This window comes from Streptomyces sp. NPDC006798, from assembly GCF_040635975.1.
Taxonomy (GTDB): domain Bacteria; phylum Actinomycetota; class Actinomycetes; order Streptomycetales; family Streptomycetaceae; genus Streptomyces.
Window position 1 is genome coordinate 114,718 of the sequence record NZ_JBEYIS010000003.1, and the last position, 57,671, is coordinate 172,388.

A 57,671-nucleotide genomic window follows, 5' to 3' on the forward strand; every position below is an offset into this window, starting at 1 on the left:
CGCCGGCCCGGTAGGGAATCATCGCGAGCGCCGTTCCGAAACCGTCGCCGCGCTCCTCGACACCGGTGACACTGGCGGCGTCCTGGCCGAGGCCGAGCAAGGGCTTCGGGTATCCCGCCACCAGGGTGTGGCTGAACACGGCGATGACGCCCGCGAAGGTCACCTGGCCGAGTGATTCGCCGGGAGCACTCACCGCGAACTGGTGGGGGGTGGAGCTCAGGGCGGCGGCATAGCGGTCCCCTCGTTCGGCCACCCCGGGTACGTCGCCGCCGTTGCCGGTGTCCTGACTGACAACGGCGGTGGTCTGCGCGGTGCCGTGGATGTAGAAGAAGTGCCCGGCGTCCTCCGCGCTGCCGATGGACTCGCCGGGCGCGCCGATCACCAGGAAGGGGGCGCCTGCGGAGGTCTTGCCCGCGGTGAGGGCGTAGCCGGTCCAGTCTCCGGGCTCGGGGGATCCGCCCAGCGGTCTGCCGGTTCCCTGCAGATGCTCTTTGACCGGCTTTCCGCTGTTCAGGCCCGTGGGCGAGCCGTAGACGATGTGTACCAGACCGGTGTCGACAATGGTGTCGAGATCCTCGTAGGGGGTGCCGATGACGAGATCGGAACAGCCGTCGAGATCGGCGTCGTAGACCGCGAGAGCGTGTCCGTACCGATCAGCGGCCTCGGGGGCCCCTGGGATCCCGGCCGCGCCCTGGGCGAGATGGACTACGCCCTTCGCACCGCCGTAGACAACGGTGACCCGCCCGGCCCCGGCCATGCCCGAGACGGTGGCTTCGGGGTCGGAGACCGCCGTGTCCCGGATGCCGTCGCCGTTGAAGTCGGAGTCGGCGCCCGCACACGTGGCGGCCGGGGTCGCGGCCGCCGCCTGGTGTACCGGAGCCGAGCTCAGGACGAGTGTCAGGGCGCATACCGAAGCCGCGACCGCCGTTGCCCAGCGGGGGCGAGGCCCTGATTCACCGTGTCGGTGTCTGAGGGATAAGGGTCTGACTATCACTGTTCGTACTCATTGCCTTCCTGGGACGTGACGCTTCGACGGCTGGCTTTCGACAGCGCGATGCGATCGTGGAGCAGGTACGTGGCGACGCACTCGTCGCAGAGCGTCCTTGGTGGTGACCGTCGGACGGAGGCGGTGTCCGTGGAAGCCTCATGGGCGGAGTACGTACAGACCCCCGGGTTTCTGCGTATGCCGTACAGCGCACTGCGCGAGGTTCACGTATGGCATGAGCACCGTCAAGAGCAGGGTGTGGCTCAGGTGGCCGGAACAAATGGCAGTGACAACAGATGAAGTCGGCCATGTGCCGGTGCTCAGGAGGCCCGGGGCGTGCCGGAAAGCGGCTGCGTACAGAGAGCCGAGTGATCCACATCGGCTGGTTACCGGCCCTGGGCGTGCTCGGGGTTGGTTTCTACGGCGCTTGCCCCATACGTCCCCGGGGGCGGAGACGCCCGCGCGTCTCCGCCCCCGGGCCGTTCGTCAGCCGTCCGCCAGTTCCTCGCGGATCGTACGGGCCGCCGTGACCAGGTTCTCCAGGGTCGCGCGGGTCTCCGGCCAGGCGCGGGTCTTGAGGCCGCAGTCGGGGTTGACCCAGAGGCGTTCGGACGGGATGGCCTTCAGGGCCGTACGCAGCAGTCGGGCCGCCTCCTCGGGGGAGGGGACGCGGGGGGAGTGGATGTCCCAGACGCCGGGGCCGGCTTCGCGGGGGTAGCCGTGGGCGGCGAGTTCATGGGCGACCTGCATATGGGAGCGGGCGGCCTCCAGGCTGATCACGTCGGCGTCGAGGTCGTCGATGGCCTGGACGATGTCGCCGAACTCGGCGTAGCACATATGGGTGTGGATCTGGGTGCCCGGCGCTGCGCCGGACGTCGACAGGCGGAACGCCTGCGTCGCCCAGGCCAGGTAGTCGGCGTGGTCGGCGGAGCGCAGGGGGAGGGTTTCGCGGAGGGCGGGTTCGTCGACCTGGATGACGGCGGTTCCGGCCGCCTCCAGGTCGTCCACCTCGTCGCGCAGGGCGAGGGCGACCTGGCGGGCGGTGTCCGCGAGGGGCTGGTCGTCGCGGACGAAGGACCAGGCCAGCATGGTGACGGGGCCGGTGAGCATGCCCTTGACGGGGCGGTCGGTGAGGGACTGCGCGTAGGAGGTCCAGCGGACGGTCATCGGTGCCGGGCGGGAGATGTCCCCGGCGAGGACCGGCGGGCGGACGTAGCGGGTGCCGTAGGACTGGACCCAGCCGTGCCGGGTGGCGAGATAGCCGGTGAGCTGTTCGGCGAAGTACTGGACCATGTCGTTGCGTTCGGGTTCGCCGTGGACCAGTACGTCGATACCGGTCTTCTCCTGGAAGGCGACGACCTCGGCGATCTCGGCCTTGATCCGTACCTCGTAGGCCGCGGTGTCGAGCCGTCCGGCGCGCAGATCGGCACGGGCCGTCCGCAGTTCGTCCGTCTGCGGGAAGGAGCCGATGGTGGTGGTCGGCAGTGGCGGCAGGCCGAGCCGGGTGCGCTGGGCGACGGTCCGTTCGCCGTAGGGCCGGGAGCGGCGGGTGTCCGCCTCGGTCACCGCCGCGGTACGGGCGCGGACGGCCGGGTCGCGGGTGATGGGGGAGTTCGCGCGGGAGGCCAGCGCGGCCCGGTTCGCCGCCAGCTCGCCCGCGATGGTGTCGGTGCCCCGGCTCAGGCCCTTGGCGAGGGTGACGATCTCGGCCGTCTTCTGCCGGGCGAACGCGAGCCAGCGCAGGACCTGCGGGTCGATATCGCGTTCGAGGGCCGCGTCCAGCGGGACGTGCAGCAGGGACGAGGAGGCGGCGACGTCGACCCGGTCGGCCAGGCCGAGCAGGGTGCCCAGGGTGGCCAGCGACTTCGCCAGATCGTTGATCCAGATATTGCGGCCGTTGACCACACCGGCGACCAGGCGCTTCCCGGGCAGTCCGCCGACGGCGGCCAGCTCGCCCAACTGGGCGCCCGCGTGCTCGGTGAAGTCGAGGGCGAGCCCTTCGACCGGCGACGCCGCGAGTACGGGCAGGGCCCGGCCGAGCCGGTCGAAGTAGGAGGCGACCAGCAGTTTCGGACGGTCCGTCAGGGCGCCGAGGTCGCGGTAGGCGCGGGCGACGGCGTTGAGTTCGGCCGGGGTGCGGTCCTGGACGAGGGCGGGCTCGTCCAGCTGCACCCAGTCGGCGCCCGCCGCCCTGAGGTCGGCCAGGACCTCCGCGTAGACGGGGAGCAGCCGGTCCAGCAGGGTCAGCGGATCGAAGTTCCCGGCCACCCCCGGCGCGGGCTTGGCGAGCAGCAGATAGGTCACCGGGCCGACCAGCACCGGGCGGGCCGTCAGACCGAGGGCCAGTGCCTCGGTCAGCTCCGCGACCTGCCGGCCGGAGTCGGCGGCGAACACCGTGTCGGGTCCCAGCTCCGGCACCAGATAGTGGTAGTTGGTGTCGAACCACTTGGTCATCTCCAGCGGCGCCACGTCCTGGGTGCCGCGGGCCATGGCGAAGTAGCCGTCGAGCGGGTCGTCCGCGAAGGCGGTACGGTGCCGGGCCGGGATCGCGCCCACCATCACGGTGGTGTCGAGAACGTGGTCGTAGTACGAGAAGTCACCGGTGGGGACCTCGTCGATACCGGCTTCGGCGAGTTCGCGCCAGTTGGCGGCGCGCAGTTCGGCGGCGGTGGCACGGAGGGCGTCGGCGGTGGTCCGGCCCTTCCAGTAGCCCTCGACCGCCTTCTTCAGCTCCCGGTTCCGCCCCTGCCGGGGGTAGCCGTACACGGTGGCCCGGGCCGCCGCGGCTGCGGACTTCGATGTCACGGAGATCTCCTTCACGAGATGAATCCCTGAGATCCCGGCGACGGGACGAGGGTGCGAAGGAGTGACGTACCGGCGCTGCCGACGCGCCGTGAGGCGCGGATCACCGCTGGTCCGTACGCCGACCCGCCCACGAGGTCACCGGGATGTCCGCGCGCGGAATCGTCCGCGTGCGGGCAACGGGCAGGTCTTCGGACTCGCGGGCACATCCACCGGACCTCCGGCGGACACCTACTGGCCGTCGCTTCCCAGACCCGGCCGGGCCCAGTGCGTATGACGGCGGTCGTTCCCGCTCACCGCTGCGGGGCAGTCCCGGATTCCCACCGGGTTCCCTCTTACGACGCTCCCGTCCGGCTGACGGGGCGAACCAGCTGCGCCGGTCAGCTTACGGTGCCGCCGGGCGCACTGTCAGGTGAGGTCCGGCTGCCGGACCTCACCCCTCCTCGTGATCCCTACGACCCGGGGCCCGGGCGCCCTCAGTCCGTGAAGTCGACCCCGCTGTCGCGCCGGGTCCGGTCGACGGAGAGGGAGAAGACGTCGGGGCGGCCGTAGTGGCCCGCGACATCGAGGTCCAGGGTCTCCCCGTACCGCCCGGCGGTGTCCAGGGTCGCCGTGAGCAGCCGCGCCTCGCCGTAGACCGGTGCCATCACCCAGGAGCCGTCCGGGCCCGCGACGCTCGAACCCCCGGTGAAGAGCAGACCGTCCTCGGGCGCGTCCGGGCCGACCCCGGCCCGGTAGGCGGGGAGCAGATCGGCGGGGACGTCGTCGGTGGAGAGCACGAGTCCGGCCGAGACCACGAAGCAGCGGCCCTCCAGCGCGTACGAGCGGGCCGCGATCACATGGCTCTCCGGCATGTCGGGCCAGGCCGCGACATGGATCTCCTCGTGCTGTGCGTGCAGGGAGTGCCGGGCCAGCGGATGGAAGTGCTCCCAGCAGACCAGCGACCCCACCCGGCCCGCCGGGGTGTCGACGACCCGCAGCCCCGCCCCGTCCCCGGGCGCCCAGACGATCCGCTCGGTGTGGGTGGGCGTCAGCTTGCGGTGCACATTGAGGGTGCCGCCGTCCGGGCCGATCGTCAGCAGGGAGTTGTAGAGGGAGCCGGAGGCGGGCGCGGCCCGCTCGTTGAGGCCGAGGACCACCGTCACCCCGTGCTCCCGGGCCGCGGCCCGGACCGGGGCGAGGGCGTCGTCGCCCCCGGGGTCGAGAACCGGGCTCTGCTCCAGCAGCCGGGCGTACCAGCGTCGGGCCTCGGCGTCCCGCCACCCCGCGAGGCCGAACACCCAGGCCGGGTAGCAGGTCAGCCAGGTCTCGGGGAAGACCACGAGATCGGCGCCCGCCCGCGCGCCCTCGGCGACGTAGGCCGCGGCGCGCCGCAGCGACTCTTCCAGATCGAGCAGGGCGGGCGGCTGCTGGACGACGGCGACGGTGGTGGTCATGACGGCTCCTCCCGGGTACGTCCGTACAGCGCCGGGCGCCGGTCCGCGTGGACGTCGTTCAGTTCGCTGATGGCCTTGTCCCTGGCGTCGGCGAGGGGGAGGGCCGCTGTGAGGACCGCCTCCTCGCCCAGGCGCAGCGGGGTCACGGGGTAGCCGTCGGCGTCGACGATCGCACTGCCGCCCAGCCAGTCCTGGCCTCGTTCGGTGCCGGTCCGGTCGGCTACGGCGACGAACATCCGGTTGACCGCGGCGTCGGCCTGGACGCGGACGATCTCACCCGGCCGCTCGCCGTCCGGCCTCGGGTACAGCGGCCAGTTGACCGGGCCGCAGAGCAGTTCGGCTCCGTCGAGCGCCGCCAGCCGGACCCACTCGGGGAACTCCAGGTCGTAGCAGACCATGAACCCGATCCGGCCGTACGGCGTGTCGACGACCGGCGGCGGCCCGTCCCCGGGGGTGAAGCCCCAGGTCTTCTCGCCGTTCCACAGATGCGCCTTGCGGTACGTGGCGCGCAGCCCGGTCCGGTCGACGAGGGCGGCGGAGTTGTGGACCGCTCCGTGCTCGCCGCGCTCCGCGAAGCCGCCGACGACGACCAGGTCGTGCCGGGCGGCCAGGGCCTCCCACTCCCGGATCGTGGTGCCGTCCGCCGGCTCCGCGACGGACCGCAGTTCGTCCGGGCCGGTGAAGACATAGCCGGTATTCGCCAGCTCGGGCAGGACCACGACACGCGCGCCGCGCTCCGCCGCCGCTTCGATCGCGGTACGGATCCGCCGCCGGTTCCCCTCGGGGTCGCCGACCTGCGGCGCGATCTGGCAGACGGCGACCGTGACCGTGTCCCCGGCCGCGCCGGACGCCGCCCCGGGGCCGCTGGTCCCGGTCCCGGTCTCTCCGGCCGTGCTCCCGGAGTTCGCGGTGGCTCCGGCGCTGCCGGTACCGGTGGTGTCGGCGGGGCGGTGTGCGGGCACGCTCATCGGGCGGCTCCCTCCAGCTCGATCTCGCTCGCCGCGCGGGCGGCGGCCTCCGCCTCATGATCCAGGTTCCGGGAGAACAGCAGATACAGCACGCCGGAGACGGTCAGCCCGACGACGAAGGAGAAGTCCGCGCCGCCGAGGGCGTCCGCGACCGGGCCGACGTAGAAGCTGGTGGAGAAGAAGGGGACCATCGCGATGAAGCCGATGATGTACGCGGCGACCCCGCGCCAGGCCCAGCGGCCGTAGATGCCGTCCGGCTTGAGGATCTCGGCGATGGCGTACTTGCCCCGGCGGACGAAGTAGAAGTCGACCAGGTTCACCGCGGTCCACGGGACCAGGAAGTACAGCATCATCAGGACGAAGTTGTTGAAGCTGCCGATGTAGTCGTCCGGGATCAGCAGGGCGACCACCAGCGACACGATCCCGACCACGACGAGACCGACGATCCGCAGCCGTACGGTGGGCCGCACCTTGCGGAAGCCGTCCAGCGCGCTGGCGCCGGTGAGCATCGCGCCGTAGGCGTTGACGCCCATGATGGAGATCAGGGCCAGCACCGAGGCCAGGACGACGATCAGACCGAAGCCCGGGAAGAGCAGATCGCCGACCTCGCGCAGGGCGATGATGGGGTCGGGGTCCGGCAGATAGCTGGCGAGGATCGCGCCGAGCGACATCAGCCAGACGGCGGAGAACGCGGCGCCCGCGTAGACCGCGGTGATCAGCTTCTTCGCGGGCACCTTCGCCGGGAGGTAGCGGGTGTAGTCGGAGACGTAGACCGAGTAGCTGATGTTGTATCCGGCGGCCAGGGAGAACTGCACCAGGAACGCGGTCAGGTCCCAGCCCGCGGTCGCCGCGGGGACGTCGGCCGGGGTCGGCTCGCCGCCGAAGTGGACGATCGCCACCACGGTCAGTACCGCGAACACCACGACCAGCAGATACGTCAGCCAGCGCTGGACGAAGTGGAGCAGGTCGTGGCCGACGACGGCGATCACGATGGAGACCGCGATCAGGACCGGGTACCAGAAGTACTCGCCACCCGGCAGCAGCAGCCCGAGGCCCTGCTCGGCGAGGACCGTGTCGAAGACCAGGAAGCCCACATAGACGAAGACGGTCGCCGCGAACGGCACGGTCGAGCCCCGGCTGCCGAACTGCGCCCGGGACTGGATCATCTGGGGCAGCCCCATCCGGGGCCCCTGGTTGGCGTGGAAGGCCATGAAGAACGTTCCGGCGCCGACGCCGAGCACGATGGCCAGCACGCTGTACCAGACGCTCAGCCCCATGGAGGCGCCGACGAACCCGGCGACCATCGTCGGCAGGACGAAGTTGCCGGTGAACCAGAACGGCCCCTGGTGCCAGACCTTGCCGTGCCGCTCTGACGAGGGCACATAGTCGATGGAGTGCTGTTCGATGGCGGAGTCGCGCTGGGTCGCGGTGTCCGAGAAGGTCATGGCCTTCCCCTAACGCTCGTGCGGCCGGTCGGCCGGGCGGGGCAGGTGGTCCGGCGTCATCGCCGAGAGGATCTCGTAGCCGGTGTGGGCGGCGGCGACGGCCGTGAGCTGGGCGTGGTCGTAGGCGGGGGACACCTCGACCACATCGGCGCCGACCAGTCGGGTGGCGCGCAGGGCGCGGATCATCGCGAGCAGTTCGCGGCTGGTCAGTCCGCCCGCCTCGGGGGTCCCGGTGCCGGGGGCGTGCGCCGGGTCGAGGACATCGATGTCGACGGAGAGATAGACGGGCCGGTCGCCGAGGCGGGCGAGCATCCGCTCGATCGCCCGGGGCAGGCCCTCCGCCTCGATCTCCGGGCTGGAGATCACGGCGAAGCCGAGGCGTTCGTCGTCCCGCAGGTCCTGACGCGAGTACAGCGGGCCGCGGGTGCCCACGTGCAGGCTGGCGGTCCGGTCGATCAGCCCCTCCTCGGACGCCCGCCGGAAGGGGGTGCCGTGGGTGACGGGGGCGCCGAAGTACGTGTCCCAGGTGTCCAGGTGGGCGTCGAAGTGGAGGACCGCCACCGGGCCGTGGTGCCGCGCGACCGCGCGCAGCAGCGGCAGGGCGATGGTGTGGTCGCCGCCGAGGGTCAGCAGCCGGGTGCCGTCCGCGGTCAGTTCGGTCGCGGCCCGCTCGATCTGGGCGACGGCCTCGTCGAGGCTGAACGGATTGGCGGAGATGTCGCCCGCGTCGGCGATCTGCTGGGCGGCGAAGGGCTCCACGTCCTGTGCCGGGTTGTACGGCCGCAGCAGCCGGGACGCCTCGCGGATGTGCGCGGGCCCGAACCGGGCGCCGGGCCGGTAGCTGACCCCGCTGTCGAAGGGCACGCCGACGACGGCGATATCGGCCCGTGGGACGTCTTCGAGGCGGGGCAGTCGCGCGAAGGTCGCGATCCCCGCGTAGCGGGGGCTGAGACTGGCGTCCGGAGGGCCGACCGGGGGCCTCGGGGGTTCGACGGCGGTCATCGGAACCTCGGATCTGGTGCGGAGGTGCGGAAGGGAAGTTACCTATACACAACAAATAATGCTTATTAGGCAACTTGCATTCCGGGTAGTGTTTGCTTCGGGCGACCACTCTGTCAAGAGTCGTCCGAAAATCGGACGAACGACGCGAGGTCTTCGATGAAAGCGCTGCACCCGACGCCGTCCGGCGATCCGGTCCGGGTCGGGGCGCGGCTGCGGGCCTGTCGCAAGGCTCAGGGCCTCACCATCGAGCAGGTGGCCGCCGCCACCGGCCTGACCAGGGGGTTCCTCAGCCGGGTCGAGCGGGACGAGACCTCGCCGAGTGTGACGTCCCTGGTCACCCTCTGCCAGGTGCTCTCCCTGCCGGTCGGATCGCTCTTCGAGGGCGCCGATACCGAGGTGGTGCGGCTGGACTCCGCCCCGCGCCTGAACATGGGCGGCCACGGCGTCGAGGACCGGCTGGTCACCCCCCGCGCCCAGTCGAAGATCCAGATCCTGCGGTCGCGGCTGGAACCGGACGCCCACGGCGGCGACGACCTCTACACGATCAACTGCGACGTGGAAGTGATCCATGTCGTCAGCGGCGAGGTCGCGGTGCGGTTCACAGACCGTACCGAGACCCTGGCCGCCGGGGACACCCTGACCTTCTCCGGCCGCGAGCCGCACACCTGGCGCAACGCGGGCTCCGGGCCCGCCGAGGTCACCTGGACCTTCGTCCCGGCCCCCTGGAGCGGCTCCCACTGACCCGGGGCCGACCGCGGTGACAGCGGCGTGGCCGCATGGCGCCACTGTGGCGCTATATGGCTCGAATCCGGGTAATCCGACCGGTCGGCGATCGGGCCGTTGCCGCGGTGGCCGCCCGCTCGTTCTCCGCTCGGCAGCCGCTCCCGGCGGGCCGGTGCGGTAAGTGCGTTGCGGGCGCCCGAGAGATGTCGAGTGGTCCGCCCGGAGCGCCGCTCGACACGCCGTGATCGACTTCCGGCCCGCCCCCGCTTGTGATGGCGCAACGTCTGCGCCATAATGGCGCCATGGGGATGGGTCGCCGGTGGGAGTGGCCCGGCCCGGACTCCGCGGCACGCCGGTCGGCGAGCCGTACGAGACCGGTGCCGCGCACCTTCCGGGCACGCTGAACCGAACCGACCGTCGTCTGTTTCGTCCGGTACCACGGGGACACCCACCGGACGTCCGAGAAGGGGCAGCCGTGCCTGTATTCGAGACTCCGAAGCCGATCACCGTCACGATCGACATGGGCGTCGGCGATGTCCAGATCGTCGCCGAGGACCGTACCGACACCGTCGTCGAGGTACGGCCGACCGACGAGTCCGACGCCTCCGACGTGAAGGCCGCGGAGCAGGCGGGCGTCGACTACGCCGACGGCGTCCTGGTGATCACCACCCCCAAGACCAAGAAGCTGGAGTTCTCCCGCAAGACCCGCTCGGTCGACGTCTCCATCGTGCTGCCCCTCGGTTCCCGGGTCCGCGGCGAGGCGGAGGCGGCGGATCTGCGCGGCACCGGCCGGCTCGGGGAGTGCGGCTACAAGACCGCCGTCGGCCATGTCCAGCTCGACGAGGTCGGCCCGCTGCGGCTGAAGACCGGCGGCGGCCACCTCACCGTCCGCCGGGTCGACGGCGACGCCGATGTCAACACCGGCACCGGACGGATCCGGATCGGCGAGGTCGAGGGCGCGGCCGTGGCGAAGAACTCCAACGGGCGGACCGACATCGGCACGGTCGCCGGAACCGCCAAAATCCGCTGCGCCAACGGCGATATCTCCGTCGACCGGGCGCTCGGCGACCGGACCGAGGCGGAGACCGCCAACGGCAGTGTCCGGATCGGCGAGGTCGTCCGCGGCACCGTCGCCCTCAAGGCCGCCACCGGCGATCTGGAGATCGGCATCGGGGCGGGCGTCCCGGCCCGGCTCGACCTGTCCACCGGATTCGGCCGGGTGAACAACATGCTGGAGAGCGTCTCCGAGTCGGCCGACGGCGGGGTCGACGTCCAGGGGAAGACCTCGTACGGCGACATCACGGTCCACCGCGCCTGACCCGGTTGCCGGTGGCGAGGGGTCCGGTACGGCCGCGAACCGGGGCCGGGCCGGGAGGCCACCGCGACGACAACGGGGTACGGACCAGGTGGTCCGTACCCCGTCACAGTGTTGCGTGCCGCGCGGGCGCCGGGCTCGCGCGCCCGGCGAGAACCGCGAAAGCCGGTCGCCTAGCGGACCCAGCCGGTGAACTGCTGTTTGCCGCGAGGGGCCCGCTTGCCGCTGGCGAGGGCCGCCGCCGACGCGCGGATCATCCACGCGTTGACCGAGATGCCCTGCTTGGCCGCCGCCTCCTCGATCTGGTCCTTCATCGCCTGCGGCGGCCGGAAGTTGATCCGCGCCGTCGCGCCGCTCGCCGCACCGCCGAGCGCCCCGGCCCAGTCCTCCGCCGGATCGCCTTCCTCGGCCGGGTCGCCACCGGCGGCGCTCTCGTCCCCGGTCGGCGGCGTGACCACGAAACTGGGTTCCATGCCCCGCAGCCGCAGATCGACCGAGCCGGGCGTCAGTTCCCGGCTGATCTCGTCGGCCGCGTCCGAAAGGACCTTGAACAGCGTGAGCCGGACGGCGGACTCCAGCGGGGCGACGAGTCGCTCGGCCACCGCGCGGGTCTCGGCGTCTCCCGCCGCGGAGGCGGTGATCAGCTCCTCACGCAGCGCCTCGACGTACTCCCGTAGTTCCATTGCTCCATGATGGCACAGCGATTGCGCCGCGCGGCGCCTGTCCGGCCCGGAGGCCGAACCCCGCCCTTTACCGAGGTGGATGCCGCGTACCGGGAACGGTGACGGCCGACCCGGTCCGTCGTACGGGGACGGGCGCCGACCCCGTACGCCATCGGGGCCCGGGATGGCGCCATGATGGTCCCCGCCCGGTCCGTCCGGCCCCGAACCGGACACGGTTCGGGCCCGGTGGCGGTCAGTCCCGGTCCACCAGGACGGCGCTGCCCTGCCCGACCCCGACGCACATGGTGGCCAGACCGCGCCGGTCGCCGGTCCGCCGCATCCGGTGCAGCAGCGTCGTCAGGATCCTGGCGCCGGAGCAGCCCAGAGGGTGGCCGAGGGCGATCGCGCCGCCCTGCGGATTGACCCGCTCCGGGTCGAAGCCCAGCTCCCGGACGCAGGCCAGCGCCTGGGCCGCGAACGCCTCGTTGAACTCGGCGGTGTCGATCTCCCCCACGGTCCGGCCGGTCCTGGCGAGCAGCCTGCGGACCGCGGGTACCGGCCCGATCCCCATCACATCGGGGTGGACCCCGGCGCTGGCGCCGCCCGCGTACCGGCCGAGGGGTTCGAGCCCCAGCGCCACCAGCGCCTCCTCGCCCACCAGCAGCAGTGCGGCGGCGCCGTCGTTCATCGGTGAGGCGTTCCCGGCGGTCACGGTGCCGTCGGCGCGGAACACCGGCTTCAGCGCGGCGAGCTTCTCCGCCGTGGTGTCGGCCCGGATCGACTCGTCCGAGCCGACCGCCGTCCCGTCGGCGAGGGCGACCGGGGCGAGTTCGGCGTCGAAGAGCCCCTGCTCGCGGGCGGCCGCGGCCAGCCGGTGGCTGCGGAGGGCGAAGGCGTCCTGATCCGTACGGCCGACTCCGTACCGGGCGGCGACCTCCTCGGCGGTCTCGCCCATCGACAGCACCCCGTGCAGCCCGGCCATCCGGGGGTTGGTCATCCGCCAGCCGAGTTTGGTGTCGAAGAGCTGCTGCTGATGGGGGAGCGCCTGCTCGGCCCGGGGCAGCACGAACGGCGCGCGGCTCATCGACTCCGAACCCCCGGCCAGTACGACATCGGCCTCACCGGAGGCGATCGCCCTGGCCGCCGTGGTCACCGCCTCCAGGCCCGATGCGCAGAGCCGGTTGACCGTCGCGCCGGGCACACTGTCCGGCACCCCGGCCAGCAGCAGCGCCATTCTGGCGATATTGCGGTTGTCCTCGCCCGACTGGTTGGCGGCGCCCCAGTAGACGTCGTCGATCCGGGCCGGGTCGAGGGCGGGGACCGAGTCCAGTACGGCGCGTACGGCGGTGGCGGCGAGATCGTCGGGCCGTACGCCGGACAGCGCGCCGCGCAACCGGCCGACGGGGGTCCGCCGGGCGGCGGCGAAGTACACGGGACGCATGGTCACGGCTCCAGGGGTGCGGACATCGGGGCGTCGGGCGGTGAGCGTCGGTGCTGCGGATCTGTAAAACTAGCGGTGCGAGTTTTACGACACTATCCGCAGCCGATCATCCCGGGTCAACCCCTCCCGGCCCGCCACCCGGGCCGGGGAAGGGGGCGTACGGCAAGAAGGGAGGCGGCGGCCGGTGTCGGCCGCCGCCCCTGCGGACCTCGTACGCGGCAGGTCAGACGGCCGGGACGGTGTCCTCGAACGTACGGCCCGCCGTGCGGTACGCGGCGACCCGCTCGGCGATCTGAGCCGGGGTCAGTACCTGGTCCTTGACGTGCAGGACGTAGTCCACCGACTGCTCGTAGGCGCGGGGAGTGGTGGTGTCGGGCTGGCCGGTGAGGCTGGTGAGCCACTGGTTGAAGGCGATCAGCATGCCGCGTTCGGGCAGGTACTGGGCGCCGTGGGTGGCGAAGAGCCGGCCGTCGACGTAGTAGCGGATGGCGGTGTCGTCGATGGTGAGGACGAGATCGCGCCACCCCGCGTAGCCCGCCCGGTCGGCGGTGTGGGTGTTCACGGGCGGCTGGACGCCGGTGGAGTCGTAGGTCTCCCAGGAGGTGGTGAAGAGCGTGTTACCGGTCTCGCCCCAGCCGCCGTTGGGCAGATACTCGAAGTCGTACTCGGCGTAGTCGTCCGCCATCGGCGCCTTGAGGTCGTTGATGGCGAAGAAGGTCTGGATGACATGGTCGCCGTCGGGCCCGTGCACGGGCGCGTCGCTGAACTTGACCCGGGCCGCGTACGTCCCCTTGCGGAACTTCATCGTCGTGGTGGAGATCTCCGCCTGCCGGGTGGTCGCGGCGGTGCCGGCGGTCGCGGTCCGCAGCTTCAGTACGGAGGCGCCGCTGCCGCCGTCCTGGCCGAAGGTGACGTTCCCCGGCGACCAGGTCGCCCCCGGGACGCCCGGTCCGCCGCCCCAGCTCCGGACCATCCAGCCGTTGGCGCCGAGCCGGGGATCGTCGTGGGCGGTGTAGGCGAAGTCGTCGAAGAGGATCCGCGCGGGCGGCGGCTCCACGGGCCCGCCGGGCGCGGTGCCCCAGACGGTGGTCCCCGAGTGATGGGCCGTCACCTTGGTCCAGTCGGCGTACGTGCTCCGCTCCGGGCCGAAGGAGTAGTCGTCGCTCTGCCGCAGCGGGTTCCAGTCCGCGCGGTTGAAGCGGAGCCGCAGATCACCGCTGGTCGCGCCGGGTGCGAGGTCGCCCGCGGCGGTGGTGAACCCGATCTCCAGATAGCGGTCGGCGTCGGCGGTGCCGGGGGTGAGCGTCCCGAAGGTCCCGGTCACGTTGGCGCAGCCGCGGACGGCCCAGTCGCAGGAGTAGCGGTACGAGGCGGCGGCCGTGTCGGCGCTGAAGTAGTAGCGCAGCTTGACATCGGCCAGCCGGACCGGGGCGGAGCCGGTGTTGCGTACGGTCAGCCAGGGCGCGGCCTGCCCGGCGGTGACGCCGGTGACCCCGGTCCGGTACTGCACGGAGAGCGCCGGATCGGCCGCGCTCGTGGTCGTGGTCGTCGTCGCGGTGGCGGGGGTCGCCGCGAGCCCGAGGGCGGCCAGCCCGGTGGCGAGGACTCCGGCGACGGCGGTACGCAGCCGGTGGTGGGGGGTTCTTCGCATGGTGCCGTCTTCTCCCGAACGTCGGTCCTGTGTGGTCAACGGTGGTACGGAGCAAGCACAACGACCCGCAGGTATAGACCTGTTGATCACCGCCGAACCTACTGAACCCGCCGGCGCGAGAACAGATGTAACGATCAATTGATGCGGCGGGAAGGTGAGTCGACGTCGAGTACGAGGACTTCGTGACCCGTCGCGACGACGATCTCCCCGTCCGGCCCGAACTCCAGCGCGCCGATGGGATGGGGCACCGGCCAGCGCCCCAGCTCGGCGCCGGTCGCCGCGTCCCTTCTCCCCGGCGATCCGTGAACTGAAGGAGATCCGCTACCAGTTCGACCGCCCCTTCGTCATGGACTCCTCTACCTACGAGGCGACCTTTGACGCCCTGCCCACCCCCGTCGAGGAACAGGCGAAGGCAACCGTCGAATGGTGGCGCGCCGGGACGGCGCCCCGGGGCCGCTGACCGGGGCGGCGGGAAGCCGTCAGGCCGTACGCCCGCCCTCAGGGCCGTACGACGGCCTTGCCGCGCACCCCGCCCGCGCGGAATCGGCGGATCAGGTCCGGGACGTCCGCCAGGGAGTACTCGCCGTCCACGGCCGGGGTGATCGTGCCCGATGCCGCCAGCTCCGCGATACGGGCCAGGTCCGCCGGGGGTTCCGAGGCCATCAGGGCGATCAGGCGCTGGGTGGTGAAAGGGGAGAGGAGTGCGGTACGCAGCGCGCGGTCCGTGCCGCCGAGCCAGCGGCCGTCCGTCTCGGCGCCGACGACGACCAGGGTGCCGCGCGGGGCCAGGACGCGGCGCAGCCGGGCGAGGGGGCGGTTGCCGCCGGTGTCGACGATCAGGTCGTAGCGTTCGGGGCGGGTGGTGATGTCCTCCGCCGTGTAGTCGAGGACCTCGTCGGCGCCGAGGGAGCGGACCAGATCGGTTGTGGCGGTGGAGCAGACGCCGGTCACCGACGCGCCCTCGGCCCGTGCCAGTTGGACGGCGTAGCCGCCGACGCCGCCGGCCGCGCCCAGGACGAGGGTCCGGGTGCCCGCCGGGGCGCGGCCCCGGACCGCCTGGAGGGCGGTGACGGCGGAGATCGGGAGTGCGGCGGCCCGCGCGGCGGTGAGTCCGCCGGGGCGGGGCAGGAGTTGGTCCTCGCGGGCCCGTGCGTACTCGGCGAAGGCGCCCTCGCACCAGCCGAACACCTCGTCGCCCGGGCGGAACCGGGTCACCTCGGGGCCGACGGCCGTCACGAGACCGGCCGCCTCCCGGCCCCGTACCGGCTGCCGGGGGCGGCGCAGACCGTAGCCCATCAGGCGGACCAAGCGGGGGAGTCCGGTCATCAGATGCCAGACACCCGCGTCGAGCCCGGCGGCGGTCACCCGGAAGACCACATCGCGCGGGCCGGGCACCGGCTCGGGGATCTCCCGCAGTTGGAGGACATCGGATTCGCCGTAGCGTTCCTGGACGACGGCCTGCATACGTACCTCCCGTAAGGATGCCGCCGGATGTCCGGCGGGGGAGCGGGGTGCGGGCGGATCAGGGCCCCGGGTACTGGAAGACCTCGTCCAGGGGTACGCCGAAGACCCGGGCGATCCGGAACGCAGTCTCCAGCGACGGCGAGTAGCGGCCCTTCTCGATGGCGATCACCGTCTGGCGGGTGACGCCCAGCCGGTCGGCGAGTTCGGCCTGGGTCATCTCGCCGTGCGCGAACCGCAGCGCGCGGATGGAGTTGGTGACCCTGGTCGTCCTCACCACGGCCCGAGTCCGAGTCGGTAGGAGACGATCCTGGTCGCGGAGGAGAGCAGGGCGGAGAGGACGAAGGCCAGGTAGATCGTCTGCGCGATCCAGAAGTGGTCGGCCTCGGCGACGGCCAGGGCGAGTACGGCGACTCCTCCGACGACCAGGAACGACTGGCCGACCTGATCGCCGAGGCGGCCGATCTCCCGGTCCCGGACGTCCGTTCTGGTGCCCTCGCCCGGCCGGACGGCGGCCGTGACGGCGTCCAGCACCACGGTCGCGGCGATCGCGCCGCCGATGCTCCAGAGCAGTACCGGCGCGTAGTCGGCCTCGGTGAGCGGGCCGCCGCCGGCCCGGCCGGTGACCATCAGCAGATAGACCGTGTACGCGACCACCGTCACCAAGGCGGTGATCCACGCCCGGCGTTCTCCCGTCGCCATGGCCTCCCCCTCGCGATCCCGCGGAACGATGTCAAAGAAACCTGACATCGCGAAGGTAAGGTTTTCCGGACATCGAGTCAAGGATTCTTTACATCGAGGGAGCGGAGAGGGCCCGGGCGCGGACCCTCACCCGTTCGGACCGGCGGGGGCGCGGCCCGGGGCGCCGGATGGTCGGCTGCTGTTGTCCGCCGGGCGCCCGCCGGGAGCGGCGCGCGCCCCGACCGAAGGAGTACCGGATGCCGTCGGAGACCGTCACGCGCTTCCTCGCCGCCCTGGACCCCGGCCACCGGGAGGAGATCGCCCGGCGGCCGGACGAGGAACAGGAGCGGCTCGCCGCGGCCTGGGAGACCGAGCTGGCCGGGGACGAACTCGACACCCTCGACGAACTCTCACCGCCGGCGGCGGAGAGTGTCGCGGCCCGGCGGGTGGTGGAGGAACCGGACCGCTGAAGGGGCCGAATCCGCCGGATCGCCCGAACGCCGGGGAGCCGGGGAGCCGGGGCGGCCGGATGGTGTCGACGCCGACCCGGACACGGCCCGCCGGAACCGGCCACCGGCCGTCACAGCACCGCGATCCCCAGTGGCCGTTCGCCCCCGGCCAGCCTGCGCGTCTCACCCGACGCCAGATCGACGACGGTGATCCCGTCCCAGTAGCCGTCCCGGGTGAATCCGCCGGTCACATACGCCGTCCGGCCGTCGGCGGAGACGGCGACGTCCTCGTGCGGACCGTCCAGCGGCACGATCCGCTCCCGGCCGTCCTTGGTCCGGATCGTCAGCGACGCCGCGCCCTCCGCCGCGCCGATCGGGCCCGTGCCGACGGCCAGCAGCGTGCCGTCGGGGGTGAGCGCGGCACCGTGCTGATGGGTGTCGGCCGTCATCCGCTCGACGGTGACCCGGCCCGTCCTGGGGTCGAGTACGGCCAGCCGCTCGCCCTCGAACGGCAGCAGCAGCCTGCCGTCCGCCCGGACCACCGCGTAGTGCGGCTTCAGCCAGGAGCCCAGGCCGCCCTCGGTGCCGTAGGGGGCGACCTCGAAGCGGCGGGTGTCCAGGGTCCGGGCGTCGATCGCGGTGACGTCGAAGGAGTCGTGGTTGGTGGCGTACACCTCCGTACCGTCGCGGGAGACGTCCACGTCGAACGGGCGGCGGCCGGCCGGTACGGTCTCCACCACCGCGCGGGTCGCGGTGTCGACCACCTCCACGGTCCCCGGTCCGCCGGGCACGTTGACCCCGACGTAGACCCGCTTCCCGTCGGGCGACAGGGCGATGCCCATCCCGCCGCCCCGGTACTCGCCGTCGGTCACCGGGCCGGTCGCCGTACGGTACGGGATCCGGCCGAGGCTCTTTCGCGTGGCGGTGTCCACGATCGCGACGCCCTCGGCGGTGGCCACCCAGGCCCGGCCGTCGGCGCCGACCGCGAGACCGTACGGGGCCGTACCGACCCGGACCGAGGCGAAGGGGCCGCGCCCGGGGTCGAGGAAGGTCACGGTGTCGGCGCCGAAGTCGGCGACCAGCAGCGTCCCGGCCGGGGTGGCGGCCCCCTCGGGCGGCGGCGGGGCCGAGGAGACGGGCGGCGCGGCCGGGGTGGCCGCCTCCGACGTACCCGTACTCGTGCCCGTGCCTTCGGCTGAGTCCGTGGTGCCGCAGCCCGCCAGGACCGCCCCGGCGAGCACCGCCACGGCGGCGACGGTCGTACGACGGCGACCCCGGGCGCTCATCGGGCACCCGCCCGGAACACCCGGGGGCGAGGGGCGGCGGCCGTCCGGGGACGGACGGCCGGCGTGGTGCTGTCGGTGGTCATCTGGCGGCTCCCGGTGGTGACGAGGGCGGGGGTACGAGCCCCCTGGCCCGGCGTCTTCCCACCCTGTCACCGCGCCCGGCGCCCGGCGTTCCCCGCTCCGGTCACCATCCTCGCCCCGAGGGGACCACCCCGATGTCATCCGATCGTCCGATGCGGCACCGGACCGGGCCCCTCCCGCCGGACCGGTCCTAACGGTCGAGATCCGCCACCGCGCGGGCCGCCTTCAGCCCGGACTCGACCGCGCCGTCGATACAGCCCGCCCAGCCGTCGGCGAGATCGCCCCCGGCGAAGACCAGCCCGCCGTGGGGGCGCCGCAGCTCCCGGTGGGCCGTCGTCAGCGCCCCCGGGCGGCGATTGCCCCAGCCACCCTTGGCGAACGGGTCCCGGCCCCAGTCATGGGCCCGGTATTCGAGCAGCTCGGCCTCCGGGACCAGCACGCGGACCGCTTTCTCCACCGCCGCGTGGTCGGTGATGTCCAGCGCCGGGTCGACGCTGAAGCCGACCATGATCTGACCGTCGTCCACCAGGGCGTGCGGCATCAGGGTGGAGATCGGGGCGCCCGCCGCGCCCTGCGCCAGGAACGGGCCCCGGTCGGTGGCGAGACGCAGCCAGAGCTTGACGCTGTCGGGCACTCCGACGCCCGCCCCGGCCGTCGCGGTGTGGGCCCCGGGCAGCCCGGGAGTGAAGGCGATGTCGGGCCAGACATTGACCGGCACCGCGACCACGGCGCTGTCCGCGGTGAACCGCTCGCCCGCCCGGGTCGTCACCGTCACCCGGCGCCCGTCGTCGTCGATCGCGGCCACCGGGGTGTCGAGCCGCAGTTCGGTCCGGGCGTCGGCGAGCACGGCGTCGAGCAGCGCCCCCATCCCCGCCTCGGGCCGCAGGCTGACCAGCGAGTAGTAGCCGTGGGTGGCCAGATCGCCCAGGGCCCACCACTGGGCCAGCATGGACACCGCGCCCCGGGTGCTGGAGCCGCCCAGCTCGGTGGAGAGCGCGCTCGCCACCATGGTCCGCTCGTCCTCCGTCAGCTCCAGCCGGTCCAGCCAGTCACTGAGCGAACAGCGGTCGAACTCCGTCAGCGCGTCGGCGCGGAAGAGGGGGTCGTACGGCCGGGGGAAGTAGCGGTCCGTACCCCGGAACACCCGGTTCAGCAGATCCGTGACCCGGGTCATGACATCGTCGGCGGGGAGGGCGAGGGGTTCCTCCTCGGTGGGGATCAGCACCTCCTCGGGCTCCTCGTCGCCCGTCACCGCCAGGCCGTAGCGGGTCAGCTCCGCCCAGACATGCGGCTGGTTCCAGTGGATCCAGGCGCCACCCAGATCGACCGGGAGTCCGGCGAACTCCTCGGTCCGGATCCGTCCGCCGATCCGGTCCCGGGCCTCCAGCAGCAGCGTTCTGCGCCCCTGCGCCCTGAGTTCCCGGGCGGCCGTGACACCGGCGAGGCCGGCCCCGACGACGATGGTGTCGTACGCGCTGGTCATGATCTCCTCGTGACTGACTGACTGACTGGCTGGCTGTCGGCTCGGGGGCGGGGCCCGGCGACCGGTGGGGGAGCGGGGAACGCGGGGGACGGGGGTGCGGGTGCCGTACGCGGTCCGGAACGGGATCCGGCCGGGGTGGGGTCAGTCCCGGCCGGGGCGGGCGAAGGCGAGCACGACGTTGTGCCCGCCGAACGCGAAGGAGTTCGACAGCACCGCCGTGCTCTCCGTCTCCCGGGGCTCGGACCCGATGACATCGAGTCCGACCGCCGGATCGAGGCTCTCCAGGTTGGCGGTCGGCGGCAGGGTGCCCAGGCCCAGGGCCTGGACCGAGGCCACGGCCTCGATCGCCCCCGCCGCGCCCAGGGAGTGCCCCGTCATCGACTTGGTCGCCGAGACCGGGATCCGGGCCGCCGCCTCACCCAGCGCCAGATGCAGCGCACGGGCCTCCGACGCGTCGTTGAACGGGGTCCCGGTGCCGTGCGCGTTGATGTACGACACCTCGTCCGGCGTCAGCCCCGACGAACGGAGTGCCGCCGTCAGCGCCCGCGCCGCCGACGTACCGTCCGGATGGGGCGCCACGATGTGATGGGCGTCGCAGGACCGGCCGTACCCCCGGAACTCGGCCAGCGGCGTCGCCCCCCGGGCGGCGGCGTGCTCCGCGTCCTCCAGGACCAGGACGGCGGCACCCTCACTGAGGACGAAACCGTCCCGGTCGGCGCTGAACGGACGGCTGGCCCGCTCCGGCTCGTCGTTCCGGGTCGACAGCGCCCTCATCCGGGCGAAGCTGGCCACGATCATCGGGGTGAGCGGCGCCTCCGCACCGCCCGCGAGGACCACATCGGCCTCCCCCGCCATGATCATCTGATGGGCCGCCACCAGGGACTCGGCACCACTGGCACAGGCCGTGACCGAAGTGGTGCAGGGCCCGGTGAGACCGTGGTGGATGGCCACCCACGCGGCGGTGCTGTTCGCCATGGACATCGGGACGAACCGGGCCGGAACGGCCGAGAGTCCCCGGTCGAGAAAGGCCCGGGAGCTGTCCTCGATACTGGATGCCCCGCCGCAGCCGGTCCCGATCGAGACCCCGATCCGCGCCGGATCCTCCGCCGCCAGATCGAGACCGCTGTCCTCGATCGCCAGCGCCGCCGCCGCCGCGCCCAACTGGGTGCAGCGGTCGGTCGCCGCCCGCTCCCGCCGGCTCAGCGCCAGATGGTCCGGCAGCTCGACCTCGCCGCCGATCCGGACCGGCAGGTCCGAGGCGTCGAACCGGCTGATGGCCCGGACGCCGCTGCGCCCGTCCAACTGCCCCACATGGAAGTCCTTCGCCCCGACCCCGACGGGGGTCACCGGGCCGAGCCCGGTGACCACGACTCGGCGGGCGCTCACGCCGCGGTCCCGTCGGCGAGCCGCTGACGGCTCTCGATGAAGTCGACCACGGCCCCCAGCGTCGTCAGGGACCCGGCCATCGAGTCGTCCATGGTGATACCCAGCTGCTCCTCCATGATGGTGACCATCTCCACCATGTCCAGGGAGTCGAGTTCCAGGTCCTCCTTGAACCGGGCGGTCCGGGTGATCTCCTCGGGCTGGAGGCCGAGACGGTCGACCATGAACTTGATGATCTGCTCTTCGGCGCCGGCGGTGCTCATGATTGCGTGTTCTCCCGTAGGTCGTTGCGATGTCGTCGGATCGGTCCGGGCGGTGCTCCGCGCGACCGGCGCGATGCCGTGCGCCGCGCGGTCGGAACGGGGTGGTGCGATGCCGTACGAGGCACGGTCGGCGGCCTCGTACGGCCCCGGCGGGCGGTGTCGGCGGCCCGCCGGGAGACGGGGCGTCGCCGCGTCAGGTCGCGGTCGGCTGCCAGGCGCGCAGATCGCCGTGGAGGGCGAGACTCTGGCAGACCGCGCCGACGGCCTCGACGAATCGATTCGCCTCGGCGCTGTCCAGGATCAGCGGCGGCTGGATCCGCAGGACCCGGTTCTGGTTCGCGGTGACGAAGGTCAGGATCCGGTGGTCCCGGGCGAGTCCGCTGACGAACCGCAGACACATCAGATCGCCCATGGTGGACTCCAGCGCGCGGCCGGTCCGGGAGAGCGCCGAACGCAGCTCGTCCGGCAGGGTGTCGGCGAGGGCGTGCAGATCACCCGGGAAGCGGGTGAGCAGCTCGTCCGTGATCGTGCGGACCGCACCCGAGAAGTCCCCGTCGAACTCGATCGCGGACATCAGGCCGATACCCCGGACGTCCTTGACGAAGCCGTACGGCGCGCACACCTTCCGCAGCCCCTCGCGCAACTGCCCGCCGACCTCCCGGGCGTGCCGCGGCAGATCCTCCTCGATCAGTACGTCGAGGGTGGCGAGCCCCGCCGCGGCGGCGAAGTTGCCGCCGCCGAAGGTGGAGGAGTGCAGCATGGCCCGGTTGGTGCTGCCGTACGCCGCGTCCCACAGTTCGGCGCTGCTCAGGGTGGCCGCGATCGGCACCAGACCGCCCGACAGGGACTTCGCGATACACAGCACGTCCGGGTCGAGCCCGTCGTGTTCGGCGGCGAACAGGGCCCCGGTCCGGCCGAGTCCGGTCTGGATCTCGTCCAGGACGAACGCGGCACCGGCCCGGCGGCACAGCTCACGGGCCGCCTTGAGATAGCCGTCCGGCGGCAGGATCACCCCGCCCTCGCCCTGGACCGGCTCCACGATGAACGCCGCCGCGCCCTCGATCGCGGCCCCGAGGGCGTCCAGATCGCCGTAGGGCACGGCGACGGTGTCGGGCAGCAGGGCCCCGAACGGCTCCCGGTGACTGGCCCGGCCGGTGACCGAGAGCGCGCCGAGGGTCTTGCCGTGGTAGCTGTTGTCGGCGTGTACCAGCCGGGTCCGGCCGGTACCGGCCCTGGCCACCTTGAGCGCCGCCTCCACCGCCTCCGTACCGGAGTTGCTGAAGAACACCCGGTCCAGCCGGCCCGGCGCCAGGTCGCTCAGCCGCTCCGCCAGTTCGGCGGACTTCGTCGGCATGGAGACGTACTGGACGAAGGTGGGCGTACCGGTGTCGAGGAAGCCGCGCAGGGCCTCGGTGACCCGCGGATGGTTGTGGCCCAGGTTGAGACAGCCGTAGCCGCCGACGAAGTCCAGGTACTCCACCCCGTCGGCGGTGGTGAGCCGGGTACCGGAGCCCCGGGTGAAGACCCGGTCCAGGCCGTGGGCCGCGAACAGCCGCGCCATCGGCGGGTTCACCCGGTTGCGGAAGCGGCGCACGGTCGCCGGGGCGGTGTCGTCGCCGGACCCGGCCGCCCCCGCGGCGGCCGTGCCCGGGGCGCTCGTGTCCCGTTCCGTTCCGTCGCCACCGGTGCCACCGCTGCCCCGGCGGGCGGTCGGAGGCCGGAAGTAGGGGGCGAGCCGGAGGATCTCGTCATCCGCGAGCGGACGGCCGAAGGAGGCCAGCGGAACAGGTACGAAGCCGTGCTTGGCGGCCAGCGCGCCGATGGTCCGCACCCGGTCCAGATCCAGCTCGCGGCCGAGGGAGAACGACTCCGCCCGGCCCTCCAGCGCCAGCACGACGGTCTCGGCGAGACAGCCGTTGAGCTGCCGGGTGGGGCTGGGCAGACTGCCGTCGCCCACCAGGACCTCGGGCACGGCGCTGACCAGACCGCCGTCGACGACCACCACGTCCTGGTCGTCGCGGGGGGCCTCGGTGACGTCCCGGGGCAGCGCCACATCGACCACGATCGTGCCCGGGCGGAGCTTCTCCGGGGCCACCAGACCGCCGACGGACGAGGCGCAGACGAAGACCCGGGTCCGCTCGGAGCAGAGCGCCACATCGTCCACGAGACGGACCCGGCCGTGGTCCGCCGGATCGAGATGGCGGAGCAGCGCCTCGGGCGACCGGTTGCCCTGACGGCAGACCAGATCCAGCTCGAACCCGTCGGCCAGCAGCAGCTTCGCCACCGCGAGCCCGATGGAGCCGGGGTAGCCGACCACGGCGATCCGGGTGTCCTCGACCGGCAGCCCGAGCAGCCGGACGACATGCCGGACCTCCTCGTGCGCCGCGTAGACGGTGAGGGAGTTGCCGCTGGTCACGGGGATGCCGACCTGCTGGGCCGTCCACAGCCCGCGGTCGCCGACGATGGAGGTCGCCCCGCCGAGCCCGGCGAGTACCGCGCCTTCGGCCCGGAGCTTCTCCACCTCGTCGGCGACCATCCGGCGGGCGGTCGTGGGCCGGGTCAGCAACTGTTCGGCGGTGTACGGGAGATACCGCACCCGGCCCGCGCAGCGCGCCCCGGTCGGGGACGTCACCGACCGGAAGAGGGGGAAGGGGACGCTGTACCGGTTGCGCTCCGGGGGCGCCGGCGCGTCGCGGTGGTCGTCGACCAGCCGGTTCAGCAGGTCCATGCCGCGGACCTGGTTGCGATGGCCGGTACTGATGGGATGGGCCAGGAAGCCGAAGGCCGTCACGGGGTCGCCGCCCGGGGCGCGTACGGCCGGGTCGGGGGAGTCGGGGGACAAAGCAGTGCCTCCGTTAAGGGGCCGGGCACACCGCGGGCACGGCGGTGGGCACGAGGGAGTACGGAATCGGGACTGGGCGGGACGGGACGGGACGGGCGGGGTTACGCGCCGCTCGCCGGGTACGCGGATCTGGCCGTCGCCCGGATGACGGTGAGACTGAGGTCGGACAGCTCGTCACGCTGCCAGCCGTGCGCGGAGAGCAGACTGAGGCCGTCGCCCTCGTTGTTGTGGGCGATGGGCACCGAGCAGATGGTGACGGTGGCCCGCCGGGTCAGCCAGTCGCCGAGATCGGCTCCGGCCGCGTCCGGCAGGTGCCGGTGGCGTACGGTCAGTCCGCTGAAGGACCGGGTCCACTCGGGCTCCAGCAGATGGAGTACCTGGGTCTGGCGGCTCATGGCCGCGTCGGTACGCCCCTCGTGGTAGGTCCGGATCACGGAGTGGCCGCCGTCGATCAGCCGGAAGACGGTGACATTGCCGCGGAGCGGCCGTCCGTAGAGACAGACCTGCTGGATCAGGGTGGGCACGATGTCCGGGACCAGTGCCGACGCGCCGTCGCCGATGAAGGCGAGAACGTTGTCGTCCCGGGTCAGGGCGATCGCCGGGATCGACTGGAGGGCGTCGCCCATCAGCGCCCGCCCGTACCAGCCGGAGAAGCCGGGGCCGGTCCTCGGGAGGTTGCGGACCGCGGAGAGCCCGCCCCGGCCGACGTCGTAGACACCGGTATAGGTGTACGACTCCTCGGTGATCAGCCGCTCCAGCACCCCGCCGAGCCGGGCGAAGAAGTAGTTGGCGCTCATCGGCAGTACGGGGAGTTCGTGCAGGGCGTCGGAGGCGCTCTCCCGGGCCCCGGTGAGGGCCGAGGTCCGCCGGTCGAGTACGCCCGGGTCGACGTCCAGCCGTTCCCGTACCGCGGTGAGGAAGTCCAGGGCGTCGGCGCGTACGGGCAGATCCGTGTAGGGCGCGATGTGCTCCGGCTCCCGGGTGACCTGGGCGATCCGCAGGGACCGCTTCAGGACCCGGGGCGAGAAGGGCGTGGCCGCCTCGGCGATCCGGCTCTTGAGGAAGAGCAGGGACTGCTGGTCCCGGGCGCGCAGCCGTCCGTTGTCGTGGAGGTAGTCGTGCACCCGGGCGGAGAAGCCGTACACCCCGAGCGTGCCGAGGTATTCGGGGACGACGGCGCCGTCCCGGTAGCGGGCCACGGAGCCGGGCCTGGTCAGGGAGTCGGCCAGGGCGATCCCGGCCTTCCGGGCGATCTCGTGGACCAGCCCGGACTCCTGGGGGCCGAGGCTGCCGCACTGCCAGAGCAGCCGGTCGGGGCCGTGGTTGATCTCGTCGACGACGGGGGCGATTTCGTCCTCGCGGACGACGGTGACGGCGGGCCGGGCCGGGGGTGTCGCGGCGGCGGCCGCGCGCTCGGCGGTGGTCTCGTCGGCCGGGGCCTCCAGTACGGAGGGGGTGACCAGCAGGACCACCGGCCCCCGGTCCTCGTGGTAGGCGGCGAACGCCTCGGCGAGGCCGGCGTCGAGCCGTTCGGGCGAGTCCAGATAGACATGGGGTACGCCGCGGGCGGCCAGCACCGCCCGGGAGTCCTCCGCGCCGTGGACCGTGCCCTGGAACGGGAACCAGGCGGTGGCGGGGGAGTCCGCGCAGACGATGAAGCCGCGGGCCCGGGCGTCCCGGAGATTGGCCAGGGTGCCGCGGAACTCGTCGACCATGCCGCTGGTGACGACGGTCAGGAAGGGCGCCCCGTCGAGCTGCCAGCGGGCGAGGGCACCGCAGGCGAGACTGTGCTCGCTCGGGCCGCGCAGTACGGGGTTGCCCGCGGCCTCGGCGAGGCCGTCGAGATCGCGGATGGTGCCGGAGACCACCGAGCCCGTGTAGTAGTGCAGCCCCCAGGTGTTGCCGGAGCACGCGGTGAGGAAGGCGTGCAGGGCGTGGGCCAGGGCGGCGGGCGGGGTACGGGCCGCACGGGCGGCGGCACCGGCCAGACAGCGCTGGATGTGGTCGGCGAGCTGGCAGACCACATCGGCGGTGTGGGCCCAGGTGTCGTCGGGGACCTGCCGTAAGTGGTACGGGCGGGACACCAGCAGACCGTCGTCGGAGCCGCCCTCCGCGTAGACCACGGTATGCCGGGCCGGGAGTCGGTCCTCGGGGCCGCCGCTCAGTCCGGCGGCGAGTGCGTCGAGGGCCGTGGCGACGGACTCCTCGAAGGGGGCGGTACTCAGCCCGGCGCCGCCCGCGTCCACCAGGACCAGCGGTCCCACACCGGCGTCCGCTCCGGTGTCGGCGAAGGTCCCGGCGGCGCGGGCCGCGTCGGCGGGGGTGTCGGCGGTGATCAGATGGAGTTCGGCGGTGGGCAGCGCCGCCGAGAGGAAGCGGCGGGCCTTGCCGAGGATGGCCCGGTAGGCGTCGCTCCCGCCGGGGTCCGCCGTACCGGCCGGCGCCGGTGGCGAGGTCGGTCCGCCGTGGGTGCTGTCGAAGCGTCGGCCGGAGTCGTCGGTGAGGTCCGCGAGCGCCTGTCGCACCGCCTGGTGGAAGGTGTCGCGTTTACCTATGGAGAAGATGAGAAGTCGGGGTCCGGGACAGCCGGACACATCGTCGGAATACATGGCACCCACGCTCTGAACCTCCGCACACAGATGTTACGAAGTGCATATGCGACCGCTGGGAGAGTCGCATTCGTAAAGCGGTGACAAGGGATTGGGGAAAGTGGATCGTTGATCGTCCGGAAGGATTTCCGCACAAAGATTTGCCAAAAGAATGGAAAAACCGGGTGGGTTATGGGCTCGGCGCCCCGAACCTGTTCCAGGGGGCCGGACGGCGGATTCTCAGCCGCGTGGGCCGGACCGTGGCGAAGGTTTCCCGGCAACCCCCGAGCGGGGGTCCGAACATGGTCGGACGTGCTCCATCCCGACGATCCCCCGTTCGGTCGTGGCGCGTTGTGCCTTCAAGGTGAGCAGCCTTTGAGACCTCTTTGTCCCCACCCCCCGGCGAGAACTCGTTGTATTTCTACTCTAGCGGACCGCTCCAGTCAAGTTAGACCCTCTACCCGAACGGCCGCCCCGCCAACCGCGGAACGGGGCAACCGCTCGGTAACGAGGCCGAAAATCAACCGTCTCTCAGACCGGCCTTGTCATGGAGCTTCCGCAGTGGTCCCGGTGCCCACCAGTTCGCCCGGCCCATGAGTTTCATGAACGCCGGGACGAGGATGCCCCGGACGAGGGTGGCGTCCACCAGAACGGCCAGTGCCAGACCGGCGCCGAGCAGCTTCAGCAGACTCAGCCCGGAGGTCGCCAGCGCCGCCAGGACGGTGGCCACGATGAGCGCGGCGGCGGTGATCAACCGCCCCGTGTGGTCCATCCCGAAGGCGACGGCCCGGGTGTTGTCACCCGTCAGCAGGTACTCCTCGCGGATTCTGGAGAGCAGGAAGACGCTGTAGTCCATGGAGAGCCCGAAGGCGATACAGAACATCAGCAGCGGAACGGTCACTTCCAGTTGCCCGGTGTGCACGAAGTCGCCCACCAGCCACTTGAGGTTGCCGTCCTGGAAGACGTAGACCATCGCGCCGAAGGACGCCGTGAGGCTGAGCAGATTGAAGACCAGCGCCTTCAGCGGGACGACGACACTGCCCGAGAAGAGGAAGAGCAGGACGAACATGCTGAGGGCGATGATCCCCGCCGCCCAGGGGATCCGGTCGATCAGCGCGCTCTTGGTGTCCACCAGGGTGGCCGCGTCGCCGCCCGCCAGCCGCTTCGCCGGGGCCTCGACGTCCCGTACGGCCTTGACGTGCTTCTCGCCCGCGGCGGAGTTGGAGTCGACATCGGCGACCACGGAGAGCCAGGTGCCCTTCCCGTCGGCGTACGCCGCCGACGCCGGTCCCGGTGGCGCGATCTGACGCCCGCCGCTCCAGGAGCCGAGGACGCTGTCCACCCGCTGGGTCTTCTCGATCCGGGAGACCTGCTCGACGTACGCCGTCAGCCGTTGCTTCTCCGCGGCGGGGTCCAGCGAGGGCAGGACCACGGTCACCGGGGCCGTGGCGGCCCGGTCGAACTCGTCCCGTACCGTGTCGGCGGCCACCTGGGCACTGGCGCCCTCGGGCAGGATCCGGTCGTCCGTCATGCCGAACCTGGCATGCCCGAACGGCAGGGCGAACAGCACCAGGACGACGACCACCGCACCGCCGATCAGGACCGGACGGCGCATCACCTTGACGGAGAGCCAGTGCCAGGCGCCCGCGCCCTCCTTCTTGGCGCCGGGCATCCGGCGGCGCAGCGGCGCGAAGATGTCGAGCCGGTCGATCCGCCGCCCGATCAGCGCCAGCAGGGCCGGCAGGATCAGCAGTGACGCCAGCGCCGCCAGCACCACCACGGCGATACCGGCATAGGCCAGCGACTGGAGGAAGTAGACCGGGAAGACCATCAGAGCCGCGAGGGAGATCGCCACGGTGAGCGCGGAGAACAGCACGGTCCGGCCCGCGGTGCGCAGACTCTCCACGATCGCCTCGGTCACCTCCCGGCCCCGGTCCAACTCCTCCCGGTAGCGGGTGACGATGAAGAGGCTGTAGTCGACGGCCAGTCCGAAGCCGAGTGCCGTGCTGACGTTCATCGCGAAGATCGACACTTCGGTCATCTCGGCCATCACCCGCAGCACCGCGAGCGTGCCCACCACGGAGACGATGCCGACGACCATCGGAAGCGAGGCGGCGACCAGGGAGCCGAAGGCGGCCAGCAGTATCAGCAGGGTGAGCGGTGCCGCCAGGAGTTCGGCCCGGGTCAGGTCCTCGGCGCTCTGCCGTTCGATCTGGTCGTTGATCGGGGCGAGCCCGGTCGCGGTGACCTTCAGCGGCCCCTGCTCGCCGGTGACGTCCGGCTGGAGCTCGTAGGACTTCTGGGTGAACTCGTCCTCGGTGCCGCCGAGTTTGATCAGGATCAGCGCCGTACGGCCGTCCTTGGAGCGGAGCGCCGGATCCTTGGTGGTCCAGTACGAGTGGGCGAAGACGACCCCGGACTCCTTGCGGATCCGTTCGGTCAGCTCGGCCCCGGCACGGGCGGCGGCCGCCTCCTCGACCGGTCCGTCGGCCTCGGCGACCAGGATCATATTGGGCGAACCGGCCTTGAAGCGGTCGCTGAGCAGATGCTCGGCCCGGGCCGATTCGGAGGTCTCGGGGGTGTAGCCGCCGCTGGCGAGGTGTGGTGCGACACCCGCGCCGAGCAGTCCGGCGGCCACCGTGAGGATTCCGACGATCAGGAAGACGGGAACCTTCCGCCGGACCAGCAGCCGGGCCGTCCTGGCCAGCCAGCCCTGCCGGGTTAAGGGGTCGATGCCGTCGTTGACCGGTGTTCTCCCGCCGTCCTTGCCGGGGCGGGGCTGTGCAGAAAGAGCCATGGGCTCTCCCCCAGGGATCTCGGGGGCGGGCGCGGTGATAGCCACGACCCGCCGCTTTCGGGGACTGGCCCGGACCGTCGCCGGGCAGTGGTTGACCACGGCGCGGCGATCGTGGGGCCGCCGCACCCAGAGGGCTGTGCCCGGCACGGGGAGCGCCGGGCACCGAGGAGATGTCAGTTGTGGGTTCTCGGGTGGAGGAGGGCCGGTCAGTCGACCCGGATGAGATCGCGGGTGAGCGCCGCGTGCACCCAGTCGGCCCACTGCTGCGTGGTCCAGCCCCGCTCCGTCACCAGAAGGTGGTAGATCTCCGGCCCCAGCAGGCCGTAACTGATGTCCACGGCCCGGTCGAAGGTGAGGTCCGTGGGGAGCTGCTCCTTCTCGGCCAGCGCCTTCATCAGTACGGTCTGCACCTCCAGCCGCTGCTCCTTGTTCCGCTCCCACAGCGGGGCGACGTCCGGATGCGAGGCGGCGGCGGTGCGCAGTACCTCCAGCAGTTCGCCCACCCGCTCGTAGATCTCCCGGGCGGCGGCGACCTGGTGGCGCAGTTGGGTGGAGGGGTCGCCGGCCGACATGGCCTGCTTCACCCAGGAGCGCTCCAGGGTGGGGATGGGCTCGTCGTCACCGGCTACCCGGATGTCGACCAGCTCTTTGAGGATCGTCTGCTTGTTGCCGAACTTGAAGTAGATGGTCTGGACGGCGACCCCGGCCTCCCGGGCGATCGACTCGATCGTGGTGCTGCCGTAGCCGTTGTCCTTGAAGAGGCGGAGTGCTGCGTCGAGCACCCGGTTCCGGGTTTCCTCCGCTTGGCGCCGTCTCGTCCCGGGCTTGGCTGTCACGACTGCACCATCCGTTCATTAGAGCTAAGATCTAGAGTAATACTACACAAGGTTGTTCCGTGGGGAGGCAGGTATGGTCGCAGAGCCTGATATACAGACGGGTGAGCGGGTCGAAAGGGTGCCCAGAGGATTGGTCCCCCTGCTCACCACCGGCATGGGGCTGGCGATGTTCGTCCTCTTCGCCCTCGGTGCCCTCGGACCGTCACTGCTGACGGAACTCGATATCTCGCGGTCCCAGTTGGGCACCCTGACCGCCCTCGCCTTCGGCACCGCCTCACTCCTCTCCCTCTACGCCGGTCATGTCACCGATCTGCTCGGCGGCCAGCGGACCCTGGTGGCCATGCTGGTCACCGTCGCGATCGCCTTCACCGCCCTCGCGGCGGGCGGCAGCTACGGCTGGCTGCTGGTCGCGCTGGTCCTCGCTGGTATGGCGCAGGCTTTCGCCAACCCCTCCACCAACCGGCTGATCGCCGCGCATCTGCCGCCGCCGCGCAGACCCGCCGCGATAGGAGTCAAGCAGTCCGGCGTCCAGTTCGGCGCCTTCGCCGCAGGTCTGCTGATACCTTCCCTGGCCTCGGCCCTCGGGTGGCGTACCGCTCTCGCCCTCGTCGTCCCGGTCGCCCTGGCCGCCGCCGTGGTCGCCGCCCAGTTGCCCGCCGACCGCCCCAAGGGCGAGCGGCCCGCCGGGAGCCTCCTTCCTGAGGCCCCCAACGCGGCCGCCCGCTGGCTGATCGTCTACTCCCTCGGCGTCGGTACCGGACTCGCCGCCCTCAACACCTATCTGCCGCTCTACGCCCACGAGGAGTTGGGCCTCGGCGCCCGGACGGCCGGCGCCCTGGTCGCCGCGCTCGGCGCCGCGGGCATCGTCGCCCGGGTGCTCTGGACCCGCTACAGCGGCCGGCTCGCCGATATCTCCGTCGCCCTGGTCACCCTGGCCGCCGTCGCCGTCGGCTTCGTGGTCCTGATCCCGCTCGCCGAATCGGCCACCGCCCTCGTCTGGGCCGGAGCCATCGGCCTCGGCGGCTCGGCCGTCGCCGCCAACGCCGTCTCCATGGTCGCCGTCGTCCGCAGCCCCGCCTTCGGCGCCACCGGCCATGCCTCCGCCCTGGTCTCCATGGGCTTCTTCGGCGGCTTCGTGGTCGGCCCGCTCGCCTTCGGACTGCTCGCCGACGGCTCCGGCGGCTACACCGCGGGCTGGACCATGGTGGGCGTCGCCTTCCTCATCTCCGTCGTCTGCGGCTTCCAGGTACGCCGGACGGTGCGCGGATGAGCGGCCCGACCCGGCTCGAAGGAGCCGAGACGCCCTTACGCCCGGCGGACACCCTCTTCCGGCCGGCCGACGGCGGCTACGAACCCACCGACCTCGCCACCGGCCCCTGGCACGCCGAACGGCTGCACGGCGGCGCCGTCGCGGCGCTCGCCGCCCACGCCGCCGCCGCCGAACTGGGGCCCGAGCGGCCCCTGGCCCGGATCTGCGTCGACTTCCTCGGCCCCGTCCCGGCGGCGCCCCTGCGGGTCGACGTCCGTCCGGTCCGCAGCGGACGGAGCTTCGCCGCCGTCGACGTCACCATCACCGCCGACGGCACCCCCGTCGCCACCGCCGGGGTGCTCGGCATCCGCCGCGCCGCCACCGATCTGCCCCCGGGGCTGCCCGGCGAGCCCGCCGCCCCGCCCCGGGACGGCGGCTGGGCCCTCGCCGACCCCTCCGACCGGCCCTCGTTCAACCGCGACGCCACCGAGACCGTCCTGGTCGACGACCCGGACAACCCGCTCGGCGCCACCGCCTGGGCCCGGCTCCGTACCACCGTCGCCGGGGAGCCCGGCGCACCCGAACAGGCCGCGATCGCCCTCGCCGACCTCACCCACGGCATCGGCGCGATCCTCCCGCCCGACCTCTACCGCTGGACCAATCTCGATCTGACCGTCCATCTGATCCGGCCGCCGGTGGGCGAGTGGATCGCGCTACGGGCCAGGACCCGGCCCGGCGTCCTCGGCCGGGGCGTCGCCGAGGCCGTACTCATCGACACCGCGGGGGAGTTCGGCACCGCCGCGCAGACCCTGCTCATCACCAAGGAGTGAGCCGCCGGTGACCCACGAGACCCATCACCACGCGATGACCGGCGGCGGATCCGGCGACGGATACGACGGCAGGGCCGCCGCAGACCGGATGATCGAGCGCGTCCGCCGGACCGCCGACGAGGTCGGTGAGCGGTTCCCCCTCTACGCCGACCCCGCCACCGGCGTCTGGACCACCACCCGCCGGGGCTCCTGGACCGGCGGCTTCTGGGCCGGACTCCTCCGGCTCACCGCCGCCCGCACCGGCGACCCCGAGGACCGGGCACGCGCCGTCGCCACCACCCGCGGACTGCGGGAGCGCGCCGCCGACGACACCGACACCCGGGGTATGACCTTCTGGTACGGGGCCGCCCGCACCGCCCTGCCCGGCGAGGCCGCCGAAACCGAGCAGACCGTACGGGAGGGCGCGGCGGCCCTCGCCGCCGCCCGCCGCTCCGACGGCTCCGGCGGCGAGTACATCCCCCTCGGCTCGGCACTCGGCCACGGCGAACGCGGCACCACGACCCTCGGCGTGGACGCCGCGGCCGCCGTGATCTCCCTGCTGAGCCGGGCCGGCCGGACCCACGGCGAACCCGGCTGGGAGAAGCTGGCCGAGGCCCACGCCACCGCCGTACTGACCCACTGCATTACCCCCGACGGCACGGTCCTGGCCACCGCCCGGCCCGGCGACCCCGCCCCGGCCGGCCCGGCCCACCACGGCTGGCCCCGCGGCCACGCCTGGGGCATGGCCGCCCTCACCACCGCCGCCCGGTCCCTGCGCTCACCCGCCCCCGCGTTCCTCGAGGCGGCCCGGCGCACCACCGACGTCTGGCTGGAGCTGACCGGCGGGACAGTACCGCCGTGGAGCTTCGACGACCCCACGGGACCCAGGGACACCTCGGCCGGGGCGATCGCCGCCGAGACCATGCTCCGCCTCGCCGACACCCTCGCCGGACCCGACGCCGTACGGTACCGGCGGGCGGGGCACGGCCTGATCGCCCGGCTGGTCGGGGACCACCTCGGCCGGCCGGACACCGCCGAAGGGGCACCGCCCGCCGGGGCCCTGCTGGACGGCTGCTACGACATGGCCTCCGGGACCGCCGTCGCCCATGAACTGATCTGGGGCGACTACTTCCTGCTCGCGGCACTGCTGCGGCCCGCCCCCGCCGGGTGACCCACCGAAACGGCGGGTGCCGGTACGGAGACCCGTACCGGCACCCGCCGGACCGCCCGCCGTCGCGGCGGCGGGCGTCAGAACACCTCCACCACCGTGTCGGGACCGGTGGCGAACGGCTTCAGCAGCCGCTTGGCGACCGTATGGGTGTGCAGCTCGTCCGGACCGTCGTAGATCCGGGTCGCCCGCGCCCGCCGGTACATCCGGCTGATCGGCGTGTCGTCGATCAGCCCCTCCGCGCCGAATACCTGCACCGCGCGGTCCAGCACCTGACAGAGCGCCCGGGACGCCAGCACCTTCGCCGCCGCCACCTCCACATACGCCCGCCGGCCCGCGTCCACCGCGGCGGCGGCCCGCAGCACCTGCGCCCGCGCCGACTGGATGTCCGTATAGGAGTCGAAGACATGCTGCTGCATCAGCTGCTTCGCGGCCAGCGGCTCACCGAAGGCGCTGCGGGCATGCAGCCGATGACCCATCAGATCGAAGGCCCGGATCGACTGGCCGAGCCACTGCACCGCGCGCAGCGTCCGGCCCAGATCGAGCCGCTCGCCCGCGACCGGGAAGCCCTTGCCGCGCTCCCCGATCCGGTACTCGTCCGGTACGACGACATGGTCGAACGCCATCTCGACATGGTCCCCGGTCGTCCCCAGTACCGACAGCTCCCGCACGATCGAGAAGCCCTCGGTGTCGGTGGGCACCAGGAACATGGTGAAGGCCTGGCCGTTCGGCACACCCAGCGGCTCCGTCCGGCACATCACCGTGATGAAGTCGGCGTGCGCGCCCCGGCTGAACCACTTGCGGCCCCGGATCGACCAGCCCCCGTCGCAGGTTTCGGCCCGGGTCGTCATCAGCGACGGGTCGGAACCGGAGCGCCCCGGCTCCGACATCCCGTAACAGGGCATCACCTCACCGCCGACCAGACCCGGCAGCCAGCGTTCCCGGACCGGTGCCGTGGCGTGCCGGTGGAGCATCAGGGCGTCGAGGAGGTGTTCGGAGCCCAGCACGGCGGGCCCGAACTCGGACGCGCCCTCGGCCTCGCCGATATGGACGTACTCGGCCAGGGAGAGGTTCCGGCCGCCCAGTTCCTCGGGGTGGGCCAGCGCCCACAGCCCGTTGGCCTTCGCCTTCCCCTGGAGGTCGCGCAGCAGGGCCCGCGCCTCCGGGGTGCCGGAGGCCAGTACGGGCTCCGCCGGGAAGACCTCGGTCCGGATGAACTCCTGGACCTGGCGGCGGAGGGCCGCGATGTGCTCGGGGAGGGCGAACGGATCCCGGACCGTGGTGCCGCTGTCTGCGCTGTCGTTCGTCATCTGCGCGTTCATCTCGAATCTCGTCCTTCGGCCACGGGCTCAGGAGGCGGGGGAGTCGGCCGTCAACGCGGCCTTCAGTACGTGCTTGTCGACCTTTCCGGCCGGGCTGATGGGCAGCTCGCCGAGGACCACCAGCCGCTCGGGCAGCTTGGCCCGCTCCAGACCGCGGTCCTCGAAGAGATACCGCCGCAGCTCGTCCAGGTCCGGCACCGGCTGGCCCGGCAGCGGCACCACCCAGACACAGACCTGCTCGCCCAGGCGCGGATGCGGAATACCCAGACAGACGGCGCTCTTCACCGCCGGATGGGTGTTGACCAGCGCCTCGACCTCGGCGGGGCTGATGTTGAGCCCGGCCCGGATGATGATCTCCTTCTGCCGGCCGGTGATGTTCAGCCGCCCTTCGCCGTCGATCCGCCCCAGGTCGCCGGTGCGCACCCAGCCGCCCTCGGTCCGGTAGAGCGCGTCCAGTTCGGGGGCGTTGACATAGCAGAGAGGGGTCATCGGGCCGCGCGACCAGATCTCCCCGATCCCGCCCGTCGGCACCTCCGAGCCGTCCTCGGCGGTGATCCGGATGGTGGTGACATCGGGGTTGGGGCGGCCCGCCGTGTTCTGCACGGTCTCCAGGTCGTCCTCGATCTGGGTATGGCAGTTGACCCCGTCGGCCGATCCGTAGAGATTGACGAAGGCGCAGCCGAAGGCCCGTACGGACTCCTCGACCGTACGCGGATCCACCCCGGCGCCCCCGCAGACCAGACCGGTCAGGGACGAGGTGTCCACCCGGTCCGCCGCGTCGCTCCCGAGCCGGGGGTCGGCCAGCATCTCCTGGAACATCGTCGGCACGCCCATGAGGTGCGTCGGCCGGTGCACCCCGATCAGCCGGACCGCCTCGGCGGAGCTGAACCGGGGCATCAGCACCAGACTGCCGCCCAGTACCGCGAGGGTGACGAAGGTGCCGGTGGAGCCGAACGACGACGCCAGCGGCACCATGAACATGATCCGGGGCGGGCCGTCGCCGCGGACCAGCGACCTGACGAACGCGCCCCGCCCACCGGCCAGCGCGTTGTGCGAGTAGGCGACCATCTTCGGCTCGGCCTCCGAGCCGGAGGAGACCAGGATCCGGGCGACCGAGTCCGGGTCGGTCCCGGGCAGCGCCGCGGGCGGCTCCGGCAGCTCGGCGAGGAGCGCGTCGACGGAGCGCATCCCCGGCAGCGGCTCACCGGTGACGAAGACCTCCCGCAGTTCGGGCAGCTCCGGCCGGAGCTCCTCCATCAGCGCCCCGTAGTCGGTCTCGCCGACCTGACGGGTGATCACCGCGACGGTGGGGCGGGCCCGGCGGAACATGGCGTAGGTGTCCTGCCGCCGCCGGCCGATGGGGTACGGCAGCCCGATCGCGCCCACGGCGGCGACGGCCAGGTCCACCGCGCAGGCCAGCCGCCCGTTGCCCAGATTGACGGCGACCACATCGCCGGGCCGGGTGCCCGCGTCGAGCAGGGCGCTCGCCAGGCCCAGCGCCGTACGCTCCAGTTCGGCGTAGGTCATCACCCCTTGTCCGTCGAGGACGGCGGGGGCGTCGGGCCGGGCGGCGGCGTGCTCCTGGAAGAGGGCGAACAGGGACTTGCCGGGGTACCGGCCCTCCGCGGTCCAGCGGGCGCGGAGCTCGGCGGGCACCAGGTCGTGGAAGACGGTGGCGGTCATGCGTCGAACCTCCAGGGGGCGGTGACGAGGGTGCACTCCTGACGGGTGAGGGCGCGCCGGGCGGCCGGCGCGTCCGGCAGGGCCGTCAGATCGGTGGCGACGGCGGTCGCCGGGACGCCCGCGGCGTCGAGTTCGGCCAGCCACTCGGCGGTGGGCCGGGCGCCGAGCGCCCGCGCCACCTCGGTCCGCAGCCGCTCCTCGGTCAGGGCGGTGTCGAGGCCGAGGGTCCGGCAGAGCCGGCCGACGGCGGTGTGGGAGCGGGCCGACAGGGCGAGCCAGCCGTCGGCGGTGGCCCAGGGGCCGTCGAGGACCGGGGCTGCCGTGTTGCCGCAGCCGGGGGCGTGCCGGTTCCTGGGCCGTTCGAGAACGTCGTACTGGAGCACGGTCGAGGCCGACAGTAGGGACGTGTCGACCCGGAGTCCGCGTCCGTTGCGCTCCCGCCACAGCAGTCCGGCGATCAGCCCCTCCGCCGCGACCAGCCCGCCGAGTACGTCGATGAGCGTCATCAGGGACGGCCGGGGGGCGCCGTCGACGGCCATCTGCTCGGCGAGTCCCGAGTACGCCTGGGCCATGAAGTCCGTACCCAGGGGCGGGTTGTCGCCGAGGGCGTCGCCCCAGCCCGACGAGTAGCCGTAGACGAGCCGGGGGTTGACCTTCAGCAACTGGTCGGAGTCGAGTCCGAAGACGGCGGCCTTGCCGGGCGCCCAGTTGTGGAGGAAGACATCCGCCTCCCGGACCAGTTCGACTACGGAGGCCCGGCCCTCGGCGGACTTGAGATCGGCCCAGAGCACTTCCTTGCCCCGGTTGAGGGCGATGAAGCGGGCGGAGCAGTCGCCGACCATCGGCGGCATACCGCGCAGCGGATCGCCGTCCAGGGGTTCGATCCGGACCACCCGGGCGCCGAGCAGCGCCAGGACCAGGGTGGCCATCGGGGCCTGGATCCGGCGTCCGGCCTCGACCACGGTGATTCCCCGCAGCGGCTGGTCGGCGGTGGGCGGTACGGCCCCGGGCGCCTCGGGCGCCGGGTCGCCGGACGGGGTGAACCGCCAGGGCCCGGGCACCTTGCCGTCGACCAGCGCGTCGCCGTCCTCCCGGCGTTCGTCGACGGTACGGATCCGGCAGACGCTCATCCCGGTCCGCTCGGCGATCGCGGTCAGGGCCGCGAAGTCGTGCTCGGCGACGGCGGGGGCGAGGGTGGCGGGCAGCGGTGAGACCGCCTTGGGATAGCGCATCACAAAGGGCTGGTAGGCGCGGCGCACATCCTGCACGGGGACGCCGAGTTCGGCCCAGAACGCCTGCCAGGGCCGCTGGTCGAGGGCTTCGATCTCGAACAGGATCCCGTCCCGGCTGCGGAACGGCGGCCCGTTCTCCGGGGCGTCCTTCGGCACGATCTCGTCGTCGTCGGCGCTGGCGGCGGCCAGGTACTGGGAGATCGCCAGCAGACCGGCGTGGGTGACGGTGGTACCCACCGAGGTGATCCCGGTGCCCCGCTCCCGGGCGACCAGGGCGGCCAGGACGCCCTGGGCCGCGATCACCCCCGAGCAGGCGGAGGCGTAGTCGACGGGTATCCGGGTGGGGACGCCCGTCCGCCGTCCGTGGACGGCCATCAGCCCGGCGGCGGCCTGGACGGTGGTCTCGTCGAGGACGCCGTCCGCGCCGGGATCCGACCAGTCGATACGACAGTCGAGTACGGGGCCCGAGGCGGTCCGCGCCGTGAGCCGTAGGGCCTGGTCGGTTCGGTCGTCGTCGCGGACGACCTCGGCGCCGAGGGCGGCCAGATGGCGCAGGAGCACATCGCCGGCGGGCAGACGCTCCGGGTAGGCGGCGGTGAAGCCGGCCAGGGGGGCGGCCCGGTGGGTGAGCGGGCTTCCCTCGTGTGGTGCGGTGGTTTCTGAAGGGGCGGTGGCAGCCATGTGCATGCTGATCTCCTTCATGGTGTTGGGACCGGTGACAGCACGGGCGTGCGGTGGGGGGGAGACGGGGTCCCGGCGGTGGCGCGGGGGTGCCCGTGAGCGGTGGCGTGACCGTTCCCGGCGTCAACGGCGGATCCGCCGGTGCTGGGGAGAGGGGGAACGGGGGTGGTACCGGCCGGCCCGGCCGGATCAAGGGGCGTCAGCGCCGCAGTGCGCCGACCGCCGGAGGAGTCCTGCGGACCAGGACATGGGGAGCGGCCGGGGGAGCGGGCCGGGCGTCGGCCAGTTCCAGGGTGCCGTCCGCCCGCAGCCGGGCGAGCCGGCCCGAGGCCAGCAGTGGATCGGGGTAGCCGGGCTGGGTGCCGCCCGGTGGCAGGGTCGCGCAGGACAGCGCGCAGCCCTCGGCCCGGAGTTCGCCGACGATCCCCGGCGGCAGGGCGCGGCCGGACTCGTCCAGGATCCGGACCCGCACATTGGGCGCGGGGCGGCCGATCGGGGTGAACGGCGCGGCCGGGTCCCCGGCGGCCTTCGCCGGTTCCGTGCCCGGCGACGGCAGTTCGCGTACGGTCCACGGCAGTGGTGCGCCGTCCCCGCTGAACTCGGCGAACAGCCGGGCTCCGGGGAGCCTCGCGGCATGCCGCTCCACGGGCCGGTCGCCGGCCGGTTCCCCGGTCAGGACGACGGCCCGGGTACCGGGGTCGGCCGGGCGGTCCACGGCGGCCAGGACCCGGGCGTACTGCTCGGCGGTGAGCAGGGCGTCGGGCCGCGAAGCGCCGGTCAGATGGCGGGCGACGGAACGATGGGCGTCCGCCGCCGCCGGATCGTGCCAGCGGAGCAGACCCCCGCAGGCGAAGGCCCACCACATGGCGGAGACGAAGACCGGGTCCCAGGGGCGGGCGCAGACCGCGATCTCCCCCGAGGCCCGGCCGATCCGCCGGATCCTGGCGAGGGTCGCGGACCCCCAGGCGTCATGGGCCGAGAGCCGGGCGCCGGGGCGGCCCCGGTCCGGCGTGTCGACGAGGCAGTACGCGACGTCGGTGAAGCCCGAGCGGGGCAGGGAGGGCTCGGGGGTTGTCCCCTCCGTCCCCCGCTCGGGGGCTTGTTGGGCCTGCCGCGCGGAGAGCGTGCGGCAGTACGGCTCCCAGGGCGCGACTCCGGGCCCGTCCCCGAGGACGTAACGGGCCCCGCTCAACGCGGTCAGCTCCCGGGCCCGCAGCCGGGTGACCCGGCCGACGGGCAGACAGACCGCGCCCGCCTTGAGTACGGCGAGCTGTTCGACGACCGCCCGGAACGGACGGTCGCTCACCACCACGACGGGCTCGCCGAGCTGGACGCCGGAGCGGACCAGCAGGCCCGCCAGCCGGGATGCCTGTGCCTCGACCTGCGCGTAGCTGAGCCGGTGTTCCCCGGCGGCGACCGCAGTCGCCGCCGGTAAGGCGCGGGCGATCCGGCTGAAGGTGGCGTCGAGCGTGGTGGCCGGGACCGGGGCGAGGTTCTCGTCCCAGCGGGCCAGGTCCCGGGCGTCGTCCGGGGAGACCAGCGGAACGTCGCGGACCGTGGCCGCCGCCGTGTACGGGTGGTGCCAGGCGTGCCGGAGCCGGTCCGCCTGGCGGGCCGATCCGGTGACGGGTATCGCGATGGTCCCGTCGGCGCGGTGGAGGATCTCCAGCCGGACCTGTTCGGGCAGGCCCGAACCGGCGTTGGCGGTGGTGGCGACGACCGACCCGGCGTCGCCCACGAGGTCGCCGGTGAGCCGGGCGGCCTCGGAGAGAGTGATGGTACGCGGCAGGACGAGCCGGCCGCGGTCGACTCCGTCGGCGCGGAGCCGGACGGCGCCGTCGACGGACTGACGGCCGAGGACGGTGCAGGCGATGGCGTGGATCACATGATGGAGCGGTCGGCCCCACTGGGCGGACAACGTAGCGAGTCTGGCTCCGCAGTCACCGGAGAGTTCCGGACAGTGACCGGGTGAGCTGCTGTCTCCTTGCATCTGGCGTTCCCCCTACTGCCATCAAAGGTCGCCATATGAATACTCTAGCGTCCAACTCCAGTCAAGGACGATCATTTTCCGCCGATGCCGATCAGCCTAGGTAGTCAAGCTCAGCTTGACTAGAGTGGAGCTTTAGAGGAAAGCTTTAGTTAATTTTAGTCAGTAGTGCGGAGGAGAGTCATGAGCGGTGTTCTCCAGGGGAAGAGGGCGGCACTGCTGCTCCTCACCTCGGTGGAGCTCGTGGTGTTCTTGGATGTCTCGATCGTCAATGTGGCGTTACCCGCGATCGGCGCGGCGCTGGGCCTGACGGTGGTCGGCCTGGCCTGGGTCGGCACCGCCTACCAGGTGACGTTCGGCGGGTTCCAGCTCGGCGCCGGACGGGCCACCGACATCCTCGGCCGGCGGCGGATGTTCCAGATCGGCCTCGCGGTCTTCACCTTCGCGTCGCTCCTCGCCGGGCTCGCGGCCTGGGACTGGATGCTGATCGCCGCCCGCGCGCTCCAGGGCGTGGGCGCCGCCATCCTGATCCCCGCCGAACTCTCCCTGCTGACCGCGATCTTCACCGACCCGGCCGCCCACCGGCGGGCCTTCGGCTGGTGGAGCGCGATGGGCGCGGTCGGCGCCGCGGGCGGTGTGGTGCTCGGCGGACTCATCGTCGAACTGCTCAGCTGGCCGTGGATCTTTTTGATCAACGTGCCGATCGGTGTGGTCGGACTCTTCCTCAGCGGACGGCTGCTGCCCGCGGACGACGTACCGTCCCTGGCCGGGGTCCGGGCCCGGCTCGACGTACCCGGCATCGTCACCGGCACGGCGGCGCTGCTGCTGCTGGTCTATGTGGTCACCGTGGCGGCCGAGGGCGACCTCGACGCCCTCACGCTGCTGCTGGGCGTGGCCGGCGCGGCGCTCGCGGTCGCGTTCGTGGTGGTGGAGCGCCGCTCGGACGATCCGCTGCTGCCCTTCCGGTTCTTCCGCAACCCCGACATCACCGGCTCCACCCTGGCCAGTGTGATCGTGGGCGCGGCCCATGTACCCGCCTTCGTCTTCCTGGCGCTCTACTTCCAGGAGGTACGGGACTACTCGCCGCTGGAGAGCGGACTCGCGGTGCTGCCCATCGCCGTGGTCAATCTGATCGTCTCCCGGACGCTGATCCCCTCGGCGCTGGCGGCCTGGGGACCGCGGATGGTCCTCACCCTCGGGATGGCCTTCCTCGCGGCCGGTCTGCTGCTGATGAGCAGGCTCCCGGTCGGCGCCGACTTCCTGACGGACTACCTGCCCGCCGCGGTCGTCTTCGCCGTCGGACTGCCCGCCGTCTTCGTCGGCTCGACCATTCCGGCGGTCAAGGCCGTCGAGGGCCATGAGACCGGGGTCATCTCCGCCGTCGTCAACACCGCGCAGCGGATCGGCGCGGGCCTCGGCATCGCCGTACTCGCGGCCCTCGCGGAGGCCAGGACCGACGCCGTCGACGGCCCGTCCGACGCCTTCGCGGTCAACGAGGGCTTCCAACTCGGCTTCCTCGGCGCCGGACTGCTGGCCGTGGTCGGTGTACTGATCGGCATCTGGCTGATCCGCCGCGGCCGGGCCCTGGACGAGCAGCCGTCCGACGCCCCGGCCGACGACGACGAGTCCATGAAGTCCGCCGACGCGGGCGCCTGAACCCCGCGCGGCCCCCGGAGCCCGTGCCCGGGGGCCGCGCGGTCCGTCGCGGGGCGGGCGGGGCGTGGGCCGGTGGCAGCCTCCGTTCCGCCCCTGCCCCGCCGTGGGCGGGCTCTGTGGCCCAGCGCTTTCTACGACGGTCGCGGCCCGGGCGCGGAGCCGGGACGCGACCCGGGCATCGGCAGGTGCGGGCCCGTCGACCGGCGCCGCCGACGGGCCGACCGCCGTCGTCCGGCGGATCGGTACGGCCGGGCGGAGCCGCGCCGCTCTCTACGCGTCGCCGGGCGCCGCTCTGCGGGTGTGCCACTCGCGGGCGATCTCGTCCAGGTCGAAGGGCTTGAGACCCAGCGGGGGCCCCGGCGGAGGGCGCAGCATCATCTGCTGGATCCGGGGGTTGATCTCCCCGACCAGCCGGCGGGCCGCCGACTCGGTCGGGGCGGCCCAGGCCGCGGCCAGGACGTCCTCGACCTCCTTGCTCAGCGCCAGCGTCGGCGGCAGCGACGAGAACCCCTCGCGGGCCGGCTTCCGCTTGATCCACCAGTTCTCGTCGTACGGCGCCTCGACGGCCGAGGGCAGCGGCCCCCCGATGCCCGCCGGCGACGCGAACTCACCGCGTCGCTCCGCGTCACCGATCTGCCGGTCCACCCAGGACTCGAAACTCACGCCCGGCGGCTTGCGTTCCGTCATGTCCCCAGTGTCCCATCCGGACCGGCGGAACGCCCCGGGCGGGCCGCCCGCCCCGTGCCGACCGGCGGTTACCCGTGACACCATGCCGTGATCCATTCGCCGAAGGGGCGGGTGGAAGGGGAGAGGAGTACGGGTGCGGGAGAGCGACCGAACCGAGGAGAGCACCACCGGCGCGAAGCCGGCGGGGGCCGCGGGGGCCGCCGGGAACAAGGGCTGGGACCGGGTACTGGCCTTCGGCACCATATCGGCCGCGGCGGCCGTCTTCACCGCCGTCGTCGCCGCGTACATGGCCCTGGTGGCGTTCGGGAACATCACCGACTTCGGGACCAACCGGGAGTTCGTCCGGCATGTCCTCGCCATGGACACCACCTTCCGGGACGAGGACGTCATGTGGCGGGCCGTCGAGTCCCGTACCGTCGCCGATATCGCCTATGTCGCGATCATCGTCTGGGAGACCCTGACCGCCGCCGTGCTGCTGCTCGCGGCCGGCTACTGGGCGCGGGGGCTCCGCCGGGGCGGCGACCGGCGCAGGGCACGACGGGCGAGCACCCTGGGGCTGCTGATGGTGGTACTGCTCTTCGGCCTCGGTTTCGTCGTCATCGGCGGGGAGTGGTTCCAGATGTGGCAGTCCTCGGACTGGAACGGTCTGGAGCCCGCGGGCCGCAATGTGATGATCGCCGCGTTCGGTCTGGTGATCGTCCAGCTCTCCGGTCACCGCGACCGGGAAGTAGGAGCCCGCCCCGACACGCCCTGACCAGGCCACCATGCCCCGGACCGAGTGACCCCGCCCGGTGGGGTCCGGCGTCGTGCCGTGGCCGTGGGGGAAAACCGGAAGGCCTCCGGGGGTCGATCACCCATACGATCCCCGGGGCTCCGGCCCGTCAACTCCCCCACGACACGGGCTCGTCGAGCCCGGGAACAGGCGGCACGTATGAGGCGCTCGGCATTCCGGCGGCGTACGGCGGCGGCGGTCGTCGCGGTCACCACCGCCGCGCTCGCCCTGACCACGGCCCCCGGCACGGCGACCGCCACCGGCGAAGACCGACCGCATCGCTGGACCGGGGCGTGGGGCGCGGCCCACCAGGCGCCGGTCAACGTCCCGGGCTGGCCGCCCACATGGTCCGTCGACGGCTTCACCGACCAGAGCGTCCGGCAGGTCGTCCGGGTCGCCGCCGCGGGTGAGCGGCTGCGGATCCGGGTCTCCAACGAGTACGGCGCCCGCCCCCTGCGGGTGGTCGCCGCGACGGTCGGCCGGACCGGTGACGGCGCCGAGGTCCGGCCCGGCACCGTCCGGACCGTACGGTTCGGGGGCGATCGCGGCATCGTCGTACCGCCGGGCCGGGAACTGGCCTCGGACGCGGTCGGGCTGACGGTACGTCCCCTCGAACGGCTCACGGTCACACTGCACTTCGCCGGGTCCACCGGACCCGTCGGGTTTCACGCCGAGGGGCTCACCACCACCTACCGCGCCGCCGGTGACCGTACCCGGGACACCTCCGGCGGGCCCTTCGCGGGTGAGACCGCCTACTCCTACTACGCGCTCTCCGGCATCGATGTCACCGGCGGGGCGGCCCGGGGCGCGGTCGTCGCCTTCGGGGACTCCATCACCGACGGCTACGGGTCGACCCCCGACGCCGACAACCGCTACCCCGACCAGCTCGCCGAGCGGCTGACCGAGGCCCGCTCCCGGCTCTCCGTCGTCAACTCCGGTATCAGTGCCAATCGGCTGCTCTCCGACTCGCCGTGCTTCGGAGTGAAAGGGAAGGACCGCTTCCGGCACGATGTGCTCAACCGGCCCGGAGTGAAGACCGCCGTCGTACTGATCGGCATCAACGACATCGGCGCGCCCGGTCTGCCCGACTTCGGCTGCGGTATCGCCCCCGCGGTCACCGCGAGCCAGTTGATCGACGGCCACAAGGACCTGATCCGCCAGGCCCGCGCCCGGGGCGTCGAGGTCGTCGGAGCGACCGTCCTCCCGTTCAAGGGCACGGAGGGCTACTACACCGAGGCCAATGACCGGATCCGCCAGGAGGTCAACCACTGGATCCGTACGAGCGGCGCGTACGACGCGGTCGCCGACACGGACCTGGCGCTCCGCGACCCGTCCGACCCGGCCCGGCTGCTGCCCGCCTATGACTCCGGTGACCATCTCCACCCGAACGACGCGGGGCTCGACGCGCTGGCGAACACGGTCCTGCCGCATATCGCGGAGGACTGACCGACTGTCACCGCGTGATAGCCGAGTGATCGGCTGGCGTGATCGCGAGCGGGCAAATCGCCCCGCTGTCCTCGATATCGCAGGAAACCGGCTATTCGTTCACGGGGTATCGCGCCATCACCGCGAATAGCCGGAACTTTTCCTCATTGCGGTTTACGGATCCCCGCTCCTAGCGTCCCTCCTCGTTGCCTCGCCCGAGGCGATGAGGAATGGGAGTGGGGATTCTTCTATGTTCAACGGAAAAAGAACAAAGCGATTCGGCCGGGGCCGGGCGACGGGGGCGCTGGGTGCCTTCGCGGTGGCCGTGTCGCTCATATCCTTCCAGGGGGCACCTGCCCAGGCGGCGGGCGCGGGCGAGTCCGCGAAGACCGCGAACTGCCAACTGCCGCCCGGTACGCTGACGCCCGTCGACCTGCCCCCGGGCGCTTCGGTCATCGACTGCGGTGCCGTCGGGCGGGTGGTCGAGGACGGGGGCGCGGGTCTCACCATTCCCGAGCCAGGGAACGGAGTCACGATTTCGACCTTGATGGCGAATGGTGATTCCGTGGAATTCGCGCTCCAGGTCGACGACGCGGGCGTCATATCCTACAACTCGCCCTCCGGTGTCGATCCCGCGACCGGTGTCGACACTCCCCAGCCCGCGCCTCCGGCCGACCCCGTGGACCCGCCGGGTACGCCGGACACCCCGGACGACGAGCAGGACGTGCCTCCGGCCGGATCCACCCCGATCCCGGACACCGACGCCGCCGCGGCCCCGGGGGCGTGCAGCACCAGTGCCTACAACCTGATGCGGTGGAAGGAGTACGGCACGTACACCTGGTACATCGGCGACGGGGGCATGCCTGCCGGCCTGTCGCGGACTGCGGCCAAGGACGCCTTCGCCGATGCCATCAACAACATCACCGGCGGCTCCAACAACTGCGGCATCGTCAATCTGGCGGGCCCCCGGTCCAGCTACGGCGGTACGACGTCCCTCGAAGCCGACATCAGCAACCACAACACCTGCACCGCGCGGGACAAGAAGAGCACCTGGGACGCCGGAGACCTGATCGCCGGTGCCGTCGCCTCCGCGTGTACCTGGACCAAGCTCCAGGGACCCTCCTACGCGGATGTGATCGAGGCGGACGTCAGGTTCAACACCGCTGACCACAACTTCACCAACAATCCGTCCACCGGCTGCAACAACAAGTACGACGTGCGGTCGGTCGGCACCCACGAGGCCGGTCATGTCTTCGGCCTGGACCATGTCACCGGCAGCACGAACCAGAACCAGACCATGTACACGAACTCCTTCCCCTGCACCACCAAGGCCAGGACTCTGGCCCGGGGGGACATGAACGGTCTGCGCGCCATTTACATGAGCTGACGGCGGCATATCGCTGATTCAGCCATCCGGTTCTTCGGCCGGGGGCGCGCCGTCACGCCGGCGGCGCGCCCCCGGCCCTCGCCCCTCAGAGCGCCAGCAGCGCCCGTACCGGCACCCCCGGGTCCGCCAGCGGGCGGGTCGCCAGGCGGATCAGGGGGAGCGGATTGTCGTCGCCCGCGATCCGGTTGGCGCTGACTCCGTCGCAGGAGAGACAGCGGTGGATCACCTGCCATTCGCCGTCCGGGCGGACGGCGAGGCCGATCGCCGTCATCCGGCCCCGGCACCGGGACGCCCGGTCGCCGGGGATCCGGGCGTCCAGATGGAGGCTGGCCAGACACTGCGGGCAGTGGTTGCGGTGCGCGGTGCCGGGCGCGGTGACGGAGACGTCGAGGCGGCAGCCGACGCAGCGGAACGAGTCCCCGCGTTCACCGCCCCGGCCGTGCAGGACGTCCTTGGCCCGCTGGGGGCGCGGGCCGCCGCGCCGCCCGGCGGAGCCGGAGCCGGAGCCGGAAGCCGAGCCGGGCCCGGAGGCGGTCTTCCGTGGTTGTTCGGTTCTTCTCACCCGTCGTGGCACGGGGGTGTTCCTTTCGTGGTCCGTTCGGAAGGGGCGTCCGGTCTCACAGCTCGCCGAAGAGTTCCAGCGGGAACGGGGGCGTGGCGAGGGGCCGTACGGCCATCCGCATCAGGATCAGATGGTTGTCGTCGGGGCTGACGGGTCCGGTCGCCAGCTCGCCGCAGCGGGTGCAGCGGTGGACGACGGTCCAGTCGCCCGCGCGCGGCACGGCCACCGAGATGGGGCTCATCCTGGCCCGGCACTCGGAGGGGCCGCCGTCGACGTGGTCGTCGAGATGGCGGGAGTGCAGACAGCTCGGGCAGTGGTTGCGTACGGACCCCTCGGGGTCGAGGGCGCCGACGGTCAGCCCGCACCGGACGCAGGTGAAGGTATTGGTGCGCGGTACGGGACGCGGGGTGGACGGCCGCTGACGGGACGGGCTGTCGCCCTGGTGGGTGGACACTCGGGTCTCTCCTGGCTGGAAGCGTGATGACAGCGAGAGGAGGCCGGACGGCACTCGGGGAGCGGCGCCGGAGCGGTCCGGACGGCATACCGCCGCGACACCGGCCGGGCGCGCGGGAACGCGCAGGGGGCCGGTGGGGCGGATGACGGCGTACGGGACGGGGACCGGCGTTCACCGGAGGGCGGGGCGATATGACCCGGGCGAAGGGTGCGCCGGAACCGCCCCGTGACACGAAGGTCAGGGGGCTGCGGTCCCGGGCACAGCCGGGGTCAGTCGCCGGACGCGCTCACGATGTGACGAGGCACGCTCGGCCCGGGCCGGGGCATACATCAGCTCTTTCCAGGGCGTGGGAGCCCGAACGGTGGCACCGGACGGGCGCCACGAAGACACGAGGGCACCCCGTGGGACGGGGCGCTCCGGCACGCTAACAGGGGGCTCCGCGGGGCCGCGAACGAATTTCCGGGGCCGGGGCGGGGGCCGGGCGCGCCGGACACCACGGCGGGGCGAGCTGTGGTGGGGAAAGCCGCGGCCGGTCGGGAGCGTCGCGTCCGCCGAGGCCGGGCGACGGGCGGCGGCTGCCCCGCGGGTCCGGTGCGCGGCCGGTGGCGTACGGCGCGTCCCGTTCGGCCGTCGTCCCCCGGGGCGCGGCCCGTTCAGCGATCGCCGTACGCCCGGCGGCCCGGTCCCCGACCGCGCGTACGGACCCGGCCTCCGCCGCGCCGCCGGGTCCGGCCGCCCGGCCCCCCGTCCGCCCGGCGACGCAGCGCCCGGGGGAGGGCGAACCAGAGCACGGCGAAGAGCACCGCGGTGGCGCTCGCCAGCACGACCGCCGCCGGGGTGCCGAGGACCACGTCCATCAGCAGGAGCACCGCCCCGGTGAGGGCGAGGGCGAGTACCGCGAGTCCGGCCTCGGTGAGCCGGGTGGAGAGCGCCACGATCCGGCGTTTGGCGCCCTGGTGGAAGAGGCCGCGGTGCAGGGCGACCGGGGTGGCGAAGACCGCGGCGGCCACCACCGACAGCATCAGGGTGACCACATAGACCGTCCGCTGATAGCCGTCGAGCCGGGCGAACCGCTCGGTGAAGGCGATCGCGAGCAGGAAGGCGAAGAGGATCTGCACCCCGGTCTGGACGACCCGCAACTCCTGGAGGAGTTCGGTGAGATTGCGGTCGGCCCGCTCCAGGGGGGTCTCGCGGCGCGCCGCCGGAAGGCGCGGTACGGGCGGAGTCGGCATGGCCCCACTCTGTGCCCCGGGCGGGGTGCCGGGCGCGGTGCCGCGCCGGGGCCGCTGCGGGAACCCGTACGGAACCGGGGCGGATCACTCCGGTCACGCCGGGCCCTGCGTTCTCATCCGCCGCTGCGGTGCTGTGTCGTCCCGCCGGGAAAATGGCCTGGTCCGAGGGCGGCCGGTAGAACTGGACACCAGGAAGGACCGGGAAGATGGTCAATCCATCGCATACGGACACCGAGGGTTCCGGGGGGCCGGGTGTATTTTTTGCCGCCGCCCCGTCGGCGGGCCCGGGCCGAAGGACCGGCCGCGCGGGCGGACTGCCGGGCGGGACACCGGAAAGCCGTCACATGTGACCCGGATCACTCGGCGTACCGGAATTCTTTGCCCCGCTTTGGTGAACCGGGGCGCCGTTTTCCTCGTGTACTCCTTGGTACTTCGGGGCCCGGGCGTCCGCACGGCTCTGATCTGCCCGGCGGGCCGCGCGGCGGCGGTCCGGTACCCGCCGTCACCGGGCCCGCGGACCGCCCCGGCCGACCGGCTAGCGGAATCGGGAAAGCGGTTACCCCTTCGGCGGCCCGGCCGCCGTGACGGCTCGCCGGGGTGCGAGCACATTCCGGTTACGGCAAGGGCTTCTTCCTGCCAACCGTGTTCCGGCGTCGGCGGGCGGTCGCGGCGCGGCCAAAAGTGGAACTTGTTGCGGGGGCCGGTCAGGCACAGGATCCCCATCACGTCGACTTGGCAGGCGCATGACCCCCGTGTGGTCCATGGGCCCGCCGAATCACGTGACCAGGGGCCCGTACACCGGACGGGCCCCGGCTTCCGAATCGGAGGACTCGTGAACGTCAAGACGCTCCTCAAGGGGACCCTCGGCCGAAGAGGTGTGGCCGCGGCCGTCACCGGACTGGCCACCGTCGCCGCGCTCGTCGCGCCGACCGCCGCCGCCGCGGACGCGCCCAAGGCGTCCGCCGCCCAGCTCGCCGCGGTGAACCAGGCCGTCCTCAAGGCCGATGTCGGCGGTACCGCCTGGCACACCGACACCAAGTCCGGCAAGGTCGTGGTCACCGCCGACAGCACCGTGTCCCAGGCGGGCATAGCCAAGATCAAGAAGGCGGCGGGCGCGCAGTCCGGTGCCCTGGTCGTCAAGCGCACCGCGGGCAAGTTCAACCGGCTGATCGCGGGCGGCGAGGCCATCACCTCCGCCGGTGTGCGCTGTTCCCTCGGCTTCAACGTCGTCAACGGCGCCCGCCAGCACTTCGCCCTCACCGCGGGCCACTGCACCAAGGGCAGGCCCTCCTGGAACATCGGTACCGCCGTCCCGGGCTGGACCGTCTTCCCGGTCTACGACCACGGCGTCATCCAGCACGCCAACCCCGCCGCCTCCGACGGCCGGGTCTACCTCTACAACGGCACCTACCGTGACATCGTCAACTGGACGAATCCGTGGGTGGGTCTGCGCATCGAGCGCTCCGGCAGCACCACCGGCTACCGCACCGGCGTCGTCACGGCGCTGAACGTCACCGTCAACTACGGCGGCGGACAACTGGTCTACAACACCATCCAGACCAACGCCTGCGCCCAGCCCGGTGACAGCGGCGGCCCGCTGTTCAGCGGCAACACGGCCCTCGGTCTGCTCTCCGGCGGCAGCGGCAACTGCAGCGTCGGCGGAACCACGTTCTACGAGCCGGTCAGCCGGCCGCTCGGCCTCTACGGCCTGAACGTCTTCTAAAACGCGGGGGAACCGGCCGGTGGGCCCCGCGGCCCTGAACCCGCGGGGCCCATCGGACCGGCCCGCCCGGCCGCCGCCCCGGCCCGGCGCGGTGCCGAGACCGCCCGGACCGGCGGCGACACCCGGCGGGCGGTACGGAAAGGACCTCCCGGTCCCCATTCCGTACCGCCCGTCACCGCCGTTTCGCCCGGACCGCTTCCGGCGGTACGCGGCGGTACGCCGGCCGGCCGGACACCCCGCGAGTTCGGGCGCACGGCTATCCCGGCATCCGGCCGGACCCGCCCCGGGCCGTACGGGCCCCGGTCACCCGGCCCGCAGCAGCGCGAGACCGATCTTCACCAGCCGCTCGCCGGGATCGGGCCGGGCGCCCAGCCGGCCGGTGCGCGGCGCGTTGTCCACGACCGTCAGTACGGCACTGACCGCGATCCGGCCCTCCGCCGCGTCCGTACCCGGCCGGGCCACGGCGAACAGCCTTCCCCGGAGCGCCGGATACTCCCGCCGCGCCTGCCGGGCCGCTGTGCGCTCCTTCTCCGGCAGCTGGTCCGGCTCGGCCACGAGCAGCCCGGTCGGCCGGGTGTGCGCGAGGACGAAGTCGACATGGGAACGGAGCAGCCGCTCCAGGGTCTGACCGGGGGTGCCCGGCTCGGCGCGGGCCGCGGCCGGGGCCACCACCGCGGCCGCGTACCCGGGCTCCGCCGCGCCGACGCCCGGGAGATGAGGATCGCCGAGACACGCCCCCGGCGGCAGCCGGGCCGGATCGGCGGGACCCGGACGGTCGAGCGCGTCACGGACCAGCCGGAAGGCCATGGAGTCGTACACCAGGCCGATACGGGTGGCCAGGCGGATCCCGCAGACGTCCTGGAGCTCGATGCTCCGCGCGCCCTCGCGGACGGAAGTGCGGCAGGGGACCACCACCGTGTCGTTCCGGGTGTGGATCCCGGTGTGCGACACCGGTCCCGGTGTCGGGTCCCCGGCGTCGAGAGCGGTCAGGAACGCCGACCCCCGGGACATCCGGCGCCGCGCCGGGGCGCACGACGAGGCGCGGACCGGATCCCCGGCGACCGCGCCGTACCCGGGTGTGCCCGGACTGACCACGTCGTCCACGGACCCCCGGAGTCCGGGCCAGTACGTCGGCGCCCAGCGGATCCGGAGTCCGCCCTGGCTGTGGCCGATTGTGTCCGCGGGCCGCCCGGTGGCCGCCCGCATCGTCGTGGCCAGGGCGTGTACGACGTACTCGGCGGACTCCTGGATGTCGGTCAGGGACTAGCCGGGAAGGTCGACCGTACAGACGTCGTATCCGAGGTCGCGCAGGGCCGGTGCGTCGTTCCGGGCCCAGTTCGGCCCGGCGTCGACGCCGGTGCCGTGGACCAGGAGCACCGGGTCGCGCTCCGGCCGGCCGGGGCCGGCCGGGCAGTCGAGGGCCGCGTCCAGCCGGTCGGCGGGCCCGGGGCCGGGGGCGGCGGTTCCGCGCCCGTCGCGGGCGCGGCGGGGGACCCGCCACCCGCGGCGGCGGGGCACTCGTACGGCGGTCGGCATGAGGACTCCTTCGTCCGGGTCGCACCCGGGTCGCTCCGGCACCGTCGGGGATGGTGGGGGTGGTGGAGGAGGAAGGACCCCGCCGGACGCGTGGCTCCGGGCGGCGTACGGCCCCGGGAACACGCTCTCCGGGGCCGGTCCGGGAACGCGCCGGGTGCCCCGGCGGCCGTCGAGCCGCCGGGGCACCCGGTCCGCGGTCAGCTGGGGTTCAGCTTGATCGCGAAGTTGTTGAAGATGGTCCAGACATCGACCCAGGCGACACCGCCGCTGCACTCCCGGGCGGCGTTGCACCCGGTGCCGTAGCTGATGATGCCGTTGAGCTGACGCGAGTTGGGGTCGTTGATCGTGATCACCGGGCCGCCGCTGTCCCCGCCGCGGCCGACGATTCCGCCGTAGTGGGGCACGCCGTAGCTGCCGCGGATGGTGTAGCCGTCGACCGGCCAGGTCGCGTTGCCCGCGTAGACGGTCCGGATGTTGCAGACGACCTTGGAGTTGTAGCCGAGCTGGCAGGTGAAGTCGTTCACGGCGACATTGCGGACACCGTTGAGGTAGCGCACGTACCCCGTCGCGTCCAGCCCGTCCCAGGTGTAGCGGAGGGTCGGCGTCTCGATGAAGAGGGAGTCGATCTCGGGGCGCTTGTACTTCACCTGGCCGATGTAGTTGCCGCCGAGGGCGTAGACATGGTCGCCCACGTTGTAGCAGTGCCCGGCGGTGACGAGCCACTGGCGGCCGTCCCAGGTGCTGATCGACGGGATGCCGCTGGTGCAGCGCGAGCGTCCGCCGGAGCCAGGGCCGAGCGCCGCGGCCGCGTAGAACGGCGAGGTGTCGTTCTCCCGGGTCAGCGGTGCCGCCCCGGTCGACTTGGTGATCCGCAGGGGTGTCGCGGAGGCTTCCTCGCGGTCCTTCGCCACGGACGGCTTGGCGAAGTAGGCGCGGGCCGCGGCCGGGTCGTCCACCAGCAGATCGATCGATCCGCCGTCCACGGACGGACCGGCGAGGGTGATGTCGAACGGCAGATCGCGCCGGGAGGTGAGCGCGGAGATCTCCGAGTCGAGCTGCTTGCGGGTCTTCTTGCCCGCGAGGACGTCGATCAGGCCGGTGTCGACATTCCCCGCGGTACGCCGGACGGCCGCCAGGAAGGCGGCCCCCTTTGAGACATCGGTCAGATAGACCTTGACCGACCGGTAGTCGGTGCCCAGGGCGACCTGGGTATACACATCGGAGTGGCTGCCGCGGCCCACCTTGTCCACGGCCTCGGCCGCGGCGCGCAGCGGGGCCAGTACCTCGGCCTGCCGCTCGGGACTCATCTTCGCCACCAGATCGGCCGAGAGGGCGTCGCCGCTCCCGGCCCGTGCCGCGACGGTGCTCAGCGGAAGCAGCAGCAGCGCCACCACCACCGCCCAGGTACGTCGCATGGTGAATCTCATCCGTTCCCCCTTCGAACGGCCCCGCGTCGCGGGGTCTTTCCGTGGTCACCGGGGACGGTAGGAATTCAGCGATATACCAACAAGGGAGTGTGCGAGGGTGCGTCGGGTGACCAGGGGGCGTGCGGAGGCGACGACGGCGTAGGCAGCGCGTGTCCGGGCCCGTGGCCGGGACTTCCGCCGACCGGAGGCCCGGCCCCGGTCGAACGCCTGCCGGACGATCGCCGGTCAGTCCGGTTTTCCGCCGGGCGCCACCGGCCGCAGCCGCCCGACCAGCCGGAAGAAAGCGGCCTCGTTGCCCGCCATCCCCAGCGCGGCCAGCGCCCGATCGGCCTCCGCCATCGGCACGGTCAGCAGCGGCAGCGCCGGGACGGGGCGCCCGTCGTCCAGCACGGCCCGGGTCGCGCTCAGCAGCCGTACGTACGCCTGGGCCGCGGCCCTCTCCGGATCGGTCATCTCGCCTTCCCCTCGCCTTGACGCGGTCACGGTCCGTCCAGCATCTCGCGGGCCACTGACAATCCCGGCACGGCAGCTCGTCGCAGGCGCGCCGCGCACGGTCCGGTGAACCGCCCGGGGCACGGGTACGGGGCCGGTCCAGTCGGCGGGACCGGCCCCCTCGCGGCGGTCAGGGGCCGCCGTACGGAACGTCAGACGATGTGTTCCGCGATCTCCGCCTGCTCCCGTGCCGAGCCGTACGGCGGCGGGGTGCTGTAGGCACGCCGGGCCACGAACCACCAGACCGTGGCGAGCACCAGTACCGAAGCCAGCGCCACCGAAGCGTAGTTCATGGTGTCCGCGGTCACCGGACTGGACTGCGGCAGCAGGAAGAGCACGGTCACACAGACCACCCACACCACGGCGATCCAGCCGATCGGCTTGCTCCACCGGCCCAGCGTCCACGGTCCGGGCTGGAACCGGTCACCGGCCCGCAGCTTCAGATAGACCGGGATGATGTAGGCCGGGGTGATCCCGATGACATTGATCGCGGTCACCGCGCCGTAGGCCGTGCTCGACCAGAGCGACGGCAGCGCCAGCACCCCGGCGAAGCAGACCGAGAGCCAGACCGCGGGGACCGGGGTGAGGGTCCGGCTGCTGACCCGGCGCCAGAGCTTCGAGCCCGGCAGGGCGTTGTCCCGGCTGAACGCGAAGACCATCCGGCTGGCCGCCGCGACCTCCGCGTTCCCGCAGAACAACTGGGCCACGATCACCACCAGCAGCAGCGCCGCGGCACCGCCCGAGCCCAGTGCGTCCAGCAGGATCTGGGCCGGTGGTACCCCGGTCTCGCTCTCCAGCGCCCCGTTGTAGTCCTGAATGGCGAAGGTCAGCGCCGTCAGCAGGACGAAACCGGCGATCCAGGAGACCCAGATCGCCCGGACGATGCCCTTGGCCGCCGAGACGGAGGCGTTGGACGTCTCCTCCGACAGATGGGCCGACGCGTCGTAGCCGGAAAAGGTGTACTGGGCCAGCAACAGCCCGATCGCGGCCACGTAGAGCGGATTCTCCCACCCCGTGTTGTTGACGAATTCGGTGAACACGAACTCCGGCGACTGATGGTTGTCGGGCACGATCGCGATCGCGCCCACGATCAGCCCCACTCCGCCCAGATGCCACCACACACTGACCGAATTGAGCAGGCTGACCAGCCGCACTCCGAAGAGATTGAGCCCGGCGTGGAGCAGCAGAATGGCGAGAAAGATCAGAAAGGTCGAGCCGGGGGTCGGATCGAAACCCCACTGGAGATTGAGGAACGCCCCGATGAAGAGGGCCGCTCCGTAGTCGATACCGGCGATCGCGCCGAGCAGGCCCAGCAGATTCAGCCAGCCGGTGTACCAGCCCCACTTCCGGCCGCCCAGCCGGTCGGCCATGTAGTAGAGGGCACCGGAGGTGGGATAGGCGCTGGTGACCTCGGCCAGGGCCATGCCGACGCAGAGCACCATCAGCCCCACGCCAAGCCAGCCCCACAGCATCACCGCCGGTCCGCCGGTGTTCATACCGAAGCCGTAGAGGGTCATTCCGCCGGAGAGGACGGAGATGACGGAGAAGCTGATGGCGAAGTTGCCGAAGCCCCCCATCCGGCGGGCGAGCACCGGCTGATAGCCGAGCTCCCGCAGCCGTTGCTCCTCGTCGACGGGTTTTCCGGCGCCCTTGCGGGCGCGTCGGGGTGGCGCGAGTGACATAAGGGGCCTCCGTGAGGACGGAACCTGTGGACTGCCGCCGGGCGCGATGGCGAGGGCGGTGGCGCGCTCAGTAACCCGCGTCGCGCGCGGCGGTGAAGCACCGGCTGCGGGCCCGGAGGAAGATCTCCTCGGCCAGGCCCGGATCGCCGGGGTTCTGGGAGCGGTACTGCCAGGGCGGCGGGGTGTAGAACGGCCCCAGCGCGTCGAAGACCCGGGACGCCTCGACGAAACGGCCCGCGCCCCACAGGGCATGGGCCAGATGATTGAGATCGAGCAGTGACATGGCGTCCGGATCGGCCCGGTCGAACCAGCCTTCCAGCGCCAGGACCGCCTCCCGCAGGGCGTCCTCCGTCACCCAGTGCAGATCCAGGGCCCGCTCATGGCCCCGGTCCCGGCGGTACCGCTCGACCCGGACGAAGAGCGGCAGCATCAGCAGCGCCGAACCCGCCGGAGCGGTCGAAGCCGCCCACTGCACGAAGTTGACCGCCTCGGAGAGATGACCGCCCGACTTGCGGGCGTACACGAACTGGAGCATCCGGTGGTACGCCTCGCGGTTGTACGGATCGCGCCGGTGCGCCTCCGACAGCAGACCCCACGGGCCGGGGAAGAGCATCGGCCCGGGCGGCGGCTGGCGGTGCTCCTCCAGCCGCTGCTTCTCGTCGAGCTGGGCCAGGGCCAGCAGGGAGACCCAGGGCACCGGGTCGTCCGGCCCGCGCCGGGCGGCGTTCCGGCAAGCCTCCCAGGCCTCGTGCCACCACTCGGGGGTACGGGGATGGTTGTCGCGGTGCGCCCGCAGGGCGCGCTCCACGGCCACCCGGCACCGCATGACATGCGCGGCGCCGGACTCCGGCTCCTCGGCGAGCCAGGCCCGGACCGCGTCCGAACCGGCGGCGACCGCGCCGAGTACCTGGGTGCGCCGGGTCCACAGCCCCCAGCCGCGCGTACTGTCCAGCAGATTCCGGGTCGACAGCCAGCGGCCCGTCCGTAAGTCCTGGACCGCGGTGCGCAGTTCGTCGTCGTGGCCGGCCGGATGGTAGACGGGACGGAACTGGTCCTGGGCCATCAGCCCGTCGCCGATCCCGCCACCGGACGGAGGCGGGTGCGGGCACACGGACAGGACTGTCTCGACGTCATCGGTATAAGCCCTCTTGAGAACGGTGGGGGGTGACTCCGGCGGGTGGAGAGTCCGCTCCACCCCCTGTGCGCGCCGATCTTACTCATCCCTTCGATTCCGACAAGAAGGTGACGAGGATCGATCACCTGGCGAGACAACAGGGCTGAATCAACACCGAGTTGAATACTTTCCGGCGCATTCCGCGCGTTCATGATCGATGCTGATCGTGATTCGGCCCACAGTAAATGATCAAGAGGTTTCGGAAGGTGCCCTGGTGGTCCGGGAAATCCGGCCGTACGGCCCGGCCGCCCGGTCCCGCCGCACCGCCGGCGGACGGATTTCCCGGCGGCTGGCCGCCCGGGTCCCCGGCGGGTCCCGCCCCGGCCCCGGCGCCCGCGGATCCACCGCCGCCGCCCCGCCCGGGGGCCGCCGCGCCGCCGCACGGGCGAACGTCATGTCCGAAAACTGCCGGAACCGGACCGGTTCCCTTCCCATACTGGAGCGATGACCAGCCAGGACAGCAGGACCGGCGCACCGGGGGACCGCACCGGGGCCACGGGGTACGCCGACAGCCGCTACGAGGCCGTGGCCAGCCGGGACGCCCGCTTCGACGGGATGTTCTTCTTCGCCGTCGCCACCACCGGCATCTACTGCCGTCCCAGCTGTCCCGCGACCACGCCCAAACGGGAGAACGTCACCTTCCACCGCACGGCCGCCGCCGCCCAGGGCGCCGGATACCGGGCCTGCCGCCGCTGCCGCCCGGACGCCGTCCCCGGCTCCGCCGAGTGGAACGCCCGGGCCGACCTCGTCG

Annotated in this window: 46 protein-coding genes, 1 pseudogene and 1 riboswitch (2 of these 48 only partly in view); of the genes and pseudogenes, 13 read left to right on the plus strand and 34 right to left on the minus strand. The window is 72.5% G+C overall.

Annotation, left to right across the window (positions count from 1 at the left end; all coding sequences use genetic code 11):
- The 6 genes from ABZ714_RS02855 to speB form a co-directional block, all read right to left on the minus strand.
- Positions 1-757, minus strand: the 5' portion of a protein-coding gene (locus ABZ714_RS02855) for a VCBS repeat-containing protein (protein WP_358823335.1). Its footprint begins 587 nt before the window's first position; 757 of the gene's 1,344 nt are visible here — the first part of the coding sequence; it begins with the start codon at positions 755-757; its stop codon lies beyond the left edge, outside the window.
- Positions 758-1,471: 714 nt separating this feature from the next.
- A complete protein-coding gene (metE, locus tag ABZ714_RS02860; RefSeq protein ID WP_358823336.1) occupies positions 1,472-3,790 on the minus strand; it encodes a 5-methyltetrahydropteroyltriglutamate--homocysteine S-methyltransferase in 2,319 nt (772 codons plus the stop codon).
- Positions 3,791-3,972: 182 nt separating this feature from the next.
- A riboswitch (cobalamin riboswitch) is annotated at positions 3,973-4,125 on the minus strand.
- A gap of 138 nt (positions 4,126-4,263) precedes the next feature.
- Positions 4,264-5,223, minus strand: coding sequence for a carbon-nitrogen hydrolase family protein (locus ABZ714_RS02865; RefSeq protein WP_358823337.1), 960 nt, complete (start codon positions 5,221-5,223; stop codon positions 4,264-4,266).
- A complete protein-coding gene (locus ABZ714_RS02870) occupies positions 5,220-6,191 on the minus strand; it encodes a nitrilase-related carbon-nitrogen hydrolase (RefSeq protein WP_358823338.1) in 972 nt (323 codons plus the stop codon). The genes ABZ714_RS02865 and ABZ714_RS02870 overlap by 4 nt, the downstream gene beginning before the upstream one ends.
- Positions 6,188-7,636 carry a cytosine permease gene (locus tag ABZ714_RS02875; protein WP_358823339.1) on the minus strand — a complete coding sequence of 483 codons (1,449 nt, stop codon included), beginning with the start codon at positions 7,634-7,636 and terminating at the stop codon, positions 6,188-6,190. Before ABZ714_RS02875 ends, ABZ714_RS02870 begins: the two co-directional genes overlap by 4 nt.
- Positions 7,637-7,645: 9 nt before the next feature.
- Entirely contained in the window at positions 7,646-8,638 is a 993-nt protein-coding gene (gene speB, locus ABZ714_RS02880) for an agmatinase (RefSeq protein ID WP_358823340.1), read from the minus strand.
- A gap of 156 nt (positions 8,639-8,794) precedes the next feature.
- Here speB and ABZ714_RS02885 point away from each other — a divergent pair, with 156 nt between their 5' ends.
- Entirely contained in the window at positions 8,795-9,379 is a 585-nt protein-coding gene (locus tag ABZ714_RS02885) for a helix-turn-helix domain-containing protein (protein ID WP_358823341.1), read from the plus strand.
- Between the two features lie 457 nt (positions 9,380-9,836).
- Positions 9,837-10,679, plus strand: coding sequence for a DUF4097 family beta strand repeat-containing protein (locus tag ABZ714_RS02890; protein ID WP_358823342.1), 843 nt, complete (start codon positions 9,837-9,839; stop codon positions 10,677-10,679).
- A 170-nt stretch (positions 10,680-10,849) separates the two neighbouring features.
- On the opposite strand, the gene ABZ714_RS02895 is transcribed toward ABZ714_RS02890, so the two are convergent.
- The 3 genes from ABZ714_RS02895 to ABZ714_RS02905 all read right to left on the minus strand — a co-directional run bounded on the left by ABZ714_RS02895 (position 10,850) and on the right by ABZ714_RS02905 (position 14,430).
- On the minus strand, positions 10,850-11,359 hold the full coding sequence (locus tag ABZ714_RS02895) for a hypothetical protein (RefSeq protein ID WP_358823343.1): 510 nt from the start codon (positions 11,357-11,359) through the stop codon (positions 10,850-10,852).
- 232 nt (positions 11,360-11,591) lie between these two features.
- Positions 11,592-12,779 (minus strand): acetyl-CoA C-acyltransferase, encoded by a 1,188-nt coding sequence (locus ABZ714_RS02900; RefSeq protein WP_358823443.1) that lies wholly within the window; start codon positions 12,777-12,779, stop codon positions 11,592-11,594.
- 223 nt (positions 12,780-13,002) lie between these two features.
- Positions 13,003-14,430: a cellulose binding domain-containing protein gene (locus tag ABZ714_RS02905; protein WP_358823344.1), complete on the minus strand. Its 1,428-nt coding sequence runs from the start codon at positions 14,428-14,430 to the stop codon at positions 13,003-13,005.
- A gap of 286 nt (positions 14,431-14,716) precedes the next feature.
- Between ABZ714_RS02905 and ABZ714_RS02910 the strand changes: the two are divergent.
- Positions 14,717-14,890, plus strand: a pseudogene (locus ABZ714_RS02910) (NAD-dependent epimerase); the annotation flags it as partial.
- 38 nt (positions 14,891-14,928) lie between these two features.
- Here the strand turns inward: ABZ714_RS02910 and ABZ714_RS02915 are convergent.
- From ABZ714_RS02915 to ABZ714_RS02925, 3 genes are read right to left on the minus strand one after another with little or no spacing between them, the layout of a single operon-like run.
- Positions 14,929-15,894 carry an NAD(P)-dependent alcohol dehydrogenase gene (locus ABZ714_RS02915; protein ID WP_358823345.1) on the minus strand — a complete coding sequence of 322 codons (966 nt, stop codon included), beginning with the start codon at positions 15,892-15,894 and terminating at the stop codon, positions 14,929-14,931.
- Between the two features lie 58 nt (positions 15,895-15,952).
- Complete coding sequence (locus ABZ714_RS02920) at positions 15,953-16,171, minus strand: helix-turn-helix transcriptional regulator (RefSeq protein ID WP_358823346.1); 219 nt, start codon at positions 16,169-16,171, stop codon at positions 15,953-15,955.
- Positions 16,165-16,593, minus strand: a complete 429-nt coding sequence (locus tag ABZ714_RS02925; protein WP_358823347.1) for a hypothetical protein — start codon at positions 16,591-16,593, stop codon at positions 16,165-16,167. The genes ABZ714_RS02920 and ABZ714_RS02925 overlap by 7 nt, the downstream gene beginning before the upstream one ends.
- A 236-nt stretch (positions 16,594-16,829) precedes the next feature.
- Here ABZ714_RS02925 and ABZ714_RS02930 point away from each other — a divergent pair, with 236 nt between their 5' ends.
- On the plus strand, positions 16,830-17,042 hold the full coding sequence (locus ABZ714_RS02930; protein WP_358823348.1) for a hypothetical protein: 213 nt from the start codon (positions 16,830-16,832) through the stop codon (positions 17,040-17,042).
- Positions 17,043-17,152: 110 nt separating this feature from the next.
- On the opposite strand, the gene ABZ714_RS02935 is transcribed toward ABZ714_RS02930, so the two are convergent.
- From ABZ714_RS02935 to ABZ714_RS02970, 8 genes are all read right to left on the minus strand, one after another.
- Positions 17,153-18,307 (minus strand): YncE family protein, encoded by a 1,155-nt coding sequence (locus tag ABZ714_RS02935; RefSeq protein ID WP_358823349.1) that lies wholly within the window; start codon positions 18,305-18,307, stop codon positions 17,153-17,155.
- A gap of 271 nt (positions 18,308-18,578) precedes the next feature.
- A complete protein-coding gene (locus ABZ714_RS02940; RefSeq protein ID WP_358823350.1) occupies positions 18,579-19,871 on the minus strand; it encodes an NAD(P)/FAD-dependent oxidoreductase in 1,293 nt (430 codons plus the stop codon).
- 141 nt (positions 19,872-20,012) lie between these two features.
- Entirely contained in the window at positions 20,013-21,257 is a 1,245-nt protein-coding gene (gene fabF / locus ABZ714_RS02945; RefSeq protein ID WP_358823351.1) for a beta-ketoacyl-ACP synthase II, read from the minus strand.
- Positions 21,254-21,517, minus strand: a complete 264-nt coding sequence (acpP, locus tag ABZ714_RS02950; RefSeq protein ID WP_358823352.1) for an acyl carrier protein — start codon at positions 21,515-21,517, stop codon at positions 21,254-21,256. The genes fabF and acpP overlap by 4 nt, the downstream gene beginning before the upstream one ends.
- A gap of 193 nt (positions 21,518-21,710) precedes the next feature.
- Positions 21,711-24,359, minus strand: coding sequence for an aminotransferase class III-fold pyridoxal phosphate-dependent enzyme (locus ABZ714_RS02955; RefSeq protein ID WP_358823353.1), 2,649 nt, complete (start codon positions 24,357-24,359; stop codon positions 21,711-21,713).
- A 101-nt stretch (positions 24,360-24,460) separates the two neighbouring features.
- On the minus strand, positions 24,461-26,977 hold the full coding sequence (locus tag ABZ714_RS02960) for a hypothetical protein (RefSeq protein WP_358823354.1): 2,517 nt from the start codon (positions 26,975-26,977) through the stop codon (positions 24,461-24,463).
- Between the two features lie 490 nt (positions 26,978-27,467).
- The gene (locus tag ABZ714_RS02965) at positions 27,468-29,744 is read right to left on the minus strand and encodes an MMPL family transporter (RefSeq protein WP_358823355.1); all 2,277 of its coding nucleotides are present in this window, start codon (positions 29,742-29,744) and stop codon (positions 27,468-27,470) included.
- Positions 29,745-29,950: 206 nt separating this feature from the next.
- The gene (locus ABZ714_RS02970) at positions 29,951-30,526 is read right to left on the minus strand and encodes a helix-turn-helix domain-containing protein (RefSeq protein WP_358823356.1); all 576 of its coding nucleotides are present in this window, start codon (positions 30,524-30,526) and stop codon (positions 29,951-29,953) included.
- A 172-nt stretch (positions 30,527-30,698) separates the two neighbouring features.
- Here ABZ714_RS02970 and ABZ714_RS02975 point away from each other — a divergent pair, with 172 nt between their 5' ends.
- From ABZ714_RS02975 to ABZ714_RS02985, 3 genes are read left to right on the plus strand one after another with little or no spacing between them, the layout of a single operon-like run.
- The gene (locus ABZ714_RS02975) at positions 30,699-31,850 is read left to right on the plus strand and encodes an MFS transporter (protein WP_358823357.1); all 1,152 of its coding nucleotides are present in this window, start codon (positions 30,699-30,701) and stop codon (positions 31,848-31,850) included.
- On the plus strand, positions 31,847-32,659 hold the full coding sequence (locus ABZ714_RS02980; RefSeq protein WP_358823358.1) for a thioesterase family protein: 813 nt from the start codon (positions 31,847-31,849) through the stop codon (positions 32,657-32,659). The genes ABZ714_RS02975 and ABZ714_RS02980 overlap by 4 nt, the downstream gene beginning before the upstream one ends.
- 7 nt (positions 32,660-32,666) lie before the next feature.
- Entirely contained in the window at positions 32,667-33,809 is a 1,143-nt protein-coding gene (locus tag ABZ714_RS02985) for a sugar ABC transporter permease (protein WP_358823359.1), read from the plus strand.
- A gap of 77 nt (positions 33,810-33,886) precedes the next feature.
- Here ABZ714_RS02985 and ABZ714_RS02990 read toward each other — a convergent pair whose 3' ends face one another.
- The 4 genes from ABZ714_RS02990 to ABZ714_RS03005 all read right to left on the minus strand — a co-directional run bounded on the left by ABZ714_RS02990 (position 33,887) and on the right by ABZ714_RS03005 (position 40,642).
- Entirely contained in the window at positions 33,887-35,116 is a 1,230-nt protein-coding gene (locus tag ABZ714_RS02990; RefSeq protein ID WP_358823360.1) for an acyl-CoA dehydrogenase family protein, read from the minus strand.
- A 39-nt stretch (positions 35,117-35,155) separates the two neighbouring features.
- On the minus strand, positions 35,156-36,811 hold the full coding sequence (locus tag ABZ714_RS02995; RefSeq protein WP_358823361.1) for a class I adenylate-forming enzyme family protein: 1,656 nt from the start codon (positions 36,809-36,811) through the stop codon (positions 35,156-35,158).
- Positions 36,808-38,730, minus strand: a complete 1,923-nt coding sequence (locus ABZ714_RS03000) for a CoA transferase (RefSeq protein WP_358823362.1) — start codon at positions 38,728-38,730, stop codon at positions 36,808-36,810. Before ABZ714_RS03000 ends, ABZ714_RS02995 begins: the two co-directional genes overlap by 4 nt.
- Before the next feature lie 193 nt (positions 38,731-38,923).
- Positions 38,924-40,642: an AMP-binding protein gene (locus ABZ714_RS03005; RefSeq protein WP_358823363.1), complete on the minus strand. Its 1,719-nt coding sequence runs from the start codon at positions 40,640-40,642 to the stop codon at positions 38,924-38,926.
- 252 nt (positions 40,643-40,894) lie between these two features.
- Here ABZ714_RS03005 and ABZ714_RS03010 point away from each other — a divergent pair, with 252 nt between their 5' ends.
- On the plus strand, positions 40,895-42,367 hold the full coding sequence (locus ABZ714_RS03010) for an MFS transporter (protein ID WP_358823364.1): 1,473 nt from the start codon (positions 40,895-40,897) through the stop codon (positions 42,365-42,367).
- Positions 42,368-42,637: 270 nt separating this feature from the next.
- Here the strand turns inward: ABZ714_RS03010 and ABZ714_RS03015 are convergent, their stop codons facing one another.
- Positions 42,638-43,054 carry a DUF1992 domain-containing protein gene (locus tag ABZ714_RS03015; RefSeq protein ID WP_358823365.1) on the minus strand — a complete coding sequence of 139 codons (417 nt, stop codon included), beginning with the start codon at positions 43,052-43,054 and terminating at the stop codon, positions 42,638-42,640.
- A gap of 226 nt (positions 43,055-43,280) precedes the next feature.
- Here ABZ714_RS03015 and ABZ714_RS03020 point away from each other — a divergent pair, with 226 nt between their 5' ends.
- The 3 genes from ABZ714_RS03020 (at position 43,281) to ABZ714_RS03030 (ending at position 46,638) form a co-directional block, all read left to right on the plus strand.
- Positions 43,281-43,808, plus strand: coding sequence for a DUF2165 domain-containing protein (locus ABZ714_RS03020; protein WP_358823444.1), 528 nt, complete (start codon positions 43,281-43,283; stop codon positions 43,806-43,808).
- Between the two features lie 177 nt (positions 43,809-43,985).
- Positions 43,986-45,272 carry an SGNH/GDSL hydrolase family protein gene (locus tag ABZ714_RS03025; protein WP_358823366.1) on the plus strand — a complete coding sequence of 429 codons (1,287 nt, stop codon included), beginning with the start codon at positions 43,986-43,988 and terminating at the stop codon, positions 45,270-45,272.
- 304 nt (positions 45,273-45,576) lie between these two features.
- On the plus strand, positions 45,577-46,638 hold the full coding sequence (locus tag ABZ714_RS03030) for a matrixin family metalloprotease (RefSeq protein ID WP_358823367.1): 1,062 nt from the start codon (positions 45,577-45,579) through the stop codon (positions 46,636-46,638).
- A gap of 85 nt (positions 46,639-46,723) precedes the next feature.
- Here ABZ714_RS03030 and ABZ714_RS03035 read toward each other — a convergent pair whose 3' ends face one another.
- The 3 genes from ABZ714_RS03035 to ABZ714_RS03045 form a co-directional block, all read right to left on the minus strand.
- Entirely contained in the window at positions 46,724-47,083 is a 360-nt protein-coding gene (locus tag ABZ714_RS03035; RefSeq protein WP_358823445.1) for an RNHCP domain-containing protein, read from the minus strand.
- 172 nt (positions 47,084-47,255) lie between these two features.
- The gene (locus ABZ714_RS03040) at positions 47,256-47,654 is read right to left on the minus strand and encodes an RNHCP domain-containing protein (protein ID WP_358823368.1); all 399 of its coding nucleotides are present in this window, start codon (positions 47,652-47,654) and stop codon (positions 47,256-47,258) included.
- Between the two features lie 653 nt (positions 47,655-48,307).
- The gene (locus tag ABZ714_RS03045; protein WP_358823369.1) at positions 48,308-48,886 is read right to left on the minus strand and encodes a DUF6328 family protein; all 579 of its coding nucleotides are present in this window, start codon (positions 48,884-48,886) and stop codon (positions 48,308-48,310) included.
- 832 nt (positions 48,887-49,718) lie between these two features.
- On the opposite strand from ABZ714_RS03045, the gene ABZ714_RS03050 reads away from it, so the two are divergent.
- Positions 49,719-50,609 carry a S1 family peptidase gene (locus tag ABZ714_RS03050; RefSeq protein WP_358823370.1) on the plus strand — a complete coding sequence of 297 codons (891 nt, stop codon included), beginning with the start codon at positions 49,719-49,721 and terminating at the stop codon, positions 50,607-50,609.
- A 303-nt stretch (positions 50,610-50,912) separates the two neighbouring features.
- On the opposite strand, the gene ABZ714_RS03055 is transcribed toward ABZ714_RS03050, so the two are convergent.
- The 6 genes from ABZ714_RS03055 to ABZ714_RS03080 form a co-directional block, all read right to left on the minus strand.
- Positions 50,913-51,815 (minus strand): hypothetical protein, encoded by a 903-nt coding sequence (locus tag ABZ714_RS03055; protein ID WP_358823371.1) that lies wholly within the window; start codon positions 51,813-51,815, stop codon positions 50,913-50,915.
- 57 nt (positions 51,816-51,872) lie between these two features.
- Positions 51,873-52,145 (minus strand): hypothetical protein, encoded by a 273-nt coding sequence (locus ABZ714_RS03060; protein WP_358823372.1) that lies wholly within the window; start codon positions 52,143-52,145, stop codon positions 51,873-51,875.
- A gap of 197 nt (positions 52,146-52,342) precedes the next feature.
- Positions 52,343-53,560, minus strand: a complete 1,218-nt coding sequence (locus ABZ714_RS03065) for a hypothetical protein (RefSeq protein WP_358823373.1) — start codon at positions 53,558-53,560, stop codon at positions 52,343-52,345.
- Between the two features lie 237 nt (positions 53,561-53,797).
- Positions 53,798-54,025 (minus strand): hypothetical protein, encoded by a 228-nt coding sequence (locus ABZ714_RS03070; RefSeq protein ID WP_358823374.1) that lies wholly within the window; start codon positions 54,023-54,025, stop codon positions 53,798-53,800.
- Between the two features lie 191 nt (positions 54,026-54,216).
- Positions 54,217-55,746 (minus strand): amino acid permease, encoded by a 1,530-nt coding sequence (locus ABZ714_RS03075; RefSeq protein ID WP_358823375.1) that lies wholly within the window; start codon positions 55,744-55,746, stop codon positions 54,217-54,219.
- Positions 55,747-55,813: 67 nt separating this feature from the next.
- Positions 55,814-56,809 (minus strand): hypothetical protein, encoded by a 996-nt coding sequence (locus ABZ714_RS03080; protein WP_358823446.1) that lies wholly within the window; start codon positions 56,807-56,809, stop codon positions 55,814-55,816.
- Positions 56,810-57,364: 555 nt separating this feature from the next.
- Here ABZ714_RS03080 and ABZ714_RS03085 point away from each other — a divergent pair.
- Positions 57,365-57,671, plus strand: partial view of an AlkA N-terminal domain-containing protein gene (locus ABZ714_RS03085; protein WP_358823376.1) — the 5' end (the start) only. It continues 1,292 nt past the right edge of the window; 307 of the gene's 1,599 nt are visible here — the first part of the coding sequence; its start codon is at positions 57,365-57,367; its stop codon lies off the right edge, out of view.

What these genes read in the sequence shown, in the direction of transcription:
- ABZ714_RS02865 (WP_358823337.1), bottom strand. Translation starts at nt 5,223, where the DNA reads ATGACCACCACCGTCGCCGTCGTCCAGCAGCCGCCCGCCCTGCTCGAT.
- ABZ714_RS02870 (WP_358823338.1), bottom strand. Translation starts at nt 6,191, where the DNA reads ATGAGCGTGCCCGCACACCGCCCCGCCGACACCACCGGTACCGGCAGC.
- ABZ714_RS02875 (WP_358823339.1), bottom strand. Translation starts at nt 7,636, where the DNA reads ATGACCTTCTCGGACACCGCGACCCAGCGCGACTCCGCCATCGAACAG.
- speB (WP_358823340.1), bottom strand. Translation starts at nt 8,638, where the DNA reads ATGACCGCCGTCGAACCCCCGAGGCCCCCGGTCGGCCCTCCGGACGCC.
- ABZ714_RS02885 (WP_358823341.1), top strand. Translation starts at nt 8,795, where the DNA reads ATGAAAGCGCTGCACCCGACGCCGTCCGGCGATCCGGTCCGGGTCGGG.
- ABZ714_RS02895 (WP_358823343.1), bottom strand. Translation starts at nt 11,359, where the DNA reads ATGGAACTACGGGAGTACGTCGAGGCGCTGCGTGAGGAGCTGATCACC.
- ABZ714_RS02900 (WP_358823443.1), bottom strand. Translation starts at nt 12,779, where the DNA reads ATGCGTCCCGTGTACTTCGCCGCCGCCCGGCGGACCCCCGTCGGCCGG.
- ABZ714_RS02905 (WP_358823344.1), bottom strand. Translation starts at nt 14,430, where the DNA reads ATGCGAAGAACCCCCCACCACCGGCTGCGTACCGCCGTCGCCGGAGTC.
- ABZ714_RS02915 (WP_358823345.1), bottom strand. Translation starts at nt 15,894, where the DNA reads ATGCAGGCCGTCGTCCAGGAACGCTACGGCGAATCCGATGTCCTCCAA.
- ABZ714_RS02925 (WP_358823347.1), bottom strand. Translation starts at nt 16,593, where the DNA reads ATGGCGACGGGAGAACGCCGGGCGTGGATCACCGCCTTGGTGACGGTG.
- ABZ714_RS02930 (WP_358823348.1), top strand. Translation starts at nt 16,830, where the DNA reads ATGCCGTCGGAGACCGTCACGCGCTTCCTCGCCGCCCTGGACCCCGGC.
- ABZ714_RS02935 (WP_358823349.1), bottom strand. Translation starts at nt 18,307, where the DNA reads ATGAGCGCCCGGGGTCGCCGTCGTACGACCGTCGCCGCCGTGGCGGTG.
- ABZ714_RS02940 (WP_358823350.1), bottom strand. Translation starts at nt 19,871, where the DNA reads ATGACCAGCGCGTACGACACCATCGTCGTCGGGGCCGGCCTCGCCGGT.
- acpP (WP_358823352.1), bottom strand. Translation starts at nt 21,517, where the DNA reads ATGAGCACCGCCGGCGCCGAAGAGCAGATCATCAAGTTCATGGTCGAC.
- ABZ714_RS02965 (WP_358823355.1), bottom strand. Translation starts at nt 29,744, where the DNA reads ATGGCTCTTTCTGCACAGCCCCGCCCCGGCAAGGACGGCGGGAGAACA.
- ABZ714_RS02980 (WP_358823358.1), top strand. Translation starts at nt 31,847, where the DNA reads ATGAGCGGCCCGACCCGGCTCGAAGGAGCCGAGACGCCCTTACGCCCG.
- ABZ714_RS02990 (WP_358823360.1), bottom strand. Translation starts at nt 35,116, where the DNA reads ATGACGAACGACAGCGCAGACAGCGGCACCACGGTCCGGGATCCGTTC.
- ABZ714_RS02995 (WP_358823361.1), bottom strand. Translation starts at nt 36,811, where the DNA reads ATGACCGCCACCGTCTTCCACGACCTGGTGCCCGCCGAGCTCCGCGCC.
- ABZ714_RS03000 (WP_358823362.1), bottom strand. Translation starts at nt 38,730, where the DNA reads ATGCACATGGCTGCCACCGCCCCTTCAGAAACCACCGCACCACACGAG.
- ABZ714_RS03010 (WP_358823364.1), top strand. Translation starts at nt 40,895, where the DNA reads ATGAGCGGTGTTCTCCAGGGGAAGAGGGCGGCACTGCTGCTCCTCACC.
- ABZ714_RS03015 (WP_358823365.1), bottom strand. Translation starts at nt 43,054, where the DNA reads ATGACGGAACGCAAGCCGCCGGGCGTGAGTTTCGAGTCCTGGGTGGAC.
- ABZ714_RS03025 (WP_358823366.1), top strand. Translation starts at nt 43,986, where the DNA reads ATGAGGCGCTCGGCATTCCGGCGGCGTACGGCGGCGGCGGTCGTCGCG.
- ABZ714_RS03045 (WP_358823369.1), bottom strand. Translation starts at nt 48,886, where the DNA reads ATGCCGACTCCGCCCGTACCGCGCCTTCCGGCGGCGCGCCGCGAGACC.
- ABZ714_RS03055 (WP_358823371.1), bottom strand. Translation starts at nt 51,815, where the DNA reads ATGCGGGCGGCCACCGGGCGGCCCGCGGACACAATCGGCCACAGCCAG.
- ABZ714_RS03060 (WP_358823372.1), bottom strand. Translation starts at nt 52,145, where the DNA reads ATGCCGACCGCCGTACGAGTGCCCCGCCGCCGCGGGTGGCGGGTCCCC.
- ABZ714_RS03065 (WP_358823373.1), bottom strand. Translation starts at nt 53,560, where the DNA reads ATGCGACGTACCTGGGCGGTGGTGGTGGCGCTGCTGCTGCTTCCGCTG.
- ABZ714_RS03070 (WP_358823374.1), bottom strand. Translation starts at nt 54,025, where the DNA reads ATGACCGATCCGGAGAGGGCCGCGGCCCAGGCGTACGTACGGCTGCTG.
- ABZ714_RS03075 (WP_358823375.1), bottom strand. Translation starts at nt 55,746, where the DNA reads ATGTCACTCGCGCCACCCCGACGCGCCCGCAAGGGCGCCGGAAAACCC.
- ABZ714_RS03080 (WP_358823446.1), bottom strand. Translation starts at nt 56,809, where the DNA reads ATGGCCCAGGACCAGTTCCGTCCCGTCTACCATCCGGCCGGCCACGAC.